The organism is Sphingomonas faeni, from assembly GCF_023195535.1.
Taxonomy (GTDB): Bacteria; Pseudomonadota; Alphaproteobacteria; order Sphingomonadales; family Sphingomonadaceae; genus Sphingomonas; species Sphingomonas faeni_B.
The window spans coordinates 167,311-223,321 of the sequence record NZ_JALPNF010000006.1; the positions used below are offsets into that span (position 1 = coordinate 167,311).

The following is a 56,011-nucleotide window of genomic DNA, read 5'->3' on the forward strand; positions in this document are numbered from 1 at the left end:
GATCTATCGTGCGTCCGAGTCCGGTCGTGACCGGCGGCGCAGCGCCAAGGTGTAGATGATCGCGGCGATGGCGGCGAAGAAGAACCATTGGCCGGCATAAGCGAGGTGGTTGTTGGGGACGGAGGCGAGGTCGGGCTTGCCGTTGGGATTGAGGCCGGCCTGCGGCGTGTCCGCGACCAGCATCAGGCGCTGCGGGGTGTGATCGAACAGCGATCCGATCAGTGATCGGCCGTCGGGCGCGTGGCTGATGAAGCCTGAGACTTCGCCGCCGGGCCAGTTCACCTTGGTCATCGGATCGCGCGTGGTGCCGAGCTGGACGACCATCCCCGGACCTTCCGCGCCGGTGCTGCACTCGGCGATCGCGCGGAACCCGGATTTGCCGGCGCCGGCGAGTTTGATCTCGGTCGGCTGGAGGCACAGGCCCGACGCGCGGCGGAACAGGAGCGTTTCGTCGGGGAAGCGCGGGAAGGCCATGGTCGGCTTGGCGGGGTTGGCGGCGAGCTGCGCCAGGAATGCTTCCTTTTTTGGGAGGCGGTCGAGCAGTTGCCACAGGCCGAGGCCGATCATCGCCGCGATCGCGAGCGTGACGAGGATGGTCGGGACGACGGGTATGCGCTTGGTCACGGGTCGATTCGGCCTTCGCGGGCTGCGTTGCGGTATTCGGCGGACATTAGCGCGCCCTTGGCGGCGCGTAGGGACAGCACGACTCCGGCGGCGGTGAAGGGGATCCAGATCAGCATGTGCAGCCAGAGCGGCGGGTGGACCTTGAGTTCCAAAGTGATCGCTAGGGTCACGACGAGGGCGCCGAGGATCAGCGTGAGGAAGGCGGCAGGGCCGTCGCCGACGTTGAACTTAGAGAAGTCGAGGCCGCAGTTCGGGCAGCGGTCGGCGAAGTTGGACCATTTGGCGAAGAGCGTGCGCTTGCCGCAGCGGGGGCACAGGCCTTTCAGCGCGACCTGGGCGATCGAGGGGGCTGTGGCGAGGGGGTAGGGGTCTTCGGTCATGCGGTCAGCGCTCCCCTTGTTTCCCCGCGAAGGCGGGGATCCAGACTGGGCTCCCGCCTTCGCGGGAGAACAATGGGAGGGAGACGGCCGGCTTATTCGCCACCACCCCGGCGGAGGCCGGGGCCCAGTTGGGGGACGTTGCTGACAGAGTCCCGCGCTTCGTTACTGCGACCTTGCCAACTGGGCCCCGGCCTTCGCCGGGGTGGTTGCCGAGGTCGGGGTGGCGGCCGAAGATGGGGTGGTAAAAGCTCAACCCCCGTGGACGGGTGCGCCCCAGCCGCCCCAGACGTAGACGGTGACGAACAGGAACAGCCACACGACGTCGACGAAATGCCAGTACCACGCCGCCGCCTCGAAGCCGAAATGCTGCTTCGGGGTGAAGTCGCCGCGGTACGCGCGGACCAGGCAGACGATCAGGAAGATCGTGCCGATCAGCACGTGGAAGCCATGGAAACCGGTCGCCATGAAGAATGCCGCGCCGTAGTTGATGCCCTTGAACGGGAAAGGCGCGTGGACGTACTCATACGCCTGGATTGCGCTGAACAGCGCGCCGAGGATCACGGTCAACCACAGGCCCTTGAGCACGCCGTCGCGGTTGCCGACGCCGATCAGGCCCCATGCGCCGGTCTTTTCGCCGCCGCGCTGGTTGTGGATCAACGCATGATGCGCCCAGGTCACGGTGGTGCCCGAGGTCAGCAGGATCAGCGTGTTGAGCAGCGGCAGTTCGAACGGGTTGATGACCGTCAGGCCTTTCGGAGGCCATTGCGCGACGATCGCCGCACCGCCTTCGACGGCGCGCGTGACGCTGCCGTCGGCATAGGTCATTGCGGTCGGGAACAGCGAGAAATCGAAGAACGCCCAGAACCAGCCGACGAAGAACATCACTTCGGAGGCGATGAACAGGATCATGCCGTAGCGGAAATGAAGCTGCACGACCGGCGTATGATCGCCCGCGCGGGCCTCCTGGATGACCTGCGCCCACCAGCTGTAGAAGGTGAAGAGCAGCCCGGCGAGGCCGATGAAGAAGATCCAGCCGCCGCCATTGGGCTTGTCGATATGCCCGCCATGCATCCACATGATGCCGCCCACCGCCATGATCAGCGCCGAGAACGAGCCGACCAGCGGCCACACGCTCGGCGGCAGGATATGGTAATCATGGTTCTTGGCGCCGGCCATCGGTACTCCCCTATGTTCTTTCGCAGCGTTCTAGCTGGCTGTTTTGGCAGAATCCACCGGGTAAAACGTGTAGCTCAGCGTGATCGTCTGGATATCGGCCGCATCCGGGTCCGTCAGGATCTTCGGATCGACGAAGAAGATCACCGGCATCCGCACCGTCTCGCCGGGCTTCAACGTCTGCTGCGTGAAGCAGAAACACTGGATCTTGGTGAAATACTTGCCGGCCTGCGCGGGCTGGACGTTGAAGGTCGCGGTGCCGGTCAGCGGCTTGGTCGAGGTGTTGGTGGCCTTGAAGAACGCCATGTCGCGCGCCCCGATGTCGATCGTGTCGGAGCGATTCTCGGGCACGAACTTCCACGGCAGCTTGGGGCTGACGTTGGTATCGAAGTCGACCGTGATCTTGTGGTCGACCGCGCCGGGTGCGACCAGCCCGCGCTGCGTCGTGCCGTTGAGTCCGGTGACCGAGCAGAACAGGCGGTAGAGCGGGACGCTGGCCCAGGCGAGCCCGGTCATGAAGCAAATGAAGAGCACCGCGAGCGCCGCGGTGCGGTTGGTGCGCGACATGCCTTTCAGGAGTGCCATCAGTGCGGCATCCCGGCGCGAATCTTGGCGATCGAGATTGCGAAGACGAGGATGACGAAGGCGCCGAGCAGGACGGCCATCACGCGCGCACGACCGCGCTGGCGGCTACGGATCAGGTCTTCCTCGCGGACGGGATCGGGGATGCTCATGCGAACCACCGGTCTACGACCAACGCACCGAACATTACGAACAGATACAGGATCGAGTATTTGAACAAGGCCTTCTCCGGTTTCATCGCATCGTCGGCGTGGGTTGTGCGCTTGGCGACACGGATCGCGAGCAGCGCGAACCAGCCGGTGAGCAGGACGGCGGCGATGCCGTAGATCGCACCCGTCAGCCCGAGCGGCCAGGGCAGGATCGCGACCGCTGCCATCGGGATCGTATAGAGCCCGATCTGCGTCCGCGTGGTGCGCTCGCCCGACACGACGGGAAGCATCGGCACGCCCGCGGCGGCGTAATCGCTCTTCATGAACAGCGCGAGCGCCCAGAAATGGGGGGGGGTCCACAGGAACACGAACAGGAACAGCAGCACGGGGAGCAGCGCGATGTCGCCGGTTGCCGCGGCCCAGCCGATCAGCGGCGGGAACGCGCCGGCAGCACCACCGATGACGATGTTCTGCGGCGTGCGGCGCTTCAGCCAGACGGTGTAGATCAGCACGTAGAACAGGATCGAGACGGTCAGGATCGCGGCAGCGACCGCGTTGACCGCGAACCCCATGAACAGCACCGAGAACGCGCCGAGCCCGACGCCGAAATGGAGCGCGGCCTGGCGGTCCATCCGGCCATCGGGGAGGGGGCGCTTCTGAGTGCGGCGCATGACCGCGTCGATGTCCGACTCGTACCATTGGTTGAGCGCCCCCGCCGCGCCCGCGCCGAGCGCGATGCAGAGGATCGCGGTGAAGCCGATCACCGGATGCACCGAGGTCGGCGCGGCGAGCATGCCGCAAAGCCCGGTGAAGACGACGAGCGTCATCACCCGCGGCTTGGTGAGCGCCAGGAAGTCGCGCCAATGCGCCGGTGGCAGGAGGGGAGTTGCGGAAGTCATGGTTCGGGTACGCTATACGCGTTGAAAGGCTTCGGGGAAAGCGGTGCTAGTGCGCGAGGATCGGGCGCTTCCCACGACCGTCACCCCAACGAAAGCTGGGGTCTCCCGCGTCTGTCGTGACGGTAGTCTCAGGATGATACCCCAGCTTTCGCTGGGGTGACGCGTGCAGGCTGGGACGCTGGCTCTTTCGCGCGCTAGCTGATGGGCTCGCTCGCGACTCTTTAACCCAATAGTCCAATAGCAGGACCCTGCCAGATCGGCGAGCGGCCGACCCATTCACACCGTCATCCTGACGAAAGTCAGGACCCAGAGCCATGGAGGGCGACGCTTTTTACCCTGGGTCCTGACTTTCGTCAGGATGACGTGGCGCGGCGGGGGAGCGTTCGCGTGTCGACGCCAGCGGTACTGCCTTCCCTAATAAAAAACGCCCCTGGTTTCCCCGAGGCGTTCTCTTTCTTGGCTGGCCCCGACACGGGAGTAAATCCCGTGTCGTCGGACGCGGCGTTGCCGCGCCGGCCGGGCGGGGGCCTGATGGCCCTTTCTCCGCCCTAATCGATCTTCGGCAGGGTCTCGAACTGGTGGTACGGTGGCGGCGAGGAGATCGTCCACTCCAGCGTCGTCGCGCCGTCGCCCCAGGGGTTGTCGCCCGCCGGCTTGCCCGCGATCATCGACCAGATCAGGTTGACGAAGAACACCGCCATGCCTGCGCCCATGATCATGTAGCCCACCGAAGCGACCGTGTTCCAATGCTCGTATTCCGGCGTGTAGTCCGGAATGCGGCGCGGCATGCCCTGGAGACCCAGGAAATGCATCGGGAAGAACATCACGTTCACGCCGATGAAGAACACCCAGAAGTGCAGCTGGCCGAGGAACTCGTTGTACATCTTCCCCGACATCTTCGGGAACCAGTAATAGAACCCGGCGAACAGCGAGAACACCGCACCCAGTGACAGCACATAGTGGAAATGCGCCACCACGTAGTAGGTGTCCTGCATGTAATCGTCGATGCCGCCATTGGCGAGCACCACGCCGGTCACGCCGCCGACGGTGAACATGAAGATGAACCCGATCGACCACACCATCGGGGTCTTGAAGGTCAGCGAACCGCCCCACATCGTCGCGATCCACGAGAAGATCTTGATGCCGGTCGGCACCGCGATGACCATCGTCGCCGCGGTGAAGTACATCTTGGTGTTCACGCTGAGGCCGGTGGTGAACATGTGGTGCGCCCACACGACGAACCCGACCACGCCGATCGCGACCATCGCATAGGCCATGCCGAGATAGCCGAAGACCGGCTTGCGGCTGAACGTCGAGATGATCTGGCTGACGATGCCGAAGCCCGGCAGGATCATGATGTAGACTTCGGGATGGCCGAAGAACCAGAACAGATGCTGGTACAGGACGGGATCGCCGCCGCCGGCCGGATCGAAGAACGTCGTGCCGAAGTTGCGATCGGTCAGCAGCATCGTGATCGCCGCGGCGAGCACCGGCAGCGCCAGCAGCAGCAGGAACGCGGTGACGAGCATCGACCACACGAACAGCGGCATCTTGTGCAGCGTCATGCCCGGCGCACGCATGTTGAAGATCGTCGTGATGAAGTTGATCGCGCCGAGGATCGACGATGCACCCGCGAGATGGAGCGCGAGGATCGCCATGTCGGTCGACGGTCCGGGCTCGCCGTACGTCGAGAGCGGGGCGTAGAGCGTCCAGCCGTTACCAGCGCCACCGAAGAACGGCGAAGCGAGCAGCAGCGTGAAGGCGGGGATCAGCAGCCAGAACGAGACGTTGTTCATGCGCGGGAACGCCATGTCCGGCGCGCCGATCATGATCGGCACGAACCAGTTGCCGAACCCGCCGACCATGGCGGGCATGACCATGAAGAACACCATGATCAGGCCATGCGCGGTGATCAGCACGTTCCAGAGATGGAGCGATTCGTCGAGGCTGGCGCTGCCGCCGTGAAGCATCGACGCCCAGCCCTGGAGATACTGGATGCCGGGATGCGCCAATTCGGCGCGCATGAGGCCCGAGACCGAGCCGCCGATGATCCCCGCGACGATCGCGAAGATCAGGTACAGCGTGCCGATGTCCTTGTGGTTGGTCGACATGAACCAACGCGCGAAGAAGCCCGGTTTGTGATCGGTATCGTGGTGATGGTCGTGCGCTTCGTGGCTTACGAACGCCGACGGATGGAGAGCGATGTCGGTCATCTTACAGTCCCGCGTTGCCGGCGCCGGCCGGGTTTGAGGTGGCGCCCTGCGTCGTTGCGGGCGCTGCGGTGGTCACGTTCTCGACCGGGCCGGTGGCGTTGGCGGTTTCCGCAGCCTCCTCGACCTTCGCCGCGGAGCCGTCGGCGCCGGGCTGCGGGATGACCTTGTCGGACGCCTTGCCGGGGGTCGGCATCGTGCCGCCCTTGGCGCGGACCCAGGCCGCGTATTCGGCGGGCGGAACGGCCTCGACCGCGATCGGCATATAGCCGTGGCGCGCGCCGCACAGTTCCGAGCACTGGCCGAAATACAGGCCGGGCTTGTCGATCGTGAAGCTCGTCTCGTTCAGGCGACCGGGGATCGCGTCGAGCTTGATCCAGAACGCCGGAACCGCCCAGCTGTGGATCACGTCGTTCGACGTCGTGATCAGGCGGATCGGCACGCCCACGGGCAGGACGATGCGGTTGTCGGTGGCAAGCAGCTTGGGACCGTCGGCATCGACACGGGCGCGCTCGCCGGCAGCGACCTCACCCTTCTCCTTCAGCATGTTGGCGGTAATCTCGAAGCCGCCATTGTCTGGATACTGATAGGTCCAATACCATTGATTGCCGATCGCCTTGAGCGTCACCGCGCCCGATGGCGCCGGCTTGAACTGCGCCTGGAGTAGCCCGATCGAGGGGACCGCGATCAGCACGAGGATCACGACCGGCGCGAGTGTCCAGATGATCTCGATGAAAGTGTTGTGGCTGGTCTTCGACGCGACCGGATTGCGGGCCTTGCGATAGCGGAACGACACCCAGAACAGCAGCGCGAGCACGAACAGCGAGATGATCGTGATCGTCGGCACCAGGATCGAATTGTGCATCCAGTGCGCGAACTGGCCGTTCTTGGTCACCTGGGGCTGGAGGCCGAACAGGCCGTCGGTCGGCTGGCCGATCATCGGCTTGGCCGTCATCGCCGGCGCACCGTCCATCGCGAGTTCGGGGCTGGACGGGTTGGCGGTCGGCGTCGCGGCCGATGTGGTCGGCGCGGTGTTGGAGACACCACCCGGCGCTGCCGCGGCCTGCGGTGCGGGTGCCGCTGCTGGCGTGTTCGTCGGCGTGCTTGCAGGCTGGGCCGCATGCCCGGCGACACCACCGAGACTCGCCAGTGCGAGCCCCGCTGCCATCGCAAATCCTCTCATCCCCATCTTGCGCATCGTTATTCTTGACCCCGGTTTATAGCGAACCCGATATCACGGACGCGCGGATGTCTGCTTATAATTTGTTCACGGCTATACCCGGCAGGGGGGCTTGCCTCAAGCATTGTCTCTAACCATCGCTTCACCCCCCCCCCCGTCATCCCGGCGCCACGCTCCGCCGTCCTGAAGCCACGCTCCGGCGTCATGATGCCATACTCCGTCATCCTGGCACCACACTCCGTCATCCTGACGGAAGTCAGGACCCAGAGCCACGGGGGTGGCGTTCGGTATGCTGGGTCCTGACTTTCGTCAGGTTGACGGGCCGGGGTGATAACGGGCGGGGGGTGATGGCGAGCTGTGGTGACGTGTGATGCCCGAAGCGCCGGTTCTCGTTGCACGGCCATTCCCGCGCTCGTATCAGCGCGGGCAGACCATTTGGAGCGATGACCCGCGATGACCGAAGACGACGTGCTCGCCGAATTCCGCGCTGCCGAAGCGTTGCTCGAAGGGCATTTCATCCTGTCCTCGGGCCTCCGCAGTTCGCGCTACCTGCAATGCGCGCGGGTTTTGATGGATCCGGCGCGAGGCGCCCGGTTGTCGGAGGCGCTGGTGGCGTCGATCCCGGCGGACTTGCGCGCGCAGATCGACATCGTGGTGTCGCCGGCGATGGGCGGCGTAATCGCCGGACACGAGATGGGCCGCGCGCTGGGTGTCGAGGCGGTATTCCTCGAGCGGCCCGACGGCGTATTCGAGCTCCGCCGTGGGTTCCGGCTCGCGCCCGGCCAGCGCGTGCTTATGATGGAAGACGTCGTCACCACCGGACTGTCGTCTCGCGAGGCGATCGCGGCGATCGGGCGCGCGGGCGGCGTGACCGTCGCGGCGGCATCGCTGGTGGATCGCTCGAACGGAACGGCGGATCTCGGCGTGCCGTTCTTCCCGCTGATCCGGCTCGACGTGCCGACCTATCCGGCGAATGCGTTGCCACCCGAACTGGCCGCGATCCCCGCGATCAAGCCCGGCAGCAGGGCGGCGGCATGAGCCCCGCCGGCAACGACCACCTCCGCCTCGGCGTCAACATCGACCACGTCGCGACCGTGCGGAATGCGCGAGGGGCTGGCTATCCGGATCCGGTACGCGCGGCGCTGGTCGCGGCGGCGGCGGGGGCGGACGGAATCACCGCGCATCTGCGCGAGGATCGTCGGCACATCACCGACGACGACATCGCGCGGCTGTCGGCCGAACTGACGATCCCGCTCAACCTTGAGATGGCAGCGACCGACGAGATGCTCGGGATCGCGCTGCGCCACAAGCCGCACGCCGCGTGCATCGTGCCGGAAAAGCGCGAGGAACTCACCACCGAGGGCGGGCTCGACGTCGCCGGGCACTACGACCGGATGGCGCGGCTGGTCGACACACTCGCGGGAGCGGGGATCCGCGTGTCGCTGTTCATCGAACCGGACGCGCGGCAGATCGAGGCGGCGGTGCGGCTCAAGGTGCCGGTGATCGAACTGCACACCGGGCTCTACGCGGAGCTGTCTGGCGAGGCGCGGACGGTGGAACTGCGCCGGCTGACCGATGCGGCGGCGCTGGCGGCGAAGAACGGCATCGAGGTGCACGCGGGGCACGGCCTGACCTACGACAACGTCGCGCCGATCGCGGCTATCCGGCAGGTTCGGGAGCTGAACATCGGGCATTTCCTGGTCGGGGAGGCACTGTTCGTCGGGCTTGGTGAAGCGGTTCGGCTTATGCGTGAGGCTATGGATGCGGCGCGGTAGAAGCCGCAGCCGTCATCCCAGCGAAAGCTGGGATATCATGGTGACGAAGCGTCCCCTTGCGGCACGAGATCCCAGCTTTCGCTGGGATGACGGGGTTGGGGTGCGGCCATGATCATCGGGCTCGGGTCCGACCTGTGCAACATCGAGCGGATCGCTGCGTCGGTCGAGCGGTTCGGGGAGCGGTTCGAGCAGCGCGTCTTTACAGATGTCGAGCGGGCTAAGGCGGCGCGGCGGCCTTTTACCAAGGCGGGGACGCTGGCGAAGCGGTTTGCGGCCAAGGAGGCGTTTTCGAAGGCGGTCGGGACCGGGTTTCGCGCGGGCGTGTTCATGCGCGATATCGGCGTGGTCAACGCACGCAGCGGCGCGCCGACGCTGGCGTTGACCGGGGGCGCCAAAGCGAGGCTTGACGCGTTGACCCCCGAAGGCCACGCCGCGCGCGTGCATCTGACGATGACGGATGATCATCCGTGGGCGCAGGCCTTCGTGATCATCGAAGCTATACCTGTGATATCTCCGGACACGAGCCTGGATATGAATCGATGAAGGACGCGGCGTTGGACGGCAACGAGTTCCAGGAAAAGCCCCTCGCGCAGACGACCGCGGCCGATACCGCGCCACCGGCCGGCGCCACGTCTGAAACGACCCGCCGCCGCGGCACCGACTGGTGGGGCGAGGTGAAGGGGATCTTCTGGCTGATCCTGGTCGTGCTCGGCTTCCACAGCTTCATCGCCAAGCCCTTCTATATCCCCAGCGAATCGATGCTGCCGGGCCTGCGCATCGGCGACCGTCTGGTGGTGACCAAGTTCGCCTATGGCTGGTCGTTCGTTTCGCCGACGATCCCGAACCCGGTCGCGATCTTCAAGGGCGTCGTGTTGCGCCAGCAGGAAGACAGCTGGAGCGTCTCGCTGCCGTTCATCCACGGCCGGCTGTTCGGCTCGCTGCCGACGCGCGGCGACGTGGTGATCGTGACGCCGCCAGGCACGCATAACGACTATATCAAGCGCGTCATCGGCCTGCCGGGCGACAGACTGGCCGTGCGCGGCGGGATCGTGTTCCTCAACGGCGTCGCGGTGAAGCGCGGCCCCTTGCACGACACGCTGATCCCGGTCGACACCAACAGCCCGTGCAGCGAGATCGACTATCCCGGCGCGCGCGAGACGCTGCCCGACGGTCGCGCAATGTGCCGCCTGCCGACCTATACCGAGACTCTGCCGAACGGCCGTCGCTACGAGACGATCGATCTCGAATCGGATAGCCAGGGCGACAATTTCGCGGAGATCACGATCCCCGCGAACCATGTCTTCCTGATGGGCGACAACCGCGATCGCTCCGCCGACAGCCGGTTCGCGCTCAGCCAGCTCGGGCTCGGCGGGCCGGTGCCGTACGAGAATCTCGGCGGCCGTGCGGAGTTCATCACTTTCAGCCTCGACGGCGATGCGACGTTCAATCCGCTGACGTGGTGGGGATCGCTGCGGCCGGATCGCGCCGGTACGTCGCTGCATCCCGCCAAGGCCGATTGAGGTGGCCGACGATAAAGCCGTCACCGAACTCAGCCCGGTCGAGATGCGCGATCCGTTCCTGCGCAAGGAACTGAAGCGCGCGATCATCTGGCTCGGGCTTGCCTGCGTGATCGCGCTGCTGATCGTGCTAGTCCAGCCGTTGCTGATCATATTTGCCGGCGTGGTGTTCGCGGCGTTGCTCGATGGCGGCGTGCGGTTGCTCGGTCGGGTGCTGCCGATCGGGCGCGGCTGGCGGTTGCTGATCGTCGTGCTGCTGACGTTCGCGTTCCTGGTCGGCACCTTCGTCCTGACGGGCGTGCAGGTGACCGAGCAGGTCATGCAGTTGCGCTCGACGCTGGAATCGCAGGCCAATCGCTTCACGAGCTATCTGAGTGCGCAGGGGCTGATGCCAGGCGCGTCGGACGTCAACGGGATCGTCAAGCAGGCGCTGGGCTCGGTCGGGCGGGTGACATCGTGGGTCGGCACCGCGATCGGCGCGCTGACCAGCATGTTCATGATCCTGATCCTCGGACTGTTCATCGCGATGGATCCGGGGACCTATTCGCGCGGGCTCCAGTGGATGGTGCCGATCGACCTGCGGCCCGAATTCGCCAAGACGTTGGTCAAGATGGGCGACACGTTGCGCAAGCTGCTCGCCGGGCGCCTGCTGGGCATGGCGGTCGAGGGTGTCGCGACGGGTATCGCGCTGACGATCGGTGGCGTGCCGATGGCGATGCTGCTTGGCATCATCGCGGGCATCCTGGCGTTCATCCCGAACGTCGGCGCGATCGTGACCGGCGTGCTGATGGTCGCGGTCGGGTTCAGCGCGGGCCTCGACACGGGCTATTGGGCGATCGGCACGTATCTCGTGGTGCAGACGATCGACGGGTATGTGATCGTGCCGATGGTGGCGAAGCGTACGGTGGATCTGCCACCGGCGTTGACCTTGGGTGCGCAGATTTTGGCAAGCGCGCTGTTCGGGATCTTGGGGCTGGCGCTGGCTGACCCGATGACTGCGATGCTGAAGACGGCCTTGGAGCGGCGTTCGGCGCGGGAAGAGGAGAAGGCTGAGGCGGTTGGTGAGGCTAGGGACTGACTTGATTTAGCTTATCCACCTTCCGTCATCCCCGCGGACGCGGGGACCCATACTGGCAAACCCCTGAGGATATGGGTTCCCGCGTCCGCGGGGATGACGGAAGGTGGGGGCGGAGACCGATAATGGGGCGGGGAAAAAAGTAGGAAATTACCGTCCTACCATCTGGTCGAAGAGAGCAAGGTAGCGCTCCGCCGAGTCGGCACCCGGTTGCGGGACCGGCTCCGGCCGCTGCACGGTCGGCGCAAGCCACGCGTCCAGCGCATCGACCAGCGCGGCGGCGTCGTCTCTCGCGACAACCGTGCCGCGATCGGGCCGGTCGACGATCTCCGCCACCGCCGCGCTCGAATCGGTCGAGACCACCGGCGTCCCGACCGACAGCGCCTCGCGCAACACCCCCGGCACGCCTTCGTAATCGGAGGTCAGCGCCAGCACAGTCGCGCGGGCCATCACCGGGAGGGGATCGCCGCTGTGGCCGAGCAGGAGGACGCGGTCCCCCAAGGCAAGTTCTCGAACCTGAGCCTTGATCGCGCCCCGCTCGCTCCCTTCGCCGAGGATAACCAGCGGTATCGTCCGGTCCGCCAGCAGCGGCAGCGCGGCGATTAGCCGGTCCCAGCGCTTCTGCAGTTCGAGCCGACCGACGCCGAGAATGAAACGATCAGGCAGGTCCGGCACTTTTCCCGGAATCGGCACCGCCGGCGGGTTCGGAATGACGCTCGTCCGCCCGACCATCCGCGTCGCCCGCGCCGCCTCCTCCGCAGTCGCCGGAGTCATCGCCACGAGGTGATCGAGGAAGCTGCCGTGCCGCGCCAGCCAGACCTGGTGCGCCGCGTGCATCAGCCGGCTATGATCCGCCCGTGCAGGCGCGTTGGACATCTTGGCGACGATCGGCGGACAGGTCTTGCCGAGCCGCAGCCGGGTCCACGCCGCGATCCCCGTGTAGAAATTGCCGGGACAGAAGATCACGTCCGGCGACAGGCGGCGGACGACGCCCGGCAATGCCAGCAACCGCGAGGGCGTCACGATCTCCAGCCCCTCCGGCAACTCCGTCGCCAGCGGCCCGGCAACATCCTCGATCGCCAGCGTCACCCGCCGCCCCGCCGCCAGCCAGCCCCGCGCGAGACGCAGTTGCGCGCGCTCGACGCCGCCACCGCGCAGATCCTTCGCATAGGTCAGGATGTGCCGCGCGTTCGGCGGTCCGATCAGGACTGACATATCGGGGTCATCATAGTGCGCGATGGGTAAAGCGGAGATCGCGACCGATTGAAACCGACTTTGCGTGCACAGGCGGTGCCGGACGGCTATTGTGCCGGGCGGCCAGCGCCGAAACGGCTATGAGGGCAATGGCTTGAGGAACGGCGAGTGATTACGCGTATGGCGAAGACAGGCGAGTCCGAGGGCTATGCGGATATCGCGCGCGCCGGGCTCGAGCCGCTGAAGACGCTCGGCAGCCGCTGGCCGGCGATCATCGGCGCGCTGCTGACGCTGGCGATGATCGTCGGGCTGGGCCGCGAACTGCTCGGGCATGGTCTTGCGGGGCTTTCGCGCTCGGTGCCGCAGGATCCGCGCTTCTATCTGTGCTTCGGCCTGCTCTACATGTCGCCGCCGACCGGGGATTACGTGATCTTCCGCCGACTCTGGGGGATTCCGCTCGGCGGGCTGGTCGCGCTGATCAAGAAGCGGATCGCGAACGAAGTCGTGTTCGGCTATTCTGGCGACGCGTATTTCTACGCCTGGGCGCGAGCGAAGGCGCGAATGGTGGCGTCGCCGTTCGGCGCGGTGAAGGACGTCACGATCCTGTCGGCGATCGCGGGCAATGCGGTGACATTGCTGCTGGTGGCGATCGCCTTGCCGCTCGGCCGGCATCTGCTGACGCACGACCAGTTCCGGACGGTGTTGGCATCGGCAGGCGTGACGCTGGCGATCTCGCTGCCGTTCCTGATCTTCTCGCGCCGCGTGTTCTCCCTGCCGCGCGCGAAGCTGTGGTGGGTGTTCGGGATCCACTGCATCCGGCTGCTGTGCGGATCGGTGCTGATCGCGTTCGCGTGGCATTTCGCGCTGCCGGGCGTACCGGTGGGCATGTGGCTGTTCCTCGCCGCCGGGCGCCTGCTGGTATCGCGCCTGCCGCTGGTGCCGAACAAGGACCTGCTGTTCGCCAACGCCGCGATCCTGTTGATCGGGCAGGACCAGGCCTTGTCCGAGCTGATCGCGTTCACCGCTGCGCTGACCTTGCTGGTGCATGTCGCGCTGATCATCCTGTTCGGCATCCATGCCGGGCTCACCCGGCTGCGCGCATGATCCGCGCCTGTGTCGCGCTGGCCGCGATAGCCGCATTTGCAGGACCCGCCGGGGCGCAGCTGCTCGGCAGCGATGCGGCGGCGTGTCGGCCGGGCGAAGGTCCGGCGATCGCAGTCGAAGTCACCGGACTGAAGGATCGCATCGGCGAGTTGAAGCTCGAGCTCTATCCCGGGGATGAAGCCGATTTTCTGAAGGACGACCGCGTTCTGATCGCGGCAGGCAAGACGTTCCGGCGGGTGGTGGTGCCGACGCCTGCGAAGGGCGTGCCGATGCTGTGCATACGGGTGCCGCGGCTGGGCCGTTATGCGCTGTTGCTGACGCATAATCGCGATGGGAAGAACAAGTTCAGTTTCTGGACCGACGGCGCCGGGTTCGCGAGCAATTTGAAGCTCGGGCGATCGCGGCCCAAGGTCGAGCAGGCGCTGGTCGAGGTCGGTGCGGGGGTGACGACGGTGCGGATCACCGTGCAGTATCTGCGCGGGCTCGGCGGCTTCGGGCCCGTCACGCCATGAGGGCCCGGCTGTGAGACCCGGCTGCGAGAATCGTCCCGTGAGAATCGTCCCGTGAGAATTGTCGACGTCAACGAATTCTACTCGCCGACCGGCGGCGGCGTGCGGACCTATGTCGACCGCAAGATGGGCATCATGGCGGACATGGGTCACGAACTGATCGTCGTCGCGCCCGGCAAGGAGGACCGCGTCGAGGAGCGACCGGGCGGCGGGCGGATCCTCTACCTCAAGTCGCCGGGGATGCCGTTCGATCGCAACTACGGGCTGTTCTGGGACCGGGCGGCGATCCACCGCGTGCTCGACGATCTGGATCCGGACGTGGTCGAGTGCTGCTCGCCGTGGCGCCCGGCGTGGTTCGTCGGCGACTGGCAGGGACGCGCGGTGAAGTCCTTCTTCATGCACAACGACAATATCGCGGCCTATGCGCAGCGCTGGTTCGCAGGCGTCGCGAGCCACGACCAGATCGAGCGCGGGTTCGCCTGGTACAGCCGGTACATGAACCGCTTTCTCGAGAAATACGACGTCGTCGTCACCAACGGCCCGGCGCTGGAAAAGCGGTTGCGCGCGCGTGGCGTCCGGATCGATGCCGCAATGCCGCTGGGGATCGAGCGCGGGCATTTCTCCCCTGAGCTGCGCGATACGCGGTTACGCGCGGCGTTGCTGCGGCAGTGCGGCTTGCCCGAGGACGGCATGCTGCTGCTCGGGCTCGGGCGCCATCACGGCGAGAAGCGCTGGCCCTTGGTGGTCGATGCGGTGGCGCGGGCAGGGGCGACTCTGCCGGTCGGACTGGTCCTGATCGGCGCGGGTGCGCAGACCAAGGCGATCCAGCGGCGGATCGGCGGATCGCCGCATATCCGGATGTTCGCGCCGGTCTATGACCGCGAGCGGCTCGCGCGGATCATGGCGAGTTGCGATGCGCTGATCCACGGGTCGGAGGCGGAGCCGTTCGGGCTGGTCGCGTCGGAGGCGATGGCGTCGGGCCTGCCGCTGATCGTGCCGGATACGGGCGGGTGCGCGGAAGTGGCCGACCGCCACGCCAGCGAACTCTATGCGGCGCGCGATGCGGAGAGTGCGGCGGCGGCGATCGGGCGGCTGTTTGCGCGGGATCCGGCTATGCTCCGGCGGGCGGCGGCGGTGGCGGCGCGGCATGTCCGTAGCGACCGCGAGCATGCGGTCGAACTCATGGACTATTATGCGGGGCTGGTCGCGGCGAAGCAGGGGCGCGGGCTGGCGGCCTGAACGCGGTGAAGCGCGTGCCGGGGATCGGGATCGGATTGTAACCGGCCTTGAGCGCGCCGGTGGCGAGGGCTTGGTCGAGGCTGGCGTCGCCGCTGGTCGCGGGGCCTTCGCCGCCGGTTAGGATCGTCGATCCGTCGAGTTTCATGCGCGCTCGTGAGATCAGGTGGAGCGCGCGTTCCTGGGATGCGGCTAGCAGGGTCGTGCTGCGGAAATAGAAGGGGCCGGTGGCGAAGGCGGGGTCCGGCAGGCGATTCGCTGCGGGGAGGATTTGCGGGGATAGCGTCGCGATCGGGCCTTCGACTCCGTGTCGGTCCAGCATGCGGCCGACCGCCCGGCCTTCGCGGAGGGCTTGGGTGAGCGACAGGCTATCCGAGTCCGCCAGCGCTGCGACCGAGGGGGCGAGGCCGGCGGTGGCGAATATCGCGACGGCGATCCGCCACGCGGGGCTTGGGGGCGGGATCAGCGACAGGCGGACGAACAGCGCGGGCAGGGCGGGGAGGAGATATTGGCGCCAGGTCGGGAACGGCAGCAGTGCGGCGATCAGGCCGGCGAGGATCAGCCAGTCGAGCAATCCCATTGTGCGGCGGTGCCATGCGTCGCGCGCGATCAGGGCTAGCGCGGGCAGGGCTGCGCCGAGTGCGAGGAACTTGAGCGTGTCGATCGCCTTGGCGGGCAGCGACATCTTCCACGGGCGTAGCGCGTAATATTCGGCGGGGCCGCGGGCCGGGAAGGTGAAGGTGCCGAATACGAAGCCGGCCGGGCTGGTGGCATAGGTCCAGGTGAAGAAGGCGACGACCGGGAGCGTGCCGAGCAGGATCGCGATGGGGCGGTGGCGGCGGTCGACCAGCGCGTAGAGGCCGTAGGCTAGCGCGGGGAACGCGTAGGAGATCTTCGCGGCGGCGGCGCTGGCGAGGAGGAGGCCGGCTAGCGCCGCGGTTTTTCGCGTGGTTGCAGGGCGGACGATCAGGGGGAGGGCTGCGGCTAGCAGGGCCGCGGGGAGCGCGTCGTTGCGGGCCGTGCCGATGCTGAAGAGGAGGATGTCGCAGGTGGCGAACAGGGCTGCGCAGGTGAGCGCGGCTTTGGGTTTTGCGCCGAGGGTTCGGGCTGCGGTGTGGACGAAGGCTATCGTCGCGACGCCGAGGAGGGCGTTGAGGATGCGGAGGGCTGGCCAGGTCCAGCTTTGGGCCAGGGCTGCGATGGGGGCGAACAGGTAGGGCTGGAGCGGGGTCTGGAGGTAGGCGAAGTCTCGGTACGGGAGGAGGCCGTGGGCGGTTAGCGCGGCGGCGGCGACGTATTGGGATTCGTCGTGGTCTACCGGGCGGAGGAGGGCGAGGGTGACGAAGAGGATCGCTAGCCCTGCGAGCATCAGAAGTGTGTTCACTCGCGAAGGCGGGTGCACAGACTGGGCACCCGCCTTCGCGGGTGAACATGGTTGGGGAGGGGTGTGCTCAACCACGAATGCCACCGCCTCGCTTCCCGCCACCCCGGCGGAGGCCGGGGCCCAATTGGGGGACGGTTATGATTGAGGACGGCGCTCCGTTACCGCGGCCTTCCCAATTGGGCCCCGGCCTTCGCCGGGGTGGAGGGGAAGGGGGCAAGGTCAGGCTTTTACCGCGGTCAGGAAATAGTCGAGGCTCGTCGAATCGCTCAGCGTGAACCCGGTCGCCGGCGAGAAGCTCAGCCCGCGCGTATCCGTCACGCGGAGACCTGCGTCCTTCAGCAGCGCGGTCAGTTCCTCGGGCGTCAGGAACTTGTTCCAGTCGTGCGTGCCCTTGGGAATCACCCCGGCACCTTCCGCCACGGTGATCATCGCCAATCGTGACAACGGGGTCCGGTTGGGCGTCGACAAGATCAGCAACCCGCCCTCCGCCAGCGTCCGCGCCAGGCCTCGAACAAAGCCGGCGGGGTCGCTGACATGCTCGATCACCTCGAGGCTGGTGACGAGATCGAACTGCCCGACCAGCCCCTCGACACCCCCTGCGCGATAGTCGATCGCCAGCCCGCTCTGGCCTGCATGTATCTCCGCCACCGCGATATTCTCGGGCGCTGCATCGATCCCCGTGACCGCCGCGCCGAGCCGGGCGAGCGGTTCGCACAGCAGCCCTGCGCCGCAGCCGACGTCGAGCGCGGTCTTGCCCGCCAGCGGCGTGAAGGTCGAACCATCGCCACCCCAATGCGCGTCGACCTGTTCGCGAATGTAGCGCAGGCGCGGCGGGTTGAGCTTGTGGAGCGGGGCGGACGAGCCCTTCGGATCCCACCAGTCCTTCGCCATCGTGCCGAAATGCGCGGCCTCGCGCGGATCGATTGTTGCGCCGTTTACGGTGTCACTTGCCAGTATCATGCGCGCTACCTATCAGGGCCGCCGCTTCGACCCAAAGGGATTTGCGCTGCCAATGGCCCGTATCGTGATGAAATTCGGCGGGACGTCGATGGCTGGGATCGAGCGGATCCGCAACGTCGCCGCGCGCGTGAAGCGCGAAGTCGACGCCGGCAACCAGGTCGCCGTCGTCGTCTCCGCGATGGCGGGCGAGACCGACCGGCTGGTCGGCTTCTGCCGCGAGGCGTCGTCGCTGTACGATGCGAAGGAATATGACGTCGTCGTCTCGGCCGGCGAGCAGATTACGAGTGGTTTGCTCGCGATCGCGCTCCAGGCGGCTGGGTGCAAGGCCCGGTCGTGGCTCGGCTGGCAGTTGCCGATCAACACGTCGGACGCGCATGGATCTGCACGCATCGGCGAGATCGACACGGCCGCGCTCGACGCGAGCCTTGCTGACGGTGTCGTGGCCGTGATTCCCGGTTTCCAGGGTGTCGCGGACGGCCAGCGCGTTACCACGCTCGGCCGCGGCGGCTCGGATACGTCGGCGGTCGCGATGGCGGCGGCGATGAAGGCGGATCGCTGCGACATCTATACCGACGTCGATGGCGTCTACACGACCGACCCCAGGATCGTGCCGCGCGCGCGCAAACTCAGCAAGGTCACGTACGAAGAGATGCTGGAACTCGCCAGCGTCGGTGCCAAGGTGCTGCAGACGCGGTCTGTAGGCCTGGCGATGAAAGAGAATGTGCGCGTGCGCGTGCTGTCTTCGTTCGAAGACGGCGATACCAATGACGGACATCGTGGCACGCTCATCGTGGGCGAAGAGGAAATCGACGATATGGAACGCCAGCTCATCACCGGCATCGCGCACGACAAGAACGAGGCGAAGATCACCCTGACGCAGGTCAGCGATCGGCCGGGTTCGGTCGCCGCGATCTTCGCACCGCTCGCCGAGGCGGGAATCAACGTCGACATGATCGTGCAGAACGTCGCGCATTCGACCGGCTCCACGGACGTGACGTTCACGGTGCCGTCGGCGGATCTGGCGCGCTCGCTCGACGTGCTCGACAAGGCGAAGGACGCGATCGGCTATGCGACGATCGTCCACGACACGCGCGTCGCCAAGGTGTCGGTGGTCGGTGTCGGGATGCGCAGCCATGCGGGCGTCGCGTCGACGATGTTCACCACGCTCGGCGAGCGCGGGATCAACATCCAGGCGATCGCGACGTCGGAGATCAAGGTCAGCGTGCTGATCGAAGAGGATTATACCGAGCTGGCGGTGCGCGTGCTGCACACCGCGTACGGTCTCGATGCCGAGGATGCGGCTTGAGTTTGAACGCCGTCCTGGAAGTGGTCGCCTCTGGCCGATCCGTCACCCCAACCCACGCCACCATCCCAGCCTACGCCGTCATCTCAGCCCACGCCGTCACCCCAGCGAAAGCTGGGGTCTCCCGCGGCAAGGGCGCGCGCTATCACCGGGAGATCCCAGCTTTCGCTGGGATGACGGATGTGGTTGGGATGACGGATAGATTCGCAAAGGCCGGCAGATTTGCAAAGGCCGGCAGATTTGCGAATATCGGCAGGGTTGCGACGACGGGGATGGATGCATGACGATCGGTACTGAGCGGCTGGCCCGCCGGATGGCGCGCGGCGCCGCATTCCTCGGGTCGGAGGTTGCGATCCTCGGCGGCGCGATGTCCTGGGTGAGCGAACGTCATCTCGTCTCCGCGATCTCGAACGCGGGCGGGTTTGGCGTGATCGCGTGCGGGGCGATGACGCCCGCGCTGCTCGATACCGAGATCGCCGCGACCAAGGCGATGACCGACAAGCCGTTCGGCGTGAACCTCATCACGATGCACCCCGACCTGTTCGAGCTGATCGCGGTCTGCGCGAAGCACAAGGTCGGCCACGTCGTGCTCGCGGGTGGCCTGCCGCTCAAGGGCAGCATCGAGGCGATCAAGGAAACCGGCGCGAAGCTGATCGCGTTCTCGCCTGCGCTGGCGCTCGCGAAGAAGCTGATTCGCTCGGGTGTCGACGCGCTGGTGATCGAGGGCATGGAGGCCGGCGGCCATATCGGCCCGGTCTCGACCAGCGTGCTCGCGCAGGAAATGCTGCCCGAGATCGCCGAGCAAGTTCCCGTGTTCGTCGCGGGCGGGATCGGTCGCGGCGAAGCGATCGCCGGGTATCTCGACATGGGTGCGGCGGGCGTCCAGCTCGGCACGCTGTTCGTGTGCGCGACCGAATCGATCGCGCACGCCAATTTCAAGAAAGCGTTCATCCGCGCCTCGGCGCGCGATGCGATCGCCAGTGTGCAGATCGATGCGCGGCTTCCGGTGATCCCGGTCCGCGCGCTGAAGAACGCGTCGAGCGAGTTGTTCACGGCGAAGCAGCGTGAGGTTGCCGGGCATCTGGATGGTGGTCGGGTCGAGATGGCCGAGGCGCAGTTGCAGATCGAGCATTACTGGGCGGGTGCGCTGCGCCGCGCGGTGATCGACGGCGATGTCGAGCACGGCTCGGTGATGGCAGGCCAGTCGGTCGGCATGGTCAAGCGCGAGGAGCCCGTCGCGGACATCATCGCCGGGCTGATGGCGCAGGCCGCGGCGGCGCTGGAAGCACGCGCGGTTTAAGGCGGTTCTGATCCTCCCCCGCAAGGGGGAGGTGGCAGGCTCTTGCCTGACGGAGGGGGAGGTTAGCGCCGACTTCTGTTCCGTGTCCTCCCCCTCCGTCGCCTAAGGGCGCCACCTCCCCCTTGCGGGGGAGGATCGAGAGGGCGCTCCCTCTTAACGGCCAATACTCCCACCGGCTTCCACCAAGCACCACCACGGCGGAGGCCGGGGCCCAGTTGGGGGACGTCGCTGACTGAGGTTACGCTCCGTTACTGCAACCTTTCCAACTGGCCCCGGCCTACGCCGGGGTGGAAGCGATCCGGGAAACCCAAACCCCAACGCCGCCCCCTCTCCACTCACCGCAAACCACGTACGGCTTACGTCTCGTTAACCTAATCCCTGCATACAGTGTCCCGTCGGGGGACGTTACGAGGTGTTGCGATGAGTCGTCGGTTTGCTTTGCTGTCCGTTACCGCGCTGGGCCTGCTGGCCGGCTGCACGTCGAAGCCAAGGACCGTGGCGCAGGTCGCGCCGCCCGTGATCATGGTGCCGGTGCCCGCGCCGACGATGCCGAAGGGCGCGTCGCCGACCATCGTCATCCCCGTCGCGCTGGCCGATGGCACCTATCCTACGCCGAATCGCAACCTGACGACGTCCGCCAAGGTCTGGCATCTCCGCGCCGCGCTCAACGTCGCCGCGCTTGCGTGCCGGGGGCCGCAGGAGTTGACGATCGTCGCGGGCTATAACGCGCTGTTGTCGGCGCAGAAGCCGGTGCTCGCCAAGGCCGAGGCGACCTATGCCAGCGAGTACAAGGCGGGCGGCGGCGACTGGCAGGATCGCTACGACGATTCGATGACGCGCCTGTACAACTTCTTCTCGCAGTCCCCCGCGCGCGACGAGTTCTGCGCGGCGGCAGGGGCCGTCCTCGCGCAGAGCACGGGTCTTACCGCCGAGGCACTGCCAGCGTTCGCCGCGCAGAACCTGCCCTTGCTCGAGCGGCCGTTCACCGATTTCTACCGCGCGGTCGATGCGTGGCGCGGTCGCACGGTGCGTCCGGTCCAGCCGCAGCTGGTCGCCTCGCGCCAATATGCATCGAACATGCCGGTGCAGACGATCACGCAGGCCCGGCTCCAGCCGATCTCCCAGCCGGTGCCTCCCGCGCAGCCTCGCCTGAAGCTCGACGCCAGCGTCTTCCAGTAACCACGTTGCGATCCTCCCCCGCCAGGGGGAGGATAGTAGAGTGGCGTTACCGCGAACATCTTGCAGGCAATGGTTGGCTTCCCTGCGAAGACTGGGTTAACAGCCGCGGGAATGGCTGATGTTTCAGATCGTCCGGCGGAAGGCCGCTTCGAAGGGCGCGAGCACCGGTTTCCGGTGCGCGTGTATTTCGAGGACACCGATCTGTCGGGCGCGGTCTATCACGCCAACTATCTGCGCTACATGGAACGCGCGCGGTCGGACATGCTGCGGGTCGGCGGGATCGACCAGCGCGCGGCGTTCGAGGCCGGCGAGGGCTCCTACGCGATCACCAGCGCCACCATCCGCTATGCCGCGCCCGCCAAGCTCGACGACGCGCTGCTGGTCGTCTCACGGATCACACAAGTCCGCGCCGCGGGCGTTGCCATTCATCAAAGGGTCATGCGCGACGGGCTTGTCTTGGCCGAGGCGGACATTGTGGCGGCATTGGTCGCTCCCAACGGTCGCCCACGCCGCCAGCCACGCGCATGGATCGATATCTACGAACGCCTAGTCTGGCAGGGGGAAGCATGAATCCGGTGTTGACTATGGATAGCGCGACGCTGTCGCCGATCCACTTGTTCCTGCAGGCCGACTGGGTCGTGAAGGGCGTGATGATCGGGCTGCTGCTCGCCAGCATCTGGACCTGGGCGCTGATCGTCGCGTTCTGGCGGCGGATCGGCAAGACGCGCAAGAACATGGTGCGGTTCGAACGCGATTTCTGGAAGGCCGAGGATATCGACGTCTTCTACAAGGCGGAGGGCGAGAGCGCCTTGCCGTCCGCGCGCGTGTTCGCGGCGGGCGTGACCGAGTGGCGGCGCTCGACCGCGGGCGGCACGATTGACAAGAGCGGCACGCGCGAGCGACTGGCGACGACGATGGGCGCAGCGGTCGCGAGCGAGATCGACACGCTGTCGGACCGGCTGAACGTGCTGGCGACGGTCGGCTCGGTCGCGCCGTTCGTCGGGCTGTTCGGCACGGTGTGGGGCATCATGCGGAGCTTCACCAGCATCGCGGCGGCGCAGAACACGTCGCTGGCGGTGGTGGCACCGGGGATCGCGGAGGCGCTGTTCGCGACGGCGATCGGGCTGTTCGCGGCGATCCCCGCGGTGATCGCGTACAACCGGTTTTCGCACGGCATCAACCGGATCGAGGCGAGCCTGAACCGGTTCGCCGACGGCTTCCACACGACCCTGTCGCGCCAACTGGACGGCTCGCGATGAGCGCGACGCAAATCCTCCCCGGCACGGGGAGGGGGACCGCGACGCGCAGCGGCGTGGTGGAGGGGGTTCTCCACGCAGCGGAGCATGTGTGGAACGAGGTACTCCACGCAGCGCAGCGTTTGACGCACGCCCCCACCACCAGCTTCGCTGGTCCCTCTCCCCGCGAGCGGGGAGGATTTTAGCGTGGCGATGAACCTTCCTTCCTCCCGCGGGCGTGGCCGCCGCGCGCCGATGGCGGATATCAACGTCACGCCGCTGGTCGACGTGATGCTGGTGCTGCTGATCATCTTCATGGTGACCGCGCCGCTGATGACCGCGGGCGTGCCGGTGAACCTGCCCGACGCGCGCGCGAAAGCGCTCGACCAGGAGCAGAAGCCCGTCGAGATCTCGATGGACGAGACCGGCGCGCTGTTCATCGACCAGGATCAGGTCGCCGACGACGCGCTGCCGATCCGGCTCGCATCGATCGCCGCAAGCCGCGCGGTCGGCGACGAACCTCAGGTGCTGCTGCGCGCGGACCGGAAGCTCGATTACGGCCGCGTGATGCGGGTGATGGGCGAACTCAACCGCGCCGGGCTGAACCGCGTCGCGCTGGTGACCGTCGAGGGCAACCAGAACTGATGGCTGGCTGATGGATCGTTCGGAGAAGATCGGCTTAGGTGTTGCCGTCGTCGGGCATGCGGTGCTGTTCGGCTTGCTGTCGCTCGGTTTTCTCAGCGCGCCCGAACCGCCGAAGATCACCCAGCAGCCGATCGACGTGAGCCTCGTGCCCGATGTCGCGCTTGAGGCGACGGCGCCGCAATCGACCGAGGCGCCTGCGCAATCGATCGCGCCGGACGAGGGTGCGCCCGAGGATGCGGCGCCACCCGCGCCGCAAGAGGCCGAACCCGAGCCGCAGCCCGATCCCACACCGCCCGCGCCGCAGCCCAAGCCCGCGCCGCCGAAACCGGCACCGAAGCCGCAACCGACGCCGGAACCCGCGCCCAGGCCCCAGCCCAAACCCAAGCCCGCGCCACCGAAGCCCGCCGCCAAGCCGGCCCCGGTCGCGAAGCCCGTGGTAAAGCCGCAGCCCAAGCCGACCAAGGCCAAGCCGACCAAGGCTGCGCCGGCGAAATCTGCGCCGGCGAAAACCGCGGCGAAATCGAAGGATACGGCCGCCAAGTCGTCGTCGAGTTCGGCCAAGCCCGCCAAGCCGTCTTCGACCAAGGGCAGTGGCTCGACTGCGGAGGCCAAGACCTCGCGCCCGCGCGGCTCGCGGCTCGGCGATAATTTCCTGAAGGGGCTGTCGGCCGATCCGTCGCCCAGCAAGTCCGAGGCGCCCAAGGCCGCCAAGCTCGGGGCACAGGCAGCGGCGAATATCGGCTCGGCGATCCTGCGGCAGGTGCAGCCCTGCGCGAACCGTCAGGTCACGCCGGGGCCGGGCGCCGAGCGCATCCGCGTGACGATCAACCTGAAGCTCAACCGCGACGGCACGCTCAAGTCGCGGCCGACGATCAGCGGTCATGCCGGCGTCGACGACGACAACCGGCGCTATGTCGACCGAGTCGACGATCTGGCGATCGCGACCTTCGTCGGGTGTTCGCCGCTACGCGGTTTGCCCGACGACCTGTATGACGTGCAGAACGGCTGGAGCAATTTCAGCCTGCGCTACAAACTTCCCGGCTGAGGATGTCCGTTATGACTCGATCGATCCTGGGGTTTTTCCCTTCGCGCCAGACCCTTCCGGTTGCGGGTGACCGCTCAACGCAAGGTAACCACCCCGGCGCAGGCCGGGGCCCAATTCCGAAGGTCGATGTAATGATGCGCAACGCTCCCTCGGCAGCGTCCCCCAATTGGGCCCCGGCCTTCGCCGGGGTGGTGTTGGGTGGGCGTAAGGCTCGTGCGGTTCTTGCTTCGGTTGGGCTGCTCGCGTTCGTCTCCGGTAGTGCAGCGTACGCACAGGACGCACCCGCTCCAGCACCAGCCCCCCAGCAAGCCCCCGCCGATTCCGCAGCACCCGCCGCCCCGGCCGGCGACCAGTCCGGCGGCCTCGTGGTCGACGTCACCGGCGGCATCTCCGCGCCGATGCCGATCGCGATCCCCGTCATGCCGACCGCCGCAGTGGTGTCGACGCCCGCAGGCTCGACCGACGTCCTCGGCCGCCAGCTGTCCGAAATCGTCACCAACGACCTCCGCAATTCCGGCCTGTTCACGCCGCTGTCGCCCGGCCAGCTTCGCCCGGTCAGCTTCCCCGAAGTCACCGCGCCGGGGTTCGACTATTGGGGCGGCACCGGCGCACAGGCGCTGGTGCAGGGCTTCATCCGCGCCAACGGCGACGGCAATTTGACGGTCGGCTGCTACCTCTACGACGTGTCGTCCAAGGCCGAACTCACGCGCACCGGCTTCGTCGTGTCGCCGTCGGACTGGCGCCGCGCAGGTCATAAATGCGCCGACATGGTCTATACCCGCCTCACCGGCGAAGGCGCCTATTTCGACAGCCGCGTCGTCTATGTGTCCGAGACCGGCCCCAAGGGTCGCCGCATCAAGCGGCTCGCGATCATGGATCAAGACGGCGCCAATCACCGCTTCCTGACCAACGGCCAGTCGATCGTGCTGACGCCGCGGTTCGCGCCGAACCAGCAGTCGATCGTCTATATGAGCTATCTCAACAATCGCCCGGCGATCTACGTCTATGACATCGGCTCGGGCAAGCAGCGGCTGGTGGTCGCGAACGCGAACCTGACGTTTGCGCCGCGCTTCTCGCCGGACGGCCGCAACATCCTGTTCTCGATGGCACAGGGCGGTAACACCGACGTGTACCGCGTCTCGTCGCAGGGCGGCACGCCGCAACGCCTGACCAACTCGCCGGGGATCGATACCGGCGGGTCCTATTCGCCGGACGGCTCGAAGATCGTGTTCGAGAGCGACCGCTCGGGCGGCCAGCAGATCTACGTGATGAACGCGGACGGCTCGAACCAGCAGCGGATCAGCTTCGGCGGCGGGCGCTATGCGACGCCGGTGTGGAGCCCGCGCGGCGACCTGATCGCCTTTACCAAGCTCGGTGGCGGCTTCCGCATCGGCATCATGAGCCCTAGCGGTGGCGGCGAGAAACTGCTCACGAACGACTGGCAGGACGAGGGTCCGAGCTGGTCGCCGAACGGTCGCGTGATTAACTTCTATCGCTCGGGACGCGGCAGCGGCGGCAAGGCGGACCTCTGGTCGGTCGACCTGACCGGCGTCAACGAGCGCAAGATCCCGACGCCGCTCGACGGGTCGGATCCGGCCTGGGGCCCGCTTCGCCCCTAAACCTGCTATGGGGGCGTAACGGGGAATATGATTTTCTACGGGAGACTGTCTATGTCGAAGCTTTCCAACATCTTGCTTGCGTGTACCGCGCTGATCGCCGTCGCCGGCTGTGCGAAGAAGCGTCCCGCCGTGCTGCCGCCGGCACCGGTCGACAATAACGCGCCGGTCGATCCCAATGCGGGCATGAACAATGGGAACGTCGGCGGCGCGATCGTGCCGGGGTCGGACGCCGACTTCCAGCGCTCGGTCAGCTCCAACACGGTGAATTTCGGTCTCGACATGTACGACATCGACCCGACCGCGCGCGCGATCCTCGACAGCCAGGCGCAGTGGCTGGCCAAGTTCCCGAACCAGCGCATCACGATCGAAGGCCATGCCGACGAGCGTGGCACGCGTGAGTATAACCTCGCGCTCGGCGATCGTCGTGCGAACGCGACGAAGAACTATCTGGCAGCAAAGGGCGTGTCGTCGTCGCGGATGACGACGATCAGCTATGGCAAGGAGCGCCCGGTGGCGATGGGCTCGGACGACCAGAGCTGGGCGGCCAACCGTCGTGCGGTCACGGTGGTGCTGAACTAGGTTTATCAGCGGTAGGTGCGTGCCGGGCAAAGTTGCTGTCCGGCACGCGCGGCTAAGATTTTCCGTCATCCTGACGAAAGTCAGGACCCAGACTAACGGGCGGCGCGCTTCATGGCTCTGGGTCCTGACTTTCGTCAGGATGACGGAACTTTTTGGACGGGCGGTCCAGGCCTGACGCCCCTCACCCTCCCACGTGCAAGAACACGCGGGCCCCTCCCTCTCCCAGCAGGGGAGAAGGGTAGTGGTTTAGCCCAGGGCCTTGTCGAGCAATTTCGCCAACCTGATCCCCCCACGGCGGATTTCCTCGCGCGATACCGGCATCATCTTCGCGATCGTCGCGTCGTCCATCTTCACCCGCGCCGGAACCGTACCACACGCGTCCCCGCCAAGCGCCGCCGCATACGCCGTATGCGACGCTTCCCATGACTCCCGGCTCCAGTCGACGACCGTCCCCGCGCCGATCTTCGCCCGCTCGGCCGCCGGATAGCGCCGCACCAGCGACGGCGGCGTCGAGATCGCGCGTTCCGCCAGCGGGCCGTCCCAGATCGAATGCAGGTTGAACCTCGCCGGCCCGTAGATCCCGTAATCCGCCTTAACGTCGTTGCCGCCCTTGTCGTGGCGGTCGCCGGCGTGGAGCGGCTGGTGCAGGTCGCCGACGAAGTGGATCAGGAACGCCAGCGCCTGGACGCGGTCCTTCGGCGACGTGGCGCGATCCCGCAGCAGCGTAACGTCGCGGTCGATCTGTGCCGAGACGCAGTCGCCGTCCTTGCACGCGGGCGTCAGGTCGAACGGCGCACAGACGTCGGCGTTCTGGTAGTGCCAGCTATACGCGAACCCGAAGCGCGACTTGCCGTCGGCGGTCTTCAGCGGCTTGATGCAATCCGCCCAGACGCTCGCCTCCTCGATCGTGCCCGCCGGGCATTCGGGCGTGTCGAGCAACGCCTGTTGCGCGAGCAGTTTCCGGATCGCGACCTTGGTCTTCGGCGTGACGTTGGCATAGGCGATCTGCGCGACGGTCTGGTGGCCATATTCCCAGAACGCGGTGGCGGGGGAGGCGAGGCCGGTAACAGCCAGGACTGACGATGCGGCGGTGAGGAGATAGCGCTTCATGCCGCTTCGTTAGCGTAGATCGCGACCGTCCGGCTACCCGCTGACGAAGCGGTGCCGCGGTACATGCCGACGGTGTTGAACCCCCAGGCCATGTCGCCGTCCGGCCCCGCGACGATCACGCCGCCAGTGCCGCCGAGCGCCTTCACTTCGGCGAGCACCGCGTCGGCGGCGACTTGCGGCGATTCGCCCGACAGGCGGACGCGCGCGGCGATCTCATGGCCGACGCCGACGCGGAGGAAGAACTCGCCCGAGCCGGTGCACGATACCGCACAAGCGCGATCGTCCGCGAAGGTGCCCGCGCCGATCACGGGCGTATCGCCGATCCGGCCCCAGCGCTTGCCGGTGACCCCACCGGTCGAGGTGGCGGCGGCGACGTGGCCGTGCGTGTCGCAGGCGACCGCGCCGACCGTGCCGTATTTCATATCGACGTCGAACCCGCCGCCATCCGCCTGGAACTCGGCGAATTGCCGGCGGCGTTCGTCGGTCGCGAACCACTCCGCATCGGCTTGCGGCAGTCCGCGATCGCGCGAGAATGCGTCCGCGCCCTTGCCGGCGAGGAACACGTGCCGCCCGTCGTCCAGGATCGCGCGCGCGAGCCCGACCGGGTTGCGCGTGGCGGTCGCTGCGGCGACGGCGCCGGCGGCTCGCGTCCGGCCGTCCATGATCGCCGCGTCCAGCTCCAGCGTGCCGTCATGCGTGAAGACCGCCCCTCGGCCCGAATTGAAGTGTGGATCGTCTTCCAGCATGCGGACCGCTGCTTCGACAGCGTCGAGCGCGCTGCCGCCATCCGCCAGCACTTTCGACCCGGCGTCGAGTGCGTTCGACAGGCCGGCTCGCGCGCCCGCATCCTGCTCGGGCGATACCATCTCGCTGTCGAGTTTGCCGGCGCCGCCGTGGATGACGAGGGTCCAGGTCATGCTGAGTCTTTCGAAGGCAGGGCGCGAAGGCCGATGAGGGGACGGAGCGGCGCGATGCTGCGACCGATCCAGTAGAAGGCGACGCAGCCGAAGATCGTCGCAGCCAGCAGGCCCGCGAACTCCACCCAACCCGGCAGGCCGGCGGGGAGCAGCGCATACATGACGAGGACGATGATCGTCTGGTGGATCAGATAGAACGGGAACACCGCCTCGGTCAGCATCGGCCGCCAGCGATGGTCGCGGTTCCAATGCCGCTCGGCGATTCCGATAAGCGCGACGATCGCACCCCATTGCTCGACCGCGTGGGCGATGCCGTAGGGCGTGTAGACCCAGCGCGGCGTCACGACATCCGCCAGCCAGCGCAGCTCGATGCCGATAATCACGATATAGCCGAACAGCGCGGCGAACGCGCCCGCCTTCCACCAGCGCGCGATCGCCGCCATCGCGGGCTCGGACCGCGCAAGGCCGAAGCCGAACAGGAAGGCGGGGAAATAGGTGACGTGTGCGATCCAGTCGCCCCACAAAGCCTGCGTATCGCCGACCATGCGCATCCACCAGGCATGGACGAACACGAGCCAGGCGACCGGCAGCAGCACCACCGCCCAGCCGCCGAACACTCGGTCGAACGCGCGTTGCAACCACTGGCCTCGGACGACGATCACCCCGAGCGTCAGGACGGTCGTGTAGACCCAGAGATAGACGACGAACCAGAGGTGGTTCCAGGTCGGCAGCGACAGCCCGGCGAGCGTGTCGAAGCGGAAATAATCGTGTGTCCAGAACGTCCAATAGCTGCCCGCATAGCCATGCTTGGTGACCAGTTCGACCCAGGGTTGCGGCGGTACGATCACCGCGATTCCGAAGACCAGCGGCACGAGCAGCCGGTTGCAGCGATTGGCGAAGAACCCGGCGGTGCCGCTCGATCGGGCGAGCAGCGCGCGGCTGGCATAGCCCGACACGACGAACAGCAAGGTGAGGCGCCACGCGTTGCTGGCGAGCATCGGCAGCCGTACCCAGTCCTCGACATGGAGCGACTTCACGTGGAAATTCCACGGCACGAAGACCATGCCGATATGATAGACGATCAGCAGGGCGAACGCGCCGATCCGCAGCCAGTCCATGCCGAAATGCCGATTCATCGCGCGGCCCTACGGGGCGGGGGGCGGTGCCGCAAGCGCAGGACGGTCGAGGTGGTGCGCAGAACCGACCGGTATCCCTGCAATCCTCCCCCGCAAGGGGGAGGTGGCTGGCGCTAGCCAGACGGAGGGGGAGGACACGGAGCAGAGGTTTCCCTTCCCGCCCCCTCCGTCACCTTCGGCGCCACCTCCCCCTGGCGGGGGAGGATCGATGTATCCCCGCGCCTGTGTTCGGCCAGTTCAAACCTTGATGCGCGGCGTGCCCATGAAGTCGCGCTTGCCGATCGGCACGCCCTGGGCGCGCAGGATCGCGTAGGCCGTCGTCGCGTGGAAATAGAAGTTCGGCTGCGAGAACGACAGCAGGAAGTTCGCGCCGGTGAACGGCATGACGAACGTCCCGAACTCGAACTTGGTGTCGTTGTCGGCGAGCACGTCGAACGCCTCCCGGTCGATCGCTTCCAAGGTGGCGATCGCGTCGCGCAGGACGGCGTGAAGCCCCGCAAAATCGGTCGGCCAGGCGGACCGGTCGGGCGAGAAGGTGCCGCAGCGGACGCCTTCGATCCCGCCGACCGAATGCGCTGCGCACGACTTCACCTGATACCCGAACGGCAGCATGTCGTCGGCGAGCTTCGCGTCGATCAGCGTCGCGGGCTCGATCCCGCGCTCGACCGCGAACGCTTCCGCCTTGTCGAGCAACACGTCGACCGCGCGGAGAATCTGGAGGTTCGAGGGGATCGTCGCATCGTAGAGGGAAAGCGTCATCGACCGGGCTCCTATGTGTCGCGCCGCTATGGCCGACGTTGGCCGCGCTCGCCAGCGCCGTCCTTGCCGGCGATGTTCCGTTTCACCGCGCAAGTCGCTATATACGCCCTCGAACCCCCCGAGGAATCCCCATGTCCCTTCGTCCCTGGCGCGATATCACCCGCCGCAAGAGCCGCCAGATCATGGTCGGCAACGTCCCCGTCGGCGGCGATGCGCCGGTCACCGTGCAGACCATGACCAACACCCCGACCGACGATGTGCGCGCGACGGTCGACCAGATCCGGCGCTGCGAAGAGGCGGGCGTCGACATCATCCGCGTCAGCTGCCCCGACGTCGAATCGACCACCGCGCTGAAGCAGATCGTCCGTGCCAGCCGCGTGCCGATCGTCGCGGACATCCATTTCCACTACAAGCGCGCACTCGAAGCCGCCGATGCAGGTGCCGCGTGCCTGCGCATCAATCCGGGCAATATCGGCTCGGCATCGCGTGTGAAGGAGGTCGTCGACGCGGCCAAGTCCAACGGCTGCGCGATCCGGATCGGCGTCAACGGCGGCTCGCTCGAGCGGCACCTGCTCGAGAAATACGGCGAGCCTTGCCCCGATGCGCTGGTCGAGTCGGCGCTCGATCACATCAAGCTGCTGCAGGATCACGACTTCCACGAGTTCAAGGTCGCGGTGAAGGCCTCCGACCTGTTCCTCGCGGTCGCGGCGTATCAGCAGCTCGCCGAACAGGTCGATTGCCCGCTCCATCTCGGCATCACCGAGGCGGGCGGGTTCGTCGGCGGCACGGTGAAGTCCGCGATCGGGATGGGCAGCCTGCTCTGGTACGGCATCGGCGACACGATCCGCGTGTCGCTGTCCGCCGAGCCGGAAGAGGAAGTCCGCGTCGGCTTCGAGATCCTCAAGTCGCTCGGCATCCGTAACCGCGGCGTCCGCGTCGTGTCGTGCCCATCGTGCGCGCGGCAGGGCTTCGACGTGATCCGCACCGTGCAGGCGCTGGAGGAACGGCTCCAGCACATCCGCACGCCGATGTCCTTGTCGGTGCTCGGCTGCGTCGTCAACGGCCCCGGCGAAGCGCGCGAGACCGACATCGGCATCACTGGCGGCGGCAACGGCAAGCACATGGTGTACCTCTCGGGCGTCACCGACCACCACGTCCAGGACGCCGACATGGTCGACCACATCGTCCGGCTTGTCGAGGCCAAGGCGGCTGAGATAGAAACCGCGGACGAAGCCGCCGCGGCGCTGGTGCCGGTGGCGGCGGAGTAGCGCGCTCGCGGTCGAGCGATCGGTTCCGTCATCCTGACGAAAGTCAGGACCCAGAGCCATGAAGTGCGCCGGTCGTTACCCTGGGTCCTGACTTTCGTCAGGATGACGGGGTGAGGGGGCAGCCTACCATATTCGGTTCTCCCGCGAAGGCGGGAGCCCAGGGTTTCAAGCGCTAGCGTTCGTAATCCTGGACCCCCGCTTTCGCGGGAGAACGGCACGCCCGGTCTTGGACGTCAGCCGATCCAAAGGGGGGATCGCCATCGATACACGCTGCGATAGCGCCGGTGCGTGATGGCGGTTAAGCCGCTTCCATGACCATCCCAGCCGTTCCTGCGTAACTGCCGTCGTGACGAAACCCCGCACCGTCTCCCCCGCATTGGCCTTCGCCGTTGCCGCGTTTGGCATCGGGCTGTTCTCCATGATGGACGCGGTGATGAAGTCGCTCGTCCTTGCGATCGGCGTCTATAACGCGCTGCTGTGGCGGCAGATGATCAGCGTCGGGCTCGGCGCGGTCGCATGGAAGCTCGGGAACAGCGGACGGCCGAGCAAGCGGGCGCTGAAACTGCACTGCGCGCGCGGGCTGGTGACGACCGCGATGGCGGTTCTGTTCTTCTGGGGGCTGGCCCGCGTGCCGATGGCGCAGGCGATTTCGCTGACCTACATCGCGCCGATACTCGCGTTGCTGCTCGCGGCGCTTACGCTGGGTGAGCGCGTCGGGTGGAAGACGTTCGTCGCGTCGATCGCCGCGCTTGGCGGCGTGCTGGTGGTGATGATCGGGCAAGGGCGGGAGGTGCCTGGACCCGAGACGTTCCATGGCACGCTGGCGATCCTCGGGTCGGCGGTGCTGTATGCGGTCAACCTCGTGATCGCGCGGTTGCAGAGCCAGGCGGCACGGCCCGGCGAGATCGCGTTCTTCCAGGCGCTCGTGATCACCGCGACGCTGGCGCTGGCGGCACCCTGGCTGGCGGTGGTGCCCGAGGCTGCGCAGTGGCCCAAGCTCGTGCTTGCCGCAGGGCTCGCGACCTCGTCGTTGTGGCTGCTCGGCTGGGCGTACGCGCATGGCGACACCGGCTTCCTCGCGACCACCGAATACACCTCGTTCGTCTACGCCGCGGTGCTGGGTTTCCTGGTGTTCGGCGAGCGGGTATCCGCGTTCACGCTGGCAGGCGCGGCGATCATCGTCGTCGCGTGCCTGTACGCGGCGCGGCGGCGTGACATCGCGCAGAGTTCGATCGAGGCAAGTGCATGACCCATATCCGTTCCGCCACCGCCGTCGATGTCGGCACGATCCTGCGCTTCATTCGCGAACTCGCCGCGTTCGAGCGCGAGCCCGATGCGGTCGAGGCGACCGAGCCGATGCTGGAAGACGCGCTGTTCGGGGAGCGGCCGGCAGCGGAGGCTCTGATCGCGGAAAACGCTGACGGCCCGCTCGGCTTCGCGCTGTTCTTCCATAATTTCTCGACCTGGACGGGCAAGCGCGGGCTGTATCTCGAGGATCTGTACGTGACCCCGGAAGCACGCGGGCAGGGGGTCGGCGGTGCGCTGCTGTCGCATCTCGCCGGCATGGCGCTCGATCGCGGGTGCGCGCGGTTCGAATGGTCGGTGCTCGACTGGAACGCCGATGCGATCGCGTTCTACCGGAAGGTCGGCGCGGTCGGGATGGAAGACTGGACGATCCAGCGTATGTCCGGAGATGCGCTAGTCAGGCTGGCGGGGCGGTAAGAGGGCCACCGCTGCGGCGAACACCGGTCGCGTCATATGGTACCTCCCCGGCGCAGGCCGGGGCCCAATTGGGAAACGAAGGTAACGACGGATGGTGCTCCGTTACTTCGACCTTTCCACTTGGACCCCGGCCTGCGCCGGGGAGGATTTGGGCAATAGACCGTCAGACGTCAGATCACCGCCCTGCGGCGTCGTCCGAGTTCATCGGCTCCTTGCCCTTCGCCTTCTCGGCCTCATAGCGCTCGATCGCCTCGACCGTGACGCGCTTGGCTTCCTCGGCGTCGCCCCACTTGCCGACGCGAACCCACTTCGTCTTCTCGAGGTCCTTATAATGCGTGAAGAAATGCTCGATCTGCTCGAACACGATCTCGGGCATGTCGCCGCGCTCGCCGATGTTGGCGTAATAGGGGAACACGGCGTCGACCGGCACGCAGACCAGCTTCTCGTCGCCGCCGGCTTCGTCCTCGAGGTTCAGCACCGCGATCGGACGGGCGCGAACGACGCAGCCCGGGATGAACGGCGAGCGCGCGATCACCAGCGCATCGAGCGGATCGCCGTCGGGGCTCAGCGTGTGCGGCACGAAGCCGTAGTTCGCAGGGTAGCGCATCGGCGTGTGGAGGATGCGATCGACGAACAGCGCGCCCGATGCCTTGTCGAACTCGTACTTCACCGGCTCGCCGCCGGTCGGCACTTCGATGATGACGTTGAGGTCTTCGGGCGGGTTCTTGCCGGTCGGGATGAGATCGATACGCATGGCGGTCCTTTCGAATATGACGGTGCCGGCGCTCTTCGTCTGGGAAGCGGCCGGCACCGGTAGATTTCAAAGGCTCAGCGCGGCATCAGCAGCCTGTCGAGCCCGCCGTCACCTGTACCGACCTTCTGGAGGCGCGGATAGCGCGGCCCGTCATGGTAATCGAGCGTGATATCCCGGAATCGGTCATTGTTCTTTACAGTAAGGCGGATCGGCAGCTTCGTTCCCTTCGCCGCGACGATCGCCGCCTTGAGCCGGTCGGACGAATAGGCCTCGCTGTTGACCGCCTCGATCTCGGTGCCGACGTCGAGCCCGGCCTTGAACGCCGGGCTGTCCCAGATCGACGAGGTCACGACGCCCTCCTTGTTGATCACCATGCCCAGCGAATAGCTGACATCGGTGCCGCGCGTCTTTTCCGCCTGCTTCAGATACGGGCTCTGCTCGGGTCCGTAGACCAGCTTGTAGCCGTTCATCGCGAAGCCGTTGATCGGCGCGGGCTTGCCCGTCTCGGTCAGGCGCGTGTTGAGGAACGTCGCCCAGTCATACGGGACGATGCCGTTGAGCGTCTTGGCGACGTCGGCGAAGGTGTAGGTGAGTTCGCCGTAATCGCCGTCGCGCACGCCGAAGAACGCCTTGGCGAAATCGTCGATCGACTTGGTCCCGCCGGATTTCTGGCGGAGCATCGCGTCGACCTCCATCCAGACCATCAGGCCCTCGTTGTAGTAATCCTCGGACCGCTGCCAGCTGGTCCAGCCCTTGGGCTTGCGCGCCGAGATCACTGGATCGTTGGTTGTGTCGATCAGCGGGCGCCACTGGCGGCCGGGTGCGGTGTCGTAGATGCCGAGGATCGAGGCATAGCCGTCGAGCGTGTCCTGCTTGCTAACCAGCCCCGAGCGCGCCTGCAGCACATAGCCCCAGAACTGCGTCTGGCCTTCATAGACCCACAACAGCGAATCGCGCATCGGCGTGCGGAAATCAGGGGTCCAAAGGTCGGCACCGCGCCTGAACTTGCCGTCCCAGCTATGCGTGAACTCATGCGGGAGCAGGTTGCGTGCGGCGGCGCCCGTGTCCCATTCGGTGAAATACCCCGGGCGGACGCCGTTCTCTGAGCTGCGATGATGCTCCAGCCCGATCCCGCCGAGCTGGTCGGTGATCGACAGCAGGAATTCGTAGCGGTCGTAATGCTGCGCGCCGAACGTCTTCACCGCCTGATCGACGAGCCGCTTGTGCGCGTCGATCTGCTCGGGCTTGGCCGCGAGCTGGTCGGGGCTGTCCGCGAACACGTTGAGGCCGACGCGGGGGCTGAGCGGCCAGATCTTCCCGTATTTGCCAGCGAGCGTCGGCGAATCGACGAGGATCTCGTAGTTGGTCTTGTCGTAGCTGTAGGTCGATCCCGACACCTTGGCCGGCACCGCGCCCGCCGCGGTCCAGCCCGCGGGATAGGTGGCCGTCATCTTGATCGGGATCTGACGCGTGAAATAGCCGGCCGGGTAGAGGCTGACGAGGTTCGGCTGGAGGCTGACCATCGTCGGCGTCATCACGATGCGGCCCTGGTCGCCCTTGGTCGCGGAGATGAACTGGAACTCGGCCACCAGGGTCTTCGCGCCGGTGGGCACGTCAATGTGGAAGGCGAACACGTCGACCGGATCGCGCGTCCAGGGCACGATCTTGCCGTTCGCGCGGATCACCAGGCCCGCGAGCTTCTCGATCTCGCCGCGCGGGGAATGCGCGCCGGGCAGCCACTTCGGATACAGCAGCGCCATCGGCCCCGCCTTGGCGACGGGAATGGTCTCCTTCACGCGGAAGATGCCGCGCTCGGTATCGGTCGCATCGACGTCGAGCAGCAGCGTGCCCGGATAGGGCGTGTCGACCGCGTCGGGGATGGTGTCGACGAACGGCACCGGCTGGGGTGCGGTGTTGCCTGCGGGAACCTGTGCGAAGGCAGGGACGGCAGACGCGAGCAGCGACGCGACGATAAGCTTACGGATCAAGGAAAGGCCTTCCGGCTGAGAGACGATGACCCGAGGTGTAATCGCGATAAAGGGCAGGCGTCCAGTCCTTTACCGGGCAGTCCTTTGCCGGCAGTCCTTCGCCGGTCGTGTCGTCGCCTCCGCCGGTGAACGGCGTCAGTGCGCCTTGGGTTTCTTCACCGCATGCAACGCCAACGCGATAGCACCGCCCAGGATCAGTCCGACGATGCCCGAGAAGAACGCGTTCACCGCCCAGTTCACCGCGCCCTTCGCTACCGGCACCGCAGCTGCCGCGCTCTCGGCGGTGTGGTGGATCCAGTGCGGGACCGTCGTCAGGCCGAATTCCTCGATCCCGTGGACGATGATCTGGCCACCGACCCACACCATCGCCGCCGTGCCGATCACCGACAGCGCCGACATGACGATCGGCATGCCCTTCACCAGCCCACGGCCGATTTTCTGCACGACCGGGCTGCTGCGCTGGGCGAGATGCAGTCCGATATCGTCCATCTTCACGATCAGCGCGACCGCGCCATAGACCATGATCGTGATGACGATGCCGACCAGCGCGAGCACGATCGCCTGCTCCCAGATCGGCTTGGTCGCGACGTCGGACAGCGCGATGACCATGATCTCGGCCGACAGGATGAAATCGGTGCGGATCGCGCCCGAAACCTTCTGGGCCTCGAGCGTCTTGGCATCGACCGGCTCGGCGACGACCTCCTCGGCATGCCCACCGCCGAACGCCTCGAGGATCTTCTCCGCGCCCTCGAAGCACAGATACGTCCCGCCCAGCATCAGCAGCGGCGTCAGCAACCACGGCGCGAACGCGCTCAATGCCAGCGCCGCGGGCAGGATGAACAGCAGCTTGTTGCGGAACGAGCCGAGCGCGATCTTGCCGATCATCGGCAGTTCGCGCTTGGGCTCGAACCCGACCATGTAGCGCGGCGTCACCGCGGCATCGTCGACCACCACGCCGATCGCCTTGCTGCCGGCCTTGCTGGTCGCCGCGCCGATGTCGTCTAGGCTGGCAGCGGCGAGCTTGGTAATCCCGGCAATGTCGTCGAGCAGTGCGACCAGTCCTGAGGCCATCGATGGTGTCCTTCGCGTGGGTATCGGCGTTCGGTAACGTGACAGGCGGTAACGTGACAGGATTGTCATGCAACGCCTTTCGCACTTGCGGTAGTGCGTGGCGCGCGGAATGGTTGCAGCCGCCCCGCCTAAAGCGACAGGATTAGCCATGAACGACGACTTCATCACGAACCTGCCAAAGGCGGAACTCCACCTTCATATCGAGGGCAGCCTGGAGCCCGAACTCATGTTCGCGCTGGCCGAGCGCAACAAGGTCGCCATCCCGTTCAAGAGCGTCGAGGACGTCCGCGCGGCGTACAGCTTCACCAATCTCCAGACCTTCCTCGACATCTATTATGCGGGCGCCGCAGTGCTCCAGACCGAGGAGGACTTCCGCGATCTCGCGGTCGCCTATTTCGACCGGGTCGCGCAGGACGGTGTCGTTCATGCCGAGATCTTCTTCGATCCGCAGACGCATACGCACCGCGGTATCCCGTTCGACGTCGTCGCGCGCGGGTTGTTCGCGGGGATCGACGAGGCGCAGGAAAAGCACGGCATGTCGGTCGGCCTGATCATGAGTTTCCTGCGCCATCTCGACGAGGAAGACGCGTTCAAGACCTTCGCCCAAGCCGAACCCTGGCTCGACCAGTTCATCGGCGTCGGGCTCGATTCGTCCGAAGTCGGCCATCCGCCGTCGAAGTTCGCGCGTGTGTTCGCGGCGTCGGCGGATGCCGGGCTGATGCTGTGCGCGCATGCCGGCGAGGAGGGCCCGCCCGCCTATATCCACGAGGCGCTCGACATCCTCCAGGTGGACAGGATCGACCACGGCAACCGCGCGCTGGAGGATCCGGCGCTGGTCGCCCGGCTGGCCCGCGATGCAATGACGCTGACGGTATGCCCGCTCTCGAACGTCGCCCTGCGGAACGTCGACACGCTGGAGAACCACCCGATCGACCGGATGCTCGACCTCGGTCTACGCGCGACGATCCATTCGGACGATCCCGCGTATTTCGGCGGCTATATCGGCGAGAATTTCCGCCAGACCGCGCGCGCCCGCAATCTCTCCCGCGAACAGGTCGTGACGCTGGCGCGCAACAGCTTCCTCGGCAGTTTCCTCGACGACGAGGCGCTCAGCGGTCACCTCGCGACGCTCGATGCCTATGTGAAAGCGCATCCGTGATCGGACGTTTCCTGTCGGTTTTCGAGCCGTTCATCCTGATGCTGCTCGGCACGGTCGTGCTTGCGAGCCTGTTGCCGGCGCGCGGCGAGATGGCGACGGTCGTCGGCTATGCGGCGGATATCGGCATCGTCCTGCTGTTCTTCCTGCACGGCGCGAAACTGTCGCGCGAGGCGATCCTGTCGGGCCTGCGCAACTGGAAGCTGCACCTCGCGGTGCTCGCGGTGACGTTCGTCGCCTTCCCGCTGTTCGGCCTCGGGCTCAGCGCGCTGCCGTTCGTCAACGGCCCGCTCGCTGCCGGGCTGCTGTTCCTGACCTTGCTCCCCTCGACCGTGCAGTCGTCGATCGCCTTCACCGCGATCGCGCGCGGCAACGTCGCGGCGGCGGTGTGCAGCGCGTCGTTCTCGAACCTGCTCGGCATCCTCGTCACGCCCGCCCTGGTCGCGCTGCTGATGGAGACGTCGGGCAGCGGCGGGATCTCGATCGACAGCATCGAGGCGATCGTGCTGCAATTGCTCGTTCCGTTCGTCGCCGGGCATCTGCTCCGGCCATGGATCGGCGCGTGGGTTACGCGGCGCAAGGCTTTGCTGACGGTGGTCGATCGCGGCTCGATCCTGCTGGTCGTCTACAGCGCCTTTGGGGCTGCTGTGGTCGAGGGTCTGTGGACCAAATTGTCGCTCGGCGACCTGATCCTGATCGGCCTGCTGTGCGCCGCGCTGCTCGCGTTCGTGCTCGCGCTCACCTTCGCGGTCGCGCGGTTGATGAAGCTCCCCCGCGAAGACGCGATCGTGCTCCAGTTTTGTGGCTCCAAGAAGAGCCTGGCGTCGGGCGTGCCGATGGCCGGCGTGCTCTTTCCACCCGCGCAGGTCGGCGTGATCCTGTTGCCTGTCATGCTGTTCCACCAGTTGCAGCTGATCGCCTGCGCAGTGATCGCCCGGCGCTATGCCGAGTCCGCCCCGCCGATCTCGCCCCACTGATCGCGATCAGCACCATTGTCGTCACGGTATTTGCTTTGTTCCGCGGACCATTGCAAAGCATGCGCTCCGCTATGGAGGGCCCTGGCCCATGACTGCGCTGACCGACACCGACACGGCCGCGCTCGATCAGGCGCAAACTCAGGACAGCGGGTTGAATCTGACCGCGTGCGATCGCGAGGCGATCCATATTCCCGGCGCGATCCAGCCGCATGGCCTGTTGCTGGTCGCCGACGCGGAGTCGTTGACGGTCGTCGCCGGTGCCGGCGATATCGAAGGTCGGCTGGCAGCGGACTGGCTTGGCGCGGATCTGTCGCAGCTGATCGATCAGGACGTGCGGGCCGACGACGTGCAGCAAGGTGGTCTGGTCGGCGAGTCGGTAAACGGTGTTGCCGGACGCTTCGAAGTGACGATCCATCGCAGCGGTGCCTATGTGCTCGCCGAACTCGAACCGGTCGAGGCCGCGCCGATGACCGCCGCGCAGATGCTCGGGCGGCTCAACCCGATGATCACGATGTTCGAGCGCGCGACCGATCTGAACGCACTCTGCGCCCGCGCCGCGATCGCGTTCCGCCAGCTTACCGGATTCGACCGGGTGATGGTCTATCGCTTCCTCGACGACGACGCCGGCCGGGTAATGGCGGAGGACAAGGCGGCGGGGCTCGGCACCTTCCTTAACCATCATTTCCCCGCATCGGACATCCCGAAGCAGGCGCGCGCGCTGTACGTCCGCAATCGCACGCGGACGATCCCGAGGATCGACTATGCGCCCGCGGTGTTGCGCCCGGCCGGGTTCGAGACGCTCGATCTCAGCGACGTGACGGTCCGCAGCGTCTCGCCGATCCATCTACGCTATCTCGCGAACATGGGGGTGGCGGCATCGGCGTCGATCTCGATCGTCAAGGACGGGCTGTTGTGGGGCCTGATCGCCTGCCATCACCGGACGCCGCGCAGGCTGAACCCCGACATCCGTGCCGCGTCGGCGACGCTGGCAAGCGGTCTGGCGCGCCAGATCCGCGCGAAGGAAGAGGCCGAGATCTACCGCGAACGGCTCCGGCTGCGCGGTGCCGAGGACGCGGTGATTCCCAAGCTCGCGGCCGAACCCGCCCCGCGCAGCATCATCGTGACGCTGCGCGACGATCTGCGGCGGATGCTCGACGGCGACGGGTTCGCGTTCGTGCAGGGGACGATCGTCGACACCGACGGGGTCTGCCCGGCGCATGACGAGATCCGCGACCTTGCCGCCTGGGTTTGCGCACGCAGCGGGATCGAGCCGCTTGCCACGCATGAGCTGCCGTCGCTGCTGCCGCGTGCGGACGCCTATCGTGCCTGTGCCAGCGGCGTGCTCGCGATGCCGCTGATCGACGATGGCGCGATCCTGTTCTGGTTCCGCGCCGAACAGGCCGAGGAGGTCGAGTGGGCGGGCAATCCGCACAAGGCGGTGTCGCTCGATCCGACCGCGGTACTGACCCCGCGCACGTCGTTCGACTCGTGGACGCAGGCCGTGTCCGGACGCTCGCGTCGCTGGACGCTGGAAGAGATCGAGGCCGCACACCGCCTGCGCCGCGCGTTCCACGACGCCCATGTCAACCAGCGGCTCCGGCTCCTCAACGCCGATCTTCAGCGGACGCTTGCCGACAAGGACGTGTTGATCGCGCAGAAGGACGTCCTGATGAAGGAGGTCAATCACCGCGTTCAGAACAGCCTCCAGCTGGTCGCCGCGTTCCTGTCGCTCCAGGCGAAGGCCTCCGAGGATGCCAAGGTGAAGGAGCATCTCGCCGAAGCGCAGGCGCGGCTGTCGGCGGTCGCGCTGGTCCATCGCCGCCTGTACCGCGACGATCAGGTCGAGACGGTCGATCTGTCGCGCTACCTCGAGGAACTCGCCGGCGACATGAAGGCCTCGCTCGGTGCGGAGTGGGCGGCGCAGATGCGACTCGATCTCGCACCGATCCTGGTCCCGACCGATCGTGCGGTGAATATCGGGCTGGTGCTGACCGAACTGGTCATCAACGCCAGCAAATACGCGTATGGCGGGCAGCCCGGCCCGATCCTGATCGCGCTCGAACAGCATCGCAATCGCCTCCGCCTGATCGTCGCCGACGAGGGTTCGGGCAAGGTCGGTACGCGTGAGGGATTCGGCAGCCGGATGATGAAGGCTGTTGTTGCCGGGCTCTCGGGCTCGCTCGAGCATGATGACAACATGCCGGGGCTGCGGGTGATCATGACCGCTCCGATCGAGGACCCTGTCTAGACGACGGACATTTGGTCGGAAGGGGCAAGGGTAGCGGCGAACCCAGGCTTTGGCGCGGCTGAGATTTGGTCGGGTACCGACGGCTTGAAGCCTTATGCTGCACCTGCGAAATGAACCGCATGATCGACAGCGCCCACTCCGTTTCTACCCCGCCGCCCGTCAATGCACGGCTGGCACTTCTTGCGTTGGCCGTCGGCGGGTTCGCGATCGGCACCACAGAATTCGCCGCGATGAGCCTGCTGCCGCAGTTCGCGCGGGGGCTCGGGATCGACGAGCCGACCGCGGGGCATGTCATCAGCGCCTATGCGCTCGGTGTCGTCGTCGGCGCGCCGACCATCGCGGTGCTCGCGGCAAAGATCGAGCGGCGGACGTTGCTGATCGGGTTGATGACGTTTCTCGGGCTCGCCAACGGGCTGTCCGCGATGGCGCCGACCTATCATCTCATGCTGCTCTGTCGGTTTCTCAGCGGCCTGCCGCACGGCGCGTATTTCGGGATCGGGTCGCTGGTCGCGGCCTCGATGGTGCCGCGCGAGAAGCGGTCGCGGGCGGTGTCGCGGATGATGCTCGGGCTGACGGTCGCGACGATCGCGGGGGTGCCGCTCGCCAACGGGATCGGCCAGTGGTTCGGCTGGCGCTGGGGCTTCGGGATCGTCGCGATCATCGCCGCGGCGACGGTGGTGATGCTGTTCAAGTTCGCGCCGGTTCTGCGGCCTGCGAAGGATGCCAGCCCGCTGGGCGAGCTCGCGGCACTGCGCAACGGGCAGGTCTGGCTGACGCTGGCGATCGGGGCGGTCGGGTTCGGCGGAATTTTCTGCGTCTACACCTACCTTGCCTCGACACTGACCGACGTCACCGGCGTGTCGTCCGCCTTCACCCCCGTAGCGTTCGCGCTGTTCGGCGTCGGCCTGACGATCGGCACGCTGGTTTGCGCCAAGGCCGCGGACGTCGCACTGATGCCGGCGGCGGGAATCACGCTGTTGTTCGGGGCAGGGGCGCTCGCGCTCTACGCGCCAGCCACGCCGCACCTCTGGGCGATGTTGCCGGTGGTGGTGCTGATCGGTTGCGGCGGAGGCCTGTCGACGATCCTCCAGACCCGGCTGATGGATATCGCGGAAGAGGCGCAGACGCTGGCCGCCGCGCTCAACCACTCCGCGTTCAACACCGCGAACGCGCTCGGGCCTTGGCTTGGCGGACTGGCGATCGCGGGTGGGTATGGGCTGCCGTCGACCGGCTGGGTCGGGACGGCGCTGGCGCTCGGCGGGTTTGCGATCTGGGCGCTGTCGTGGACGCTGGATCGTCGGCGGGCCTGACTGCCCTCACCGTCATTCCAGCGTTCGCCGGCTGACCGTCATCCCAGCGAAAGCTGGGATCTCCCCCCTTCCGGGTCGCGGCGTCCGCCAACAGAAATACCCCAGCTTTCGCTGGGGTGACGGTTGTGGCTGTGCCTGAAGATATGCCAATCGCAACCACCCCGGCGAAGGCCGGGGCCCAATTGGCGAGGCCATGGTAACGGGGTGCTGTGCTCAGTTAGCACGGTTCCCCTCTACCACCCCGGCCTGCGCCGGGGTGGTAGAGGGGAAGGCTAGTCGCGCCAAACCTCACCGCGCGATGTCCCGCTTCGCCAGCTGCTTGTTCAGACCCAGCGCGATCAGCGTGAACACCGCGCCCGAGAACAGATACGCGCCGCTCGCCGCCAGCCCCAGCTTGCTCGTCAGTAGCAGCGCCGCCAGCGGGGCGAAGCCCGCACCGAACAGCCAGGCGAGATCGGTCGTCAGCGCCGAGCCCGTGTAGCGATGCTGCGGCGACAGGCTCGACGCGATCGCGCCCGAGGACTGGCCGAACGACAGACCGAACAGCAGGAAGCCGATCCCCATGAACAGGCGCTCGCCGGTCTCTCCGCCGTCGAGCAGCGACGGTGCTGCGATCGCGAACAGCGCGATCAGCACCGCGATCGTCCCCAGCATCGTGCGACGGCCGAACCGGTCCGCGAGAAGCCCCGAGACCAGCATCGCGCCGATCCCGATCACCGCGCCGATCACCTCGACCACCAGGAAGCGCGCCGGTGCCTCACGCGTGAACAGCACGACCCACGACAGCGGGAACACCGTCACCATATGGAACAGCGCGAAGCTGGCGAGCGGCACGAACGAGCCGAGCCAGATCGCCTTCCACTGCGACTGCACGGTCTCGACCACCGGTGCCGGCTCGAGCTCGCGCTTGGCATACATCTCTTCGAATTCTGGCGTCACGACCAGGCGAAGGCGGGCGAACAGCGCGACGACGTTGATCGCGAACGCCACGAAGAACGGATAGCGCCAGCCCCAGGCGAAGAAATCCTCGGTCGGCAGCGCGGCCACGAAGAATGCGAACAGCCCGCTGGCGACCAGCAGTCCGATCGGCGCGCCCAGCTGCGGCAGCATCGCATACCAGCCGCGATGCTTCTCCGGCGAGTTGAGCGACAGCAGCGAGGCGAGGCCGTCCCAGGCGCCGCCGAGCGCGATGCCTTGGCCGATCCGGAGCAACGCAAGGATCGCGACCGACCAGTTGCCGACCGAGTCGTAGCTGGGGATGAACCCCATCGCGACGGTCGAGGTGCCCAGCAGGAACAGCGACATCGTCAACTTGACGCTGCGGCCATAGGCGCGATCGACCGCGATGAAGATGATCGAGCCGATCGGGCGGGCGATGAACGCCAGCGCGAACACCGCGAACGAATAGAGCGTGCCCTGCAACCGGTCGACATACGGGAACACCAGGGTCGGGAACACCAGCACCGAGGCGATCGCGTAGACGAAGAAGTCGAAGAATTCCGAGGTGCGGCCGATCACCACGCCGATCGCGATCACGCCAGGCGTGACGTGCTCGCCGTCGCTGTGGATACTGCGAGCGTCGGCTTCGAAGCTCGTCTCGGGAATTGTGTTTGCACTCATTCTTCAACTCGCTCTTCAGGGCGCGGACCCGATGATACCCCGGTGATACGCCGTTCCGGCGGATGCGGGCAGGGGTAATCTATGCTATCCCTGATACCGATAAAGCCATGCCGATGTTGCAGTGCAGCGCCCATTGGACAAATTGTCCACTGTAGTGCGGCGCAATCGAGGCGTAGGGGGACCGCATGACCGTCGTGACACAGCTTTCCCGTACCAAAATCTCGGCTCGAAAATGGTTGGTTGCCATGCCCTTGGCATTGCTCACCAGCGGTTGCGACTGGGTCGTGATGTCGCCTGCTGGCGATATCGCAGTGCAGCAGCGAGACCTCGTGCTGATCGCGACCGGGCTGATGCTGCTGATCATCGTTCCGGTGATCTTTTTGACCCTGTTCTTCGCGTTCCGCTATCGCCAAGCGAACACGGCCGCCAAGTACGAGCCCAACTGGGATCACTCGGTCGGCCTCGAGCTGCTGATCTGGGGTGTGCCGCTGCTGATCATCATCGCGCTCGGCGCGCTGACCTGGACCAGCACGCATCTGCTCGATCCGTATCGTCCGCTCGGCCGGATCAAGCCGGATACGCCGACGCTCGCGAACAATGTGCCGGTGGGCAACCTGGTCGACAAGCAGCAACTCGCCAACGGCGTCGGCAAGCCGCTCGAGGTGCAGGTCGTCGCGCTCGATTGGAAGTGGCTGTTCATCTATCCGGAATACGGGATCGCCACGGTCAACGAACTGGCCGCGCCGGTCGATCGCCCGATCCGCTTCCAGATGACCTCGTCGTCGGTGATGAACGCGTTCTACATCCCTGCGCTCGCCGGCATGATCTATACGATGCCCGGCATGCAGACGACGCTGAACGCAGTCATCAACAAGCCCGGCAATTACGAGGGCTTCTCGTCCAACTATAGCGGCGCAGGCTTTTCGGGCATGCGCTTCCGCTTCCACGGCGTCAGCGACGCGGGCTTCGATGCCTGGATCAACCAGGTCAAGCAGCGTGGCGGTGGTTTGAACCGTGCGAGCTATCTCCAGCTGGAGAAGCCGAGCGAGAAGGTCCCGGTCCGCTATTACAATGCGGTCGCGCCGGACATGTTCAAGCTGGTCGTCGAACAGTGCGTACAGCCCGGCAAGGTCTGCATGTCGCAGATGATGCACGGCGGCAAAGGCGGGGGGGACTCGCATGCCGGCATGGCGATGCCGGGCGTCAATGGCGGCAAGGGTCCGCAGGCTTCGTCCGAGCGGGTCGAAGGCGCCCTGCTGAAGGACGCCGACGAAAAGGGTAGCGGCCAGCATTGGACCGCGCCCGCCGACATAAAACAGGACGGCGCGAACAATGCGCCCGGATCGGTATCGAACCGCAATCACACGATGTTGATGCCCAAGAAGAATGGGTTGTCCCCCTCCACCATGCCGGGCACGCGCCCCGTCGCGAACGGCTAGAGAACCATCATGAACGACACTCTGTTGAAGACAATCTTCGGCCGCCTGACCCTGGAGTCGCTGCCGCTGCACGAACCGATCGTCGTCGCCACCTTTGCGATGGTGGCGATCGGTGGCGCAGGCCTCGTCGCGGCACTGACCTATTTCAAGGTCTGGGGCTATCTGTGGAACCAGTGGTTCACCAGCGTCGATCACAAGAAGATCGGCATCATGTACATCATCCTGGCGATCGTCATGCTGCTGCGCGGGTTCTCCGACGCGATCATGATGCGCGCGCAGCAGGCGATGGCGTTCAACGGGTCCGAAGGGTACCTGACCGCGCATCACTACGACCAGGTCTTCACCGCGCACGGCGTGATCATGATCTTCTTCGTGGCGATGCCGCTGGTCACGGGCCTGATGAACTATGTCGTCCCGCTCCAGATCGGTGCGCGCGACGTGTCGTTCCCGTTCCTCAACAATTTCAGCTTCTGGATGACCGCGGCGGGTGCCGTGATCGTCATGATGTCGCTGTTCATCGGTGAGTTCGCGCGGACCGGCTGGCTCGCGATGCCGCCCCTCTCAGGGTTGGCGTACTCGCCGGACGTCGGTGTCGATTACTATATCTGGGCGTTGCAGATCGCCGGCATCGGAACCTTGCTGTCCGGCGTCAATCTGGTCGCGACCATCGTCAAGATGCGCGCGCCCGGCATGACCATGATGAAGATGCCGATCTTCACCTGGACGTCGCTCTGCACCAACATCCTGATCGTCGCCGCCTTCCCGGTGCTGACCGCGGTTCTCGCGATGCTGTCGCTCGACCGTTACATCGGCACCGCGTTCTTCACGAACGACTCGGGCGGCAACCCGATGATGTACGTCAACCTGATCTGGATCTGGGGTCACCCGGAGGTCTACATCCTGGTCCTGCCGGCGTTCGGCATCTTCTCGGAAGTCACCTCGACCTTCTCGGGCAAGCGCCTCTTCGGCTATAGCTCGATGGTCTATGCGACGCTCGTCATCACGATCCTCGCCTATCTCGTCTGGCTGCACCACTTCTTCACGATGGGGTCGGGCGCGAGCGTGAACTCGTTCTTCGGCATCACCACGATGATCATCTCGATCCCGACCGGGGCCAAGATCTTCAACTGGCTGTTCACGATGTACAAGGGGCGGATCCGGTTCGAACTGCCGATGATGTGGACGATCGCCTTCATGGTGACCTTCACGATCGGCGGCATGACCGGCGTCCTGCTCGCCGTACCGCCTGCCGACTTCGTGCTCCACAACTCGCTGTTCCTGGTCGCGCATTTCCATAACGTGATCATCGGCGGGACGCTGTTCGGCATGTTCGCGGGCATCAACTACTGGTTTCCGAAGGCGTTCGGCTTCAAGCTGAACGAGACGTGGGGCAAGATCTCGTTCTGGTGCTGGGTCGTGGGCTTCTACTTCGCCTTCATGCCGCTCTACGTGCTCGGCCTGATGGGCGTGACCCGCCGGATGCGCTATTTCGACGATCCGAACCTGCAGATCTGGTTCGTCATCGCCGCCTTTGGTGCAGCGCTGATCGCCGCCGGTATCGGTGCCTTCCTGATGCAGATCTTCGTCAGCATCCGGAACCGCGAGAAGCTTGCCGACCTCACGGGCGATCCGTGGAACGGCCGCACGCTTGAGTGGGCGACCTCGTCGCCGCCGCCGGAGTATAACTTCGCGTTCACGCCGATCGTCCACGACCTGGACGCCTGGTACGACATGAAGGAGCGCAAGGCGGTCCGTCCGGTCAGTGGCTTCAAGTCGATCCACATGCCTAGCGGCACCGGCACGGGCGTCGTGCTCGCCGGCCTCAGCGTGGCGTTCGGGTTTGCGATGATCTGGTACGTCTGGTGGCTCGCAGGGCTGGCGCTCGCCGGCATCTTCGGCACCACCATTTTCCACACCTTCAACTACAAGCGCGACTATCACATCCCGGTCGAGGACGTGATCGCCAGCGAGGACGCGCGCACCCGCCAGCTCGCGATCCAGGGAGCCTGACGCGATGTCCGCAATACCGATGAAGGACGGTCTGAACGAGACCAAACCGGTCTCGTTCTATGACCTAGACGAGCACGAGCATCCCGATGGCGGCAGCACGATGCTGGGCTTCTGGATGTACCTGATGAGCGATTGCCTCATCTTCGCGGTGCTGTTCGCGGCGTACGCCGTGCTCGGCAACAGCTATGCCGGCGGCCCCAGCCCGAAGGAGATCTTCGAGCTGCCGCTGGTGGCGGTAAACACCGCGATGCTGCTGTTCTCGTCGATCACCTACGGCTTCGCGATGCTGTCGATGGAGGAGGGCCGCCAGCGCGTCATGCAGATGTGGCTGGTCTTCACCGGTCTGTTCGGCCTCGCGTTCCTGTCGATCGAAATGTACGAGTTCGCCACCCTCATCCATGAGGGTGCGGGCCCGACCCGTAGCGCGTTCCTGTCGTCGTTCTTCACGCTGGTCGGCACGCACGGCCTTCACGTCACGATGGGCCTGATCTGGCTCGTCACGCTGATGGTCCAGGTCCAGAAGCACGGTCTGATCGCCGCCAACAAGCGTCGCCTGATGTGCCTCAGCATGTTCTGGCATTTCCTCGACGTCATCTGGATCGGCGTCTTCACCTTCGTCTATCTGATGGGCACCCTACGATGAGCGACACCCACGCGCACGACGCACACGCGGACCATGGCGATCACGGCCATGGCGATCACGCCTCGCACGGCACCCGCGGCAGCTACATCAAGGGGTTCTTCCTCTCGGTCATCCTGACCGCGATCCCGTTCTGGATCGTCATGACCGACGCGTTCAAGGATCCGTCGACCGCAGCCCTCGTCGTGATGGTGTTCGCGGTCGCGCAGATCGTCGTCCACATGATCTACTTCCTGCACATGAGCGGCAAGTCGGAGGGCGGCTGGACGATGATGGCGCTGATCTTCACGATCATCCTGGTCGTCATCACGCTCAGCGGATCGATCTGGGTGATGTACCACATGAACACGAACATGATGCCGATGCAGGCCGCGGCAGACATGTGATGAAGACGCGACCGGGCCCTGCCGTCTATGTCGCAGGCCTGGTCGCGCTGCTGCTGTTCGCCGGGTTCATGGCGCTCGGCATCTGGCAGGTCGAGCGCCGCGCCTGGAAGCTCAACCTGATCGAACAGGTCGCGGCCCGCGCGCATGCCGTGCCGGTCGCGCCACCAGGCCCCGCTTCCTGGGGCGCGATCACCGCCACCACCGACGCCTATCGCCGCATCCGGCTCGACGGCGTTCTCGACAATACCCGTGAGACGCTGGTGCGCGCCGCTACCGCGCTCGGCAGCGGCTATTGGGTCGTCACGCCCTTGCGGACGCGCGAGGGCTTCACCGTCCTGGTCAACCGCGGCTATGTCTCGCCCGAGCAGCGCGTTGCGCATGCCAAGCCGACCGGCCAGGTCACGATCACCGGCTATCTCCGCATCACCGAGCCCAACGGCGGCTTCCTCCGCAGCAACGATCCCGCGACCGACAAATGGTATTCGCGTGATGTCGCCGCGATCGCCAAGGCCCGAGGTCTCTCGAACGTCGCGCCTTATTTCGTCGATGCGGACAAATCCGGCGCGGGCGCCCCGGTCGGCGGCCTGACGATCATCGCCTTCCCGAACAATCACCTCGTCTACATGCTCACCTGGTTCGCGCTTGCCGCAATGACCATCGTCGCGTTCGTCGTGTTCGTTCGCCAGGATGCACGCAAGCGGCGAGAGGAGGCATGACCTCCGCAGGCGCACGCCAGGGCTGGCAACGCTGGCTCGCCCTTGCCACCGCGCGCACCGACGCGACCGGCAACGCCAACATGCGTCAGCTCGTGACGCTGCGCTGGATCGCGGTCGCCGGCCAGTTCGTCACGATATTGTTCGCGCGGTTCGGTCTCGGCTTCGACCTCCCGCTCGTCCCGATGATGGCCGCGCTCGCCGCCGCGGTCGGCCTCAACATCGCCAGCATGCCGCTCTATGGCTGGCGCAAGGGTGCGAACATCCAGCTCCTGTTGGCGCTGCTGTTCGACGTCGGCCTGCTCACCACGCAGCTCTATCTGGCGGGTGGTGCGACCAACCCGTTCATTTCGCTTTACCTGCTCCACGTTGTGCTCGGCGCAGTGCTGCTCGATCGCTGGTCGAGCTGGGCGATCGTCGTCGTCACCGCCGCCTGCTTCGGCCTGCTCACGCTCTATTATCACCCGCTGATCCTGCCTCCAGACTACAGCGGCGAGTATTTCCTGCTCTACACGATCGGCTCGCTGCTTTGCTTCATGCTGATCGCGACGCTGCTGATGCTCTTCATGGCCCGCATCACCGGCAATTTGCGCGCCCGCGATACGCGCCTAGCCGACCTGCGCCAGCAGGCCGCGGAGGAGGACCACATCGTCCGCATGGGCCTATTGGCTTCCGGCGCCGCGCACGAACTCGGCACGCCATTGGCATCGATCGCCGTGATCCTCGCCGACTGGCGCCGCATGCCGACCCTCGCGCATGACGCCGACCTCCAGGCCGAGATCGTCGAGATGCAGTCCGAGGTCCAGCGCTGCAAGGCGATCGTTACTGGGATCCTGCTATCCGCCGGCGAAGCGCGCGGCGAAGCGCCCGAGATCATGCCGCTCCACCAGTTCCTCGACGCGATCGTCGACGAATGGCGCGCCGTTCACCCCTCGGTCGATTTCGACTACACCACGCGAGTCGGCGACGATCCGCAGGTCGTCTCCGACCCCGCGCTCAAACAGGTGATCGCCAACGTGCTCGACAACGCCGCCGAAGCCTCGCCGCACTGGGTCGCATTCCGCGGTGAACGCAGCGATGGCGACCTCGCCCTGATCGTCCGCGACCGCGGCCCCGGCTTCAGCGCCGAGCGGCTCGCAAGCTTCGGCAAACCCTATCAGTCGAGCAAGCGCGAACCCGGCCACGGCCTCGGCCTGTTCCTCGCGGTCAACGTCATGCGCAAGCTCGGCGGCGGCGTGTCCGTCGTGAACTGCGACGACGGCGGCGCGGAAGTCACGATCAGCATGCCTCTCTCGGCGATCGCGCTCTCATGAGGACTACGGCATGAGCGAACCCGCCCTGCTCGCGATCGTCGAGGACGACGAGACATTCGCCCGCACGCTTCGCCGCTCGTTCGAACGCCGCGGCTACGAAGTGATGCAGGCCGCCAGCCACGAGGAGCTCGTCGAGCAACTCGCGGAGCGCACGCCGCGCTATGCGGTGGTCGACCTGAAGCTCGGCGGCGCGTCGGGCCTCGTCTGCGTCCAGACGCTCCACGCGCATGATCCCGACATCATCGTCGTCGTCCTCACCGGCTTCGCCAGCATCGCCACCGCGGTCGAGGCGATCAAGCTCGGCGCCTCCCACTATCTCGTAAAACCCTCGAACACCGACGACATCGAAGCTGCGTTCGATCGCACCGATGGCGTCGTCGACACCGAACTGTCCGAACGCCCGACCTCGATCAAGACGCTCGAATGGGAGCGGATCCACACCACGCTCGCCGAAACCGACTTCAACATCTCCGAGACCGCGCGCCGCCTCGGCATGCACCGCCGCACGCTCGCGCGGAAACTCGAGAAGCGTCCCGTCAAATAACGGCAACGCATCGGCGATGGCCAGCGTTGTTCCCCGATGCGCTTCCAAAAACTCTGGCAACCCCGCCGCCTGCTGGCGACCCCATCCGCGCTGACCTGGGAACACGGTGCCGAGATTGCCGCGCGTGCAACTGCCCTCGGCGTACCGGTCACAACGCTGCCGAGCGACCGCATCAAACTCGACTTCCCCGACGATTCCCGCCGCGCCTATGCCGAAGCCAAGGCCACGCTGGCGCTGGTCGTCGCGCCGCCGTCGAAGCGCAAGCTCCAGCCAATCGCCCCCAGCGCGGACTGGCGGATCGACCTCGCCGAGGGCTGCCCCGCGCATTGCGGCTATTGCTACCTCGCCGGCTCGCTCAAAGGCCCGCCGATCACGCGAGTCTACGCGAACCTGCCTGAGATCCTCGCAGAACTTCCCGCGCATCTCGGGCAGGGTACCGTCACGTCGCGCTCGACCGCCCGCGCGCACGAGGGCACGACGTTCGAGGCCTCCTGCTACACCGACCCGCTCGGCATCGAGCACGTCACCGGATCGCTGTCCGCGCTGATCGCGCATTTCGGCGCGTGGGAAGCGGACGTGCAACTCCGCTTCACAACGAAGTTCGACGCGGTAGAGCCACTGTTGGCGCTCGATCACCGCGGCCGCACCCGCATGCGCGCCTCTATCAACCCCACCGCCTATGCACGCTTCGAAGGCGGCACGAGCCCCGTCGCCGCGCGACTGGTGGCGCTGCGCAGAATGGCGGACGCCGGCTACAAGATAGGCCTGACCGTCGCCCCGATCATCGCCGCCGAAGGCTGGCGCGAAGCATATGGCGACTTGCTGGCGGAGGCGGGCAGGATGCTCGCCGACGTGCCCGACGTGACGATCGAGCTGATAACCCACCGCTACACCCCCGGATCGAAGGCGGTGCTCGAAACCTGGTACCCCGGCTCGTCACTCGACCTCAGCATGGCCAACCGCACCGAGAAACGCACAAAGTTCGGCTCCGTAAAATACGTCTACGACGCCGAAACGATGCGCGCGCTCCGCAGCTTCTTCCAGGACGAGATCGCCGCCAAGCTCCCGCAGGCCCGTATCCTCTACTGGACATGACCGCCACGCCAACCGGCAACGCAGCGTTGCCATTCGCGGCCTTCCGATCGTCCCCGCCCCCGCCTACCTCCAGACCATGACAAACACCCGCCAGCCAAGCCTCTTCATCCCGCACGGTGGCGGGCCCTGTTTCTTCATGGACGACCCGGCGGGCAATTGGACCGGCATGGCCGCGTACCTCCGATCGATCGCCGCCTCGCTGCCCGAAAAGCCCAAGGCGATCCTGGTCGTATCCGGCCACTGGGAAACGCGCGGCTTCGCCTTCACCGGTGCTGCCACCCCGCCGCTGATCTACGACTACGGCGGCTTCCCCCAGCACACCTACGAACTGCGCTACGACGCCCCCGGCGATCCCGCGCTGGCAGCCCGCGCCGCCGATCTGCTCCGTGGCGCCGGAATGACCGCGACCATCGATCCCACGCGCGGCCTCGGTCACGGCGTCTTTATACCGATGAAGGTCGCATTCCCCGACGCCGATATCCCAGTCGTCGAAATGTCGGTCGACCGCGATCTCGACCCGGCGCTGCACGCCACCGCCGGCCGCGCACTCGCCCCGCTGCGCGACGAAGGCGTCCTGATCGTCGGTTCGGGCATGAGCTTCCACAACATGCGTGGTTACGGCGATCCCCGCTTCACCGCGCCGTCCGAAGCCTTCGACCAATGGCTCACCGCCGCGGTCGAGTCCGACCCAACCGCCCGAGCGGCAGCGCTAGCCGACTGGGCCGAAGCCCCCGCCGGCCGCCTCTCGCATCCCCGCGAAGAGCATCTCCTACCACTGATGGTCGCCGCCGGTGCCTCCGACCAGCCCGGCGCACACGTCTACGGGGAGCGCGTCCTGCAAACCGCAATCTCCGGCTACCGCTTCAACTGATGAGGTCAGGCGGCCATCGGCGCTTCACGATCCTCCCCCGCCAGGGGGAGGTGGCGCCGAAGGTGACGGAGGGGGAGGACACGGCACAGCGGTTTCTCTTACCCCCCCCCTCCGTCTGGCAAGCGCCAGCCACCTCCCCCTGGCGGGGGAGGATCCATTCATCGTTCAATACGCTAAAGGAATTCCCATGGCTCTTCCCGTCCTGCTCGCTATCTCCGGCAGCCTGCGCCGCGGCTCGTACAACACCGCGATTCTGACCACGCTAGGCGATGCGATCACCGACAAGGCAGCGCTGAAAATCTTCCCGCTGAACGACGTGCCGCTCTACGATCAGGACGCCGACACCGACACGCCCCCCGCCGCGGTCGCAGCCCTGCGCGCGGCGATCGGCGCGGCCGACGGGATCGTCATCGCCTCCCCCGAATATAATCACGGCATCTGCGGCGTCCTGAAGAACGCGCTCGACTGGGCCTCGCGCCCGCACGGCAAGGCGACGCTCACGGGGAAGCCGGTGTTCACGCTCACCTCGTCGCCCGGCGCAGTCGGCGGCGCGCGTGCGCACGCGCAACTCAACGAGACGCTGGCCTCGATCGGCGCCCGCACCGTCCTGCGTCCCCAAGCCGTCGTCGGCGCGGTGCACGAGAAGATCGCCGATGCTCGCCTGACCGACCAGCGCACGCTCGACTTCCTGGTCGGCGGCGTGGACGACCTGCTCGCCGACATCGCCCGCCCCACCACTGCCGACCGCGAGGCGTCCTGACATGCGGCGGGTCCTCAACCAGTATCCGGCGCAGCGCGACGACATCGCCGATCTCGTCACCCGCCGCCCGCTACCGGGGCCGGGCCTGCCGCAGGTCGATCCGTTCCTGTTCCTCAACCATCACGGCCCGCAGACCTATCGCCCCGGCAACACCGGCCTGCCGTTCGGCCCGCACCCGCACCGCGGGTTCGAGACCGTCAGCTTCATCCTGAAGGGCGAGATGGCGCATCTCGACAGCGGCGGCCACGAAAGCGTCATCCGCGCCGGCGGCGTCCAGTGGATGACCGCCGGCTCGGGCCTGATCCACGCGGAAATCTCGCCAACGTCGTTCAAGCGCGACGGCGGTCCGCTGGAGATCCTGCAACTCTGGGTCAACCTCCCCGGCCGGCTCAAAATGGCCAAGCCCGCCTATACCGGCCTCCAGCGCGAGGACATTCCCGCGGTACCGGTCGACGGCGGCGTAGTGAACCTGATCTCGGGCGGCTTCGAAGACCAGCGCGGCCCGATCGAATCGCTGACGAACGTAGCGATGATGACCGTCGAACTCGAAGCCGGCGCGGAGGTCGACCTGCCGGCGCCAAGCGGCCGCGCAGTCTTCTTCTACGTCGTCGCTGGCTCGCCATCGGCCAACGGCACGCCGATCAAGCCGCATCACCTCGCCACTTTCGGCAACGATGGCAACACGATCACAGTGACGACCGAAGCCCCCGCGACGATCCTGTACGGTCATGCCGACCCGATCAACGAACCCGTCGTCTCGCACGGACCCTTCGTCATGAATACCCGCGAGGAGATCGTGCGCGCGATCGAGGATTATAATGCCGGTCTGTTCGGCAAGCCCCCGGTCGTGAGCTAAGGCGTTTGGCGCACCGGCGGCAGCGCGGCACAGATATCCGCGCCACCCGCCGACACCGTGAAAAACGGCCCCGACCGGTTCTCGCGCGATGCGATCCAGGCGACGAACCGCGGATTATCCGTCGCGCGATACTGGAAGTGCGGTCGCGCGGCCGCCGGCAGGTCGCTCGCCAGCCGCGCAGACACGATCGGACTCCGTTCGCCCTCGGTCTTGTAGAAGCCGAGATCGCCGGTCCCACGCGGCAAGGACGATAGCCACTCGATCCCGTCGATCACCCGCCCGACGACCGCGATGTTGCGATCAAGCGCACGCGGCGAGTGGCCGATCACGGTGTAGAGTTCCGCCCCGCTCCCGGTACTCGGTGCCAGATCGCGCGCGACCCCCACCATGCCATAGCAATGCGGCAGCCACTCGGTCGCGCCATTGGCTGTGAGCGGCCACCCGTCACGGCTATATCCCGCCCATTCGGCATAAGGATCACGCAGCGACAGC

At 66.3% G+C, this 56,011-nt stretch carries 55 protein-coding genes (1 of these 55 cut by a window edge); 35 read left to right on the plus strand and 20 right to left on the minus strand.

The window, feature by feature from the left end; all coding sequences use genetic code 11:
• Positions 1-3 precede the first annotated feature (3 nt).
• From SPHN_RS13005 to coxB, 8 genes are all read right to left on the minus strand, one after another.
• Positions 4-624, minus strand: coding sequence for an SURF1 family cytochrome oxidase biogenesis protein (locus SPHN_RS13005; RefSeq protein WP_332797057.1), 621 nt, complete (start codon positions 622-624; stop codon positions 4-6).
• A complete protein-coding gene (locus tag SPHN_RS13010; protein WP_248523921.1) occupies positions 621-1,004 on the minus strand; it encodes a DUF983 domain-containing protein in 384 nt (127 codons plus the stop codon). The genes SPHN_RS13005 and SPHN_RS13010 overlap by 4 nt, the downstream gene beginning before the upstream one ends.
• Before the next feature lie 249 nt (positions 1,005-1,253).
• On the minus strand, positions 1,254-2,180 hold the full coding sequence (locus SPHN_RS13015) for a cytochrome c oxidase subunit 3 (protein ID WP_248523923.1): 927 nt from the start codon (positions 2,178-2,180) through the stop codon (positions 1,254-1,256).
• Between the two features lie 30 nt (positions 2,181-2,210).
• A complete protein-coding gene (locus tag SPHN_RS13020; protein WP_248523925.1) occupies positions 2,211-2,762 on the minus strand; it encodes a cytochrome c oxidase assembly protein in 552 nt (183 codons plus the stop codon).
• Positions 2,762-2,911: a hypothetical protein gene (locus SPHN_RS13025; protein ID WP_248523927.1), complete on the minus strand. Its 150-nt coding sequence runs from the start codon at positions 2,909-2,911 to the stop codon at positions 2,762-2,764. Before SPHN_RS13025 ends, SPHN_RS13020 begins: the two co-directional genes overlap by 1 nt.
• Complete coding sequence (locus tag SPHN_RS13030) at positions 2,908-3,807, minus strand: heme o synthase (RefSeq protein WP_248523928.1); 900 nt, start codon at positions 3,805-3,807, stop codon at positions 2,908-2,910. Before SPHN_RS13030 ends, SPHN_RS13025 begins: the two co-directional genes overlap by 4 nt.
• A gap of 548 nt (positions 3,808-4,355) precedes the next feature.
• Complete coding sequence (gene ctaD / locus SPHN_RS13035; RefSeq protein WP_248523930.1) at positions 4,356-6,020, minus strand: cytochrome c oxidase subunit I; 1,665 nt, start codon at positions 6,018-6,020, stop codon at positions 4,356-4,358.
• A gap of 1 nt (position 6,021) precedes the next feature.
• A complete protein-coding gene (gene coxB / locus SPHN_RS13040; protein ID WP_248523932.1) occupies positions 6,022-7,185 on the minus strand; it encodes a cytochrome c oxidase subunit II in 1,164 nt (387 codons plus the stop codon).
• A gap of 465 nt (positions 7,186-7,650) precedes the next feature.
• On the opposite strand from coxB, the gene pyrE reads away from it, so the two are divergent.
• From pyrE to SPHN_RS13065, 5 genes are all read left to right on the plus strand, one after another.
• Complete coding sequence (gene pyrE / locus SPHN_RS13045) at positions 7,651-8,235, plus strand: orotate phosphoribosyltransferase (RefSeq protein ID WP_248523934.1); 585 nt, start codon at positions 7,651-7,653, stop codon at positions 8,233-8,235.
• Positions 8,232-8,972, plus strand: a complete 741-nt coding sequence (locus SPHN_RS13050) for a pyridoxine 5'-phosphate synthase (protein WP_248523936.1) — start codon at positions 8,232-8,234, stop codon at positions 8,970-8,972. The genes pyrE and SPHN_RS13050 overlap by 4 nt, the downstream gene beginning before the upstream one ends.
• 108 nt (positions 8,973-9,080) lie before the next feature.
• The gene (acpS, locus tag SPHN_RS13055) at positions 9,081-9,515 is read left to right on the plus strand and encodes a holo-ACP synthase (RefSeq protein ID WP_248523938.1); all 435 of its coding nucleotides are present in this window, start codon (positions 9,081-9,083) and stop codon (positions 9,513-9,515) included.
• Positions 9,512-10,492: a signal peptidase I gene (gene lepB, locus SPHN_RS13060; protein WP_248523940.1), complete on the plus strand. Its 981-nt coding sequence runs from the start codon at positions 9,512-9,514 to the stop codon at positions 10,490-10,492. The genes acpS and lepB overlap by 4 nt, the downstream gene beginning before the upstream one ends.
• Before the next feature lie 43 nt (positions 10,493-10,535).
• Complete coding sequence (locus tag SPHN_RS13065) at positions 10,536-11,567, plus strand: AI-2E family transporter (protein ID WP_282580572.1); 1,032 nt, start codon at positions 10,536-10,538, stop codon at positions 11,565-11,567.
• A 147-nt stretch (positions 11,568-11,714) separates the two neighbouring features.
• On the opposite strand, the gene SPHN_RS13070 is transcribed toward SPHN_RS13065, so the two are convergent.
• The gene (locus SPHN_RS13070) at positions 11,715-12,779 is read right to left on the minus strand and encodes a glycosyltransferase (RefSeq protein WP_248523944.1); all 1,065 of its coding nucleotides are present in this window, start codon (positions 12,777-12,779) and stop codon (positions 11,715-11,717) included.
• A 159-nt stretch (positions 12,780-12,938) separates the two neighbouring features.
• On the opposite strand from SPHN_RS13070, the gene SPHN_RS13075 reads away from it, so the two are divergent.
• Genes SPHN_RS13075 through SPHN_RS13085 form a run of 3 tightly spaced genes read left to right on the plus strand, consistent with a single transcriptional unit; the run spans position 12,939 to position 15,610 of the window.
• On the plus strand, positions 12,939-13,862 hold the full coding sequence (locus SPHN_RS13075; RefSeq protein ID WP_248524043.1) for a hypothetical protein: 924 nt from the start codon (positions 12,939-12,941) through the stop codon (positions 13,860-13,862).
• Complete coding sequence (locus tag SPHN_RS13080) at positions 13,859-14,374, plus strand: DUF2141 domain-containing protein (protein ID WP_248523945.1); 516 nt, start codon at positions 13,859-13,861, stop codon at positions 14,372-14,374. The genes SPHN_RS13075 and SPHN_RS13080 overlap by 4 nt, the downstream gene beginning before the upstream one ends.
• A gap of 51 nt (positions 14,375-14,425) precedes the next feature.
• Positions 14,426-15,610, plus strand: a complete 1,185-nt coding sequence (locus tag SPHN_RS13085) for a glycosyltransferase (protein WP_248523947.1) — start codon at positions 14,426-14,428, stop codon at positions 15,608-15,610.
• Here the strand turns inward: SPHN_RS13085 and SPHN_RS13090 are convergent.
• Positions 15,552-16,976, minus strand: a complete 1,425-nt coding sequence (locus SPHN_RS13090; RefSeq protein WP_248523949.1) for a DUF2029 domain-containing protein — start codon at positions 16,974-16,976, stop codon at positions 15,552-15,554. The genes SPHN_RS13085 and SPHN_RS13090 overlap by 59 nt on opposite strands.
• Positions 16,977-17,210: 234 nt before the next feature.
• Complete coding sequence (gene ubiG / locus SPHN_RS13095) at positions 17,211-17,951, minus strand: bifunctional 2-polyprenyl-6-hydroxyphenol methylase/3-demethylubiquinol 3-O-methyltransferase UbiG (RefSeq protein WP_248523952.1); 741 nt, start codon at positions 17,949-17,951, stop codon at positions 17,211-17,213.
• Between the two features lie 52 nt (positions 17,952-18,003).
• Here ubiG and SPHN_RS13100 point away from each other — a divergent pair, with 52 nt between their 5' ends.
• The 9 genes from SPHN_RS13100 (at position 18,004) to pal (ending at position 26,856) form a co-directional block, all read left to right on the plus strand.
• Positions 18,004-19,257 carry an aspartate kinase gene (locus tag SPHN_RS13100; protein WP_248523954.1) on the plus strand — a complete coding sequence of 418 codons (1,254 nt, stop codon included), beginning with the start codon at positions 18,004-18,006 and terminating at the stop codon, positions 19,255-19,257.
• Positions 19,258-19,534: 277 nt separating this feature from the next.
• On the plus strand, positions 19,535-20,554 hold the full coding sequence (locus SPHN_RS13105; RefSeq protein WP_248523956.1) for an NAD(P)H-dependent flavin oxidoreductase: 1,020 nt from the start codon (positions 19,535-19,537) through the stop codon (positions 20,552-20,554).
• A 420-nt stretch (positions 20,555-20,974) separates the two neighbouring features.
• Positions 20,975-21,733, plus strand: coding sequence for a hypothetical protein (locus tag SPHN_RS13110; RefSeq protein ID WP_248523958.1), 759 nt, complete (start codon positions 20,975-20,977; stop codon positions 21,731-21,733).
• 111 nt (positions 21,734-21,844) lie between these two features.
• Positions 21,845-22,303, plus strand: coding sequence for a YbgC/FadM family acyl-CoA thioesterase (locus tag SPHN_RS13115; protein WP_248523960.1), 459 nt, complete (start codon positions 21,845-21,847; stop codon positions 22,301-22,303).
• Positions 22,300-22,992: a protein TolQ gene (gene tolQ, locus SPHN_RS13120; protein WP_248523962.1), complete on the plus strand. Its 693-nt coding sequence runs from the start codon at positions 22,300-22,302 to the stop codon at positions 22,990-22,992. Before SPHN_RS13115 ends, tolQ begins: the two co-directional genes overlap by 4 nt.
• A 183-nt stretch (positions 22,993-23,175) precedes the next feature.
• On the plus strand, positions 23,176-23,613 hold the full coding sequence (gene tolR, locus SPHN_RS13125) for a protein TolR (RefSeq protein ID WP_248523964.1): 438 nt from the start codon (positions 23,176-23,178) through the stop codon (positions 23,611-23,613).
• A 10-nt stretch (positions 23,614-23,623) separates the two neighbouring features.
• Positions 23,624-24,658: a cell envelope biogenesis protein TolA gene (locus SPHN_RS13130; protein ID WP_248523966.1), complete on the plus strand. Its 1,035-nt coding sequence runs from the start codon at positions 23,624-23,626 to the stop codon at positions 24,656-24,658.
• Between the two features lie 131 nt (positions 24,659-24,789).
• Positions 24,790-26,277: a Tol-Pal system beta propeller repeat protein TolB gene (tolB, locus tag SPHN_RS13135; protein ID WP_248523968.1), complete on the plus strand. Its 1,488-nt coding sequence runs from the start codon at positions 24,790-24,792 to the stop codon at positions 26,275-26,277.
• Positions 26,278-26,328: 51 nt separating this feature from the next.
• Complete coding sequence (pal, locus tag SPHN_RS13140; RefSeq protein WP_248523970.1) at positions 26,329-26,856, plus strand: peptidoglycan-associated lipoprotein Pal; 528 nt, start codon at positions 26,329-26,331, stop codon at positions 26,854-26,856.
• A 246-nt stretch (positions 26,857-27,102) separates the two neighbouring features.
• Here the strand turns inward: pal and SPHN_RS13145 are convergent, their stop codons facing one another.
• The 4 genes from SPHN_RS13145 to SPHN_RS13160 all read right to left on the minus strand — a co-directional run bounded on the left by SPHN_RS13145 (position 27,103) and on the right by SPHN_RS13160 (position 30,778).
• A complete protein-coding gene (locus tag SPHN_RS13145) occupies positions 27,103-27,966 on the minus strand; it encodes a S1/P1 nuclease (protein ID WP_248523972.1) in 864 nt (287 codons plus the stop codon).
• Positions 27,963-28,883, minus strand: coding sequence for an isoaspartyl peptidase/L-asparaginase family protein (locus tag SPHN_RS13150; RefSeq protein ID WP_248523974.1), 921 nt, complete (start codon positions 28,881-28,883; stop codon positions 27,963-27,965). The genes SPHN_RS13145 and SPHN_RS13150 overlap by 4 nt, the downstream gene beginning before the upstream one ends.
• Positions 28,880-30,019 (minus strand): acyltransferase family protein, encoded by a 1,140-nt coding sequence (locus SPHN_RS13155; protein ID WP_248523976.1) that lies wholly within the window; start codon positions 30,017-30,019, stop codon positions 28,880-28,882. The genes SPHN_RS13150 and SPHN_RS13155 overlap by 4 nt, the downstream gene beginning before the upstream one ends.
• Before the next feature lie 237 nt (positions 30,020-30,256).
• Entirely contained in the window at positions 30,257-30,778 is a 522-nt protein-coding gene (locus SPHN_RS13160; RefSeq protein ID WP_248523978.1) for a DUF1993 domain-containing protein, read from the minus strand.
• A 131-nt stretch (positions 30,779-30,909) separates the two neighbouring features.
• Between SPHN_RS13160 and ispG the strand changes: the two genes are divergently transcribed.
• From ispG to SPHN_RS13175, 3 genes are all read left to right on the plus strand, one after another.
• On the plus strand, positions 30,910-32,046 hold the full coding sequence (gene ispG, locus SPHN_RS13165) for a flavodoxin-dependent (E)-4-hydroxy-3-methylbut-2-enyl-diphosphate synthase (RefSeq protein WP_248523980.1): 1,137 nt from the start codon (positions 30,910-30,912) through the stop codon (positions 32,044-32,046).
• A gap of 346 nt (positions 32,047-32,392) precedes the next feature.
• Entirely contained in the window at positions 32,393-33,295 is a 903-nt protein-coding gene (locus tag SPHN_RS13170; protein ID WP_248523982.1) for a DMT family transporter, read from the plus strand.
• Entirely contained in the window at positions 33,292-33,768 is a 477-nt protein-coding gene (locus SPHN_RS13175) for a GNAT family N-acetyltransferase (RefSeq protein ID WP_248523984.1), read from the plus strand. The genes SPHN_RS13170 and SPHN_RS13175 overlap by 4 nt, the downstream gene beginning before the upstream one ends.
• Positions 33,769-33,943: 175 nt before the next feature.
• On the opposite strand, the gene ppa is transcribed toward SPHN_RS13175, so the two are convergent.
• The 3 genes from ppa to SPHN_RS13190 form a co-directional block, all read right to left on the minus strand.
• Positions 33,944-34,522 carry an inorganic diphosphatase gene (gene ppa, locus SPHN_RS13180; protein WP_248523985.1) on the minus strand — a complete coding sequence of 193 codons (579 nt, stop codon included), beginning with the start codon at positions 34,520-34,522 and terminating at the stop codon, positions 33,944-33,946.
• A gap of 74 nt (positions 34,523-34,596) precedes the next feature.
• Complete coding sequence (locus tag SPHN_RS13185) at positions 34,597-36,510, minus strand: M61 family metallopeptidase (RefSeq protein ID WP_248523987.1); 1,914 nt, start codon at positions 36,508-36,510, stop codon at positions 34,597-34,599.
• 135 nt (positions 36,511-36,645) lie between these two features.
• On the minus strand, positions 36,646-37,581 hold the full coding sequence (locus SPHN_RS13190; RefSeq protein ID WP_248523989.1) for a DUF808 domain-containing protein: 936 nt from the start codon (positions 37,579-37,581) through the stop codon (positions 36,646-36,648).
• Between the two features lie 148 nt (positions 37,582-37,729).
• On the opposite strand from SPHN_RS13190, the gene SPHN_RS13195 reads away from it, so the two are divergent.
• The 4 genes from SPHN_RS13195 to SPHN_RS13210 all read left to right on the plus strand — a co-directional run bounded on the left by SPHN_RS13195 (position 37,730) and on the right by SPHN_RS13210 (position 43,272).
• Complete coding sequence (locus SPHN_RS13195) at positions 37,730-38,740, plus strand: adenosine deaminase (protein ID WP_248523991.1); 1,011 nt, start codon at positions 37,730-37,732, stop codon at positions 38,738-38,740.
• On the plus strand, positions 38,740-39,714 hold the full coding sequence (locus tag SPHN_RS13200; protein WP_432715095.1) for a bile acid:sodium symporter family protein: 975 nt from the start codon (positions 38,740-38,742) through the stop codon (positions 39,712-39,714). Before SPHN_RS13195 ends, SPHN_RS13200 begins: the two co-directional genes overlap by 1 nt.
• An 88-nt stretch (positions 39,715-39,802) precedes the next feature.
• Complete coding sequence (locus SPHN_RS13205) at positions 39,803-41,962, plus strand: histidine kinase dimerization/phosphoacceptor domain -containing protein (RefSeq protein WP_248523995.1); 2,160 nt, start codon at positions 39,803-39,805, stop codon at positions 41,960-41,962.
• Positions 41,963-42,081: 119 nt separating this feature from the next.
• Positions 42,082-43,272 carry an MFS transporter gene (locus SPHN_RS13210; RefSeq protein WP_248523997.1) on the plus strand — a complete coding sequence of 397 codons (1,191 nt, stop codon included), beginning with the start codon at positions 42,082-42,084 and terminating at the stop codon, positions 43,270-43,272.
• A 288-nt stretch (positions 43,273-43,560) separates the two neighbouring features.
• Here SPHN_RS13210 and SPHN_RS13215 read toward each other — a convergent pair whose 3' ends face one another.
• Positions 43,561-44,892, minus strand: coding sequence for an MFS transporter (locus tag SPHN_RS13215; RefSeq protein WP_248523999.1), 1,332 nt, complete (start codon positions 44,890-44,892; stop codon positions 43,561-43,563).
• A 185-nt stretch (positions 44,893-45,077) separates the two neighbouring features.
• Between SPHN_RS13215 and SPHN_RS13220 the strand changes: the two genes are divergently transcribed.
• The 11 genes from SPHN_RS13220 to SPHN_RS13270 all read left to right on the plus strand — a co-directional run bounded on the left by SPHN_RS13220 (position 45,078) and on the right by SPHN_RS13270 (position 55,519).
• Complete coding sequence (locus SPHN_RS13220) at positions 45,078-46,331, plus strand: COX aromatic rich motif-containing protein (RefSeq protein ID WP_432715091.1); 1,254 nt, start codon at positions 45,078-45,080, stop codon at positions 46,329-46,331.
• A gap of 9 nt (positions 46,332-46,340) precedes the next feature.
• Positions 46,341-48,341 (plus strand): cytochrome o ubiquinol oxidase subunit I, encoded by a 2,001-nt coding sequence (gene cyoB, locus SPHN_RS13225; protein ID WP_248524000.1) that lies wholly within the window; start codon positions 46,341-46,343, stop codon positions 48,339-48,341.
• A 4-nt stretch (positions 48,342-48,345) separates the two neighbouring features.
• Positions 48,346-48,984, plus strand: coding sequence for a cytochrome o ubiquinol oxidase subunit III (gene cyoC / locus SPHN_RS13230; protein WP_248524002.1), 639 nt, complete (start codon positions 48,346-48,348; stop codon positions 48,982-48,984).
• On the plus strand, positions 48,981-49,367 hold the full coding sequence (gene cyoD / locus SPHN_RS13235; protein WP_187503676.1) for a cytochrome o ubiquinol oxidase subunit IV: 387 nt from the start codon (positions 48,981-48,983) through the stop codon (positions 49,365-49,367). Before cyoC ends, cyoD begins: the two co-directional genes overlap by 4 nt.
• Positions 49,367-50,083: an SURF1 family protein gene (locus SPHN_RS13240; protein ID WP_248524004.1), complete on the plus strand. Its 717-nt coding sequence runs from the start codon at positions 49,367-49,369 to the stop codon at positions 50,081-50,083. The genes cyoD and SPHN_RS13240 overlap by 1 nt, the downstream gene beginning before the upstream one ends.
• Positions 50,080-51,393, plus strand: a complete 1,314-nt coding sequence (locus tag SPHN_RS13245; RefSeq protein WP_248524006.1) for an ATP-binding protein — start codon at positions 50,080-50,082, stop codon at positions 51,391-51,393. Before SPHN_RS13240 ends, SPHN_RS13245 begins: the two co-directional genes overlap by 4 nt.
• A 10-nt stretch (positions 51,394-51,403) precedes the next feature.
• A complete protein-coding gene (locus tag SPHN_RS13250; RefSeq protein WP_187503679.1) occupies positions 51,404-51,937 on the plus strand; it encodes a response regulator transcription factor in 534 nt (177 codons plus the stop codon).
• Between the two features lie 36 nt (positions 51,938-51,973).
• Positions 51,974-53,032 (plus strand): spore photoproduct lyase family protein, encoded by a 1,059-nt coding sequence (locus tag SPHN_RS13255; protein WP_248524008.1) that lies wholly within the window; start codon positions 51,974-51,976, stop codon positions 53,030-53,032.
• 76 nt (positions 53,033-53,108) lie between these two features.
• Positions 53,109-53,903 carry a DODA-type extradiol aromatic ring-opening family dioxygenase gene (locus SPHN_RS13260; RefSeq protein ID WP_248524009.1) on the plus strand — a complete coding sequence of 265 codons (795 nt, stop codon included), beginning with the start codon at positions 53,109-53,111 and terminating at the stop codon, positions 53,901-53,903.
• A gap of 187 nt (positions 53,904-54,090) precedes the next feature.
• A complete protein-coding gene (locus SPHN_RS13265; protein WP_248524011.1) occupies positions 54,091-54,663 on the plus strand; it encodes an NADPH-dependent FMN reductase in 573 nt (190 codons plus the stop codon).
• A 1-nt stretch (position 54,664) separates the two neighbouring features.
• Positions 54,665-55,519 carry a pirin family protein gene (locus tag SPHN_RS13270; RefSeq protein WP_248524013.1) on the plus strand — a complete coding sequence of 285 codons (855 nt, stop codon included), beginning with the start codon at positions 54,665-54,667 and terminating at the stop codon, positions 55,517-55,519.
• Here SPHN_RS13270 and SPHN_RS13275 read toward each other — a convergent pair.
• Positions 55,516-56,011, minus strand: the 3' portion of a protein-coding gene (locus tag SPHN_RS13275; RefSeq protein WP_248524015.1) for a peptidylprolyl isomerase. It continues 362 nt past the right edge of the window; 496 of the gene's 858 nt are visible here — the last part of the coding sequence; its start codon lies beyond the right edge, outside the window; it ends in the stop codon at positions 55,516-55,518. The two genes, SPHN_RS13270 and SPHN_RS13275, sit on opposite strands and share 4 nt — an antisense overlap.

Excerpts from the sequence above, each read along its gene's own strand:
- SPHN_RS13010 (WP_248523921.1), bottom strand. The coding sequence starts at position 1,004 with ATGACCGAAGACCCCTACCCCCTCGCCACAGCCCCCTCGATCGCCCAG.
- SPHN_RS13015 (WP_248523923.1), bottom strand. The coding sequence starts at position 2,180 with ATGGCCGGCGCCAAGAACCATGATTACCATATCCTGCCGCCGAGCGTG.
- SPHN_RS13020 (WP_248523925.1), bottom strand. The coding sequence starts at position 2,762 with ATGGCACTCCTGAAAGGCATGTCGCGCACCAACCGCACCGCGGCGCTC.
- SPHN_RS13025 (WP_248523927.1), bottom strand. The coding sequence starts at position 2,911 with ATGAGCATCCCCGATCCCGTCCGCGAGGAAGACCTGATCCGTAGCCGC.
- SPHN_RS13030 (WP_248523928.1), bottom strand. The coding sequence starts at position 3,807 with ATGACTTCCGCAACTCCCCTCCTGCCACCGGCGCATTGGCGCGACTTC.
- ctaD (WP_248523930.1), bottom strand. The coding sequence starts at position 6,020 with ATGACCGACATCGCTCTCCATCCGTCGGCGTTCGTAAGCCACGAAGCG.
- coxB (WP_248523932.1), bottom strand. The coding sequence starts at position 7,185 with ATGGCAGCGGGGCTCGCACTGGCGAGTCTCGGTGGTGTCGCCGGGCAT.
- pyrE (WP_248523934.1), top strand. The coding sequence starts at position 7,651 with ATGACCGAAGACGACGTGCTCGCCGAATTCCGCGCTGCCGAAGCGTTG.
- SPHN_RS13050 (WP_248523936.1), top strand. The coding sequence starts at position 8,232 with ATGAGCCCCGCCGGCAACGACCACCTCCGCCTCGGCGTCAACATCGAC.
- acpS (WP_248523938.1), top strand. The coding sequence starts at position 9,081 with ATGATCATCGGGCTCGGGTCCGACCTGTGCAACATCGAGCGGATCGCT.
- lepB (WP_248523940.1), top strand. The coding sequence starts at position 9,512 with ATGAAGGACGCGGCGTTGGACGGCAACGAGTTCCAGGAAAAGCCCCTC.
- SPHN_RS13065 (WP_282580572.1), top strand. The coding sequence starts at position 10,536 with ATGCGCGATCCGTTCCTGCGCAAGGAACTGAAGCGCGCGATCATCTGG.
- SPHN_RS13070 (WP_248523944.1), bottom strand. The coding sequence starts at position 12,779 with ATGTCAGTCCTGATCGGACCGCCGAACGCGCGGCACATCCTGACCTAT.
- SPHN_RS13075 (WP_248524043.1), top strand. The coding sequence starts at position 12,939 with ATGGCGAAGACAGGCGAGTCCGAGGGCTATGCGGATATCGCGCGCGCC.
- SPHN_RS13080 (WP_248523945.1), top strand. The coding sequence starts at position 13,859 with ATGATCCGCGCCTGTGTCGCGCTGGCCGCGATAGCCGCATTTGCAGGA.
- SPHN_RS13090 (WP_248523949.1), bottom strand. The coding sequence starts at position 16,976 with ATGCTCGCAGGGCTAGCGATCCTCTTCGTCACCCTCGCCCTCCTCCGC.
- ubiG (WP_248523952.1), bottom strand. The coding sequence starts at position 17,951 with ATGATACTGGCAAGTGACACCGTAAACGGCGCAACAATCGATCCGCGC.
- SPHN_RS13100 (WP_248523954.1), top strand. The coding sequence starts at position 18,004 with ATGGCCCGTATCGTGATGAAATTCGGCGGGACGTCGATGGCTGGGATC.
- SPHN_RS13105 (WP_248523956.1), top strand. The coding sequence starts at position 19,535 with ATGACGATCGGTACTGAGCGGCTGGCCCGCCGGATGGCGCGCGGCGCC.
- SPHN_RS13110 (WP_248523958.1), top strand. The coding sequence starts at position 20,975 with ATGAGTCGTCGGTTTGCTTTGCTGTCCGTTACCGCGCTGGGCCTGCTG.
- SPHN_RS13115 (WP_248523960.1), top strand. The coding sequence starts at position 21,845 with ATGGCTGATGTTTCAGATCGTCCGGCGGAAGGCCGCTTCGAAGGGCGC.
- tolQ (WP_248523962.1), top strand. The coding sequence starts at position 22,300 with ATGAATCCGGTGTTGACTATGGATAGCGCGACGCTGTCGCCGATCCAC.
- SPHN_RS13130 (WP_248523966.1), top strand. The coding sequence starts at position 23,624 with ATGGATCGTTCGGAGAAGATCGGCTTAGGTGTTGCCGTCGTCGGGCAT.
- tolB (WP_248523968.1), top strand. The coding sequence starts at position 24,790 with ATGATGCGCAACGCTCCCTCGGCAGCGTCCCCCAATTGGGCCCCGGCC.
- pal (WP_248523970.1), top strand. The coding sequence starts at position 26,329 with ATGTCGAAGCTTTCCAACATCTTGCTTGCGTGTACCGCGCTGATCGCC.
- SPHN_RS13145 (WP_248523972.1), bottom strand. The coding sequence starts at position 27,966 with ATGAAGCGCTATCTCCTCACCGCCGCATCGTCAGTCCTGGCTGTTACC.
- SPHN_RS13150 (WP_248523974.1), bottom strand. The coding sequence starts at position 28,883 with ATGACCTGGACCCTCGTCATCCACGGCGGCGCCGGCAAACTCGACAGC.
- SPHN_RS13155 (WP_248523976.1), bottom strand. The coding sequence starts at position 30,019 with ATGAATCGGCATTTCGGCATGGACTGGCTGCGGATCGGCGCGTTCGCC.
- SPHN_RS13160 (WP_248523978.1), bottom strand. The coding sequence starts at position 30,778 with ATGACGCTTTCCCTCTACGATGCGACGATCCCCTCGAACCTCCAGATT.
- ispG (WP_248523980.1), top strand. The coding sequence starts at position 30,910 with ATGTCCCTTCGTCCCTGGCGCGATATCACCCGCCGCAAGAGCCGCCAG.
- SPHN_RS13175 (WP_248523984.1), top strand. The coding sequence starts at position 33,292 with ATGACCCATATCCGTTCCGCCACCGCCGTCGATGTCGGCACGATCCTG.
- ppa (WP_248523985.1), bottom strand. The coding sequence starts at position 34,522 with ATGCGTATCGATCTCATCCCGACCGGCAAGAACCCGCCCGAAGACCTC.
- SPHN_RS13190 (WP_248523989.1), bottom strand. The coding sequence starts at position 37,581 with ATGGCCTCAGGACTGGTCGCACTGCTCGACGACATTGCCGGGATTACC.
- SPHN_RS13195 (WP_248523991.1), top strand. The coding sequence starts at position 37,730 with ATGAACGACGACTTCATCACGAACCTGCCAAAGGCGGAACTCCACCTT.
- SPHN_RS13205 (WP_248523995.1), top strand. The coding sequence starts at position 39,803 with ATGACTGCGCTGACCGACACCGACACGGCCGCGCTCGATCAGGCGCAA.
- SPHN_RS13210 (WP_248523997.1), top strand. The coding sequence starts at position 42,082 with ATGATCGACAGCGCCCACTCCGTTTCTACCCCGCCGCCCGTCAATGCA.
- SPHN_RS13215 (WP_248523999.1), bottom strand. The coding sequence starts at position 44,892 with ATGAGTGCAAACACAATTCCCGAGACGAGCTTCGAAGCCGACGCTCGC.
- SPHN_RS13220 (WP_432715091.1), top strand. The coding sequence starts at position 45,078 with ATGACCGTCGTGACACAGCTTTCCCGTACCAAAATCTCGGCTCGAAAA.
- cyoB (WP_248524000.1), top strand. The coding sequence starts at position 46,341 with ATGAACGACACTCTGTTGAAGACAATCTTCGGCCGCCTGACCCTGGAG.
- cyoC (WP_248524002.1), top strand. The coding sequence starts at position 48,346 with ATGTCCGCAATACCGATGAAGGACGGTCTGAACGAGACCAAACCGGTC.
- cyoD (WP_187503676.1), top strand. The coding sequence starts at position 48,981 with ATGAGCGACACCCACGCGCACGACGCACACGCGGACCATGGCGATCAC.
- SPHN_RS13240 (WP_248524004.1), top strand. The coding sequence starts at position 49,367 with ATGAAGACGCGACCGGGCCCTGCCGTCTATGTCGCAGGCCTGGTCGCG.
- SPHN_RS13245 (WP_248524006.1), top strand. The coding sequence starts at position 50,080 with ATGACCTCCGCAGGCGCACGCCAGGGCTGGCAACGCTGGCTCGCCCTT.
- SPHN_RS13250 (WP_187503679.1), top strand. The coding sequence starts at position 51,404 with ATGAGCGAACCCGCCCTGCTCGCGATCGTCGAGGACGACGAGACATTC.
- SPHN_RS13255 (WP_248524008.1), top strand. The coding sequence starts at position 51,974 with ATGCGCTTCCAAAAACTCTGGCAACCCCGCCGCCTGCTGGCGACCCCA.
- SPHN_RS13260 (WP_248524009.1), top strand. The coding sequence starts at position 53,109 with ATGACAAACACCCGCCAGCCAAGCCTCTTCATCCCGCACGGTGGCGGG.
- SPHN_RS13265 (WP_248524011.1), top strand. The coding sequence starts at position 54,091 with ATGGCTCTTCCCGTCCTGCTCGCTATCTCCGGCAGCCTGCGCCGCGGC.
- SPHN_RS13270 (WP_248524013.1), top strand. The coding sequence starts at position 54,665 with ATGCGGCGGGTCCTCAACCAGTATCCGGCGCAGCGCGACGACATCGCC.